Genomic DNA, 56,760 nt, shown 5'->3' with positions numbered 1-56,760 from the left:
GATGAAAACTTGAAAGAAGAAAAAGAAACGGTGAAAGCTAATGTCCTGAAAATCCTGGAGGAAGCTTATGGGATTAGCGAAGAAGATTTTGCTTCTGCAGAACTGGAAATTGTACCGTCGGGAAAGGCAAGAGATATAGGATTTGACCGCAGTATGATACTGGCATACGGGCAGGACGACCGTATCTGTGCATTTACTTCTATCATGGCTATGTTGAGTGTAGAAGACAGCAGTCGTACGGCGTGCTGTCTGTTAGTGGACAAAGAGGAAATCGGAAGCGTCGGCGCGACAGGAATGCATTCCCGCTTTTTTGAAAATGTGGTAGCTGAGTTGATCGCTTTGACAGAAGGAGAGTCGGACATTAAGGTAAGAAGAGCGCTCGCAAATTCTAAAATGCTTTCTTCCGATGTGAGCGCGGCGTATGATCCGCAATTTGAAGAAGTATTTGAAAAGCGCAGCGCGGCCTATCTTGCGAAGGGGCTTGCATTTAATAAATTTACAGGAAGCCATGGTAAAAGTGGGTCCAATGACGCGAACGCCGAATATCTGGGAGAAATACGCCGAATCATGGAAGAAGCCGGGGCGGCGTACCAATTTGCGGAATTGGGCAAAGTAGATATCGGGGGCGGCGGTACGATCGCATATATTATGGCTAATTACGGCATGGACGTCGTTGATTCAGGCGTGGCGGTGCTGAACATGCACGCGCCGTATGAAGTGAGCAGCAAATCAGATATTTATCAGGCGGTGAAAGGTTATAAAGCATTTTTGAAGTGGAGATGTGAGGATGAAAAGAGAGGATAATATTTATCAGATATATGTGCAGATTCTGAAAGAAGAACTGGTTACAGCCATGGGATGTACGGAACCGATCGCGATTTCTTATGCGGCTGCAAGAGCAAGGGCGGTATTAGGGGAATTGCCGGAAAAGATTATTGTAAAGGCAAGCGGAAGCATTATTAAAAATGTAAAAAGCGTTGTTGTTCCGAATACCGGCGGTTTAAGAGGAATAGAGGCCGCAGCCGCGGCCGGCGTTGTCTGTGGAAATGAGAACAAAAAACTGGAAGTCCTTTCGGAGATAGAGTCGGAGGACATAGAGCGTATTAAAGGTTATTTGGGACAGGCAGATATCAAAGTTGAATATCAGGAGACAGGGCATACATTTGATTTGTCCGTATGTGTTTATAAGGAACATTCCCAGGCAAGCGTCAGGATTACGGATTATCATACCAATATTGTTCAGATAGAAAAGAACTGGGAACTCATCCGTGACGATTTGAAAGATGAGAAAATAGAAAAAGCGAACAGGGACGTTCTTTCCATGGAGAATATATGGGAATTTGTCCGATGTGCAGATATTGAGGATGTGAAAGAAACCCTGGATAAACAGATAGAATGCAATATGAAGATTGCCAGGGAAGGTATACGCGGAAATTATGGGGCAAATATCGGAAGTATACTGCTTAAAATGGAAGGTGATTCTGTGCAGGTACGCGCAAAAGCGATGGCAGCAGCCGGTTCTGATGCAAGAATGAACGGCTGCGGACTGCCGGTCGTGATCAATTCAGGAAGCGGCAATCAAGGCATTACCTGTTCTGTTCCGGTATTGGTTTATGGAGAAAGTCTGAACTGTGATATCGAGAAGATTTATCGGGCATTATTGTTGTCTAATCTTACGGCTATTTATATAAAAGCAGGAATCGGGACATTATCTGCATATTGCGGGGCGGTCAGCGCAGGCGCCGCCGCAGGAGCGGGAATCGCTTATCTGCATGGAGGAGGATATGAGGAAATCAAGCATACAGTCGTGAATGCGCTTGCAATTGTATCCGGCATTGTCTGTGACGGTGCAAAAGCGTCTTGCGCAGCGAAAATCGCATCATCTGTAGAAGCAGGAATTGTCGGTTATTATATGTATCTGAATGAACAGGAATTCTGCGCGGGGGAAGGAATTGTGGCGGAAGGAATCGATCGGACGATTGAAAATATAGGAATACTCGGCAAGGAAGGAATGAAAGAAACGAATAAGAAGATTATAGAGATGATGATAAAATGAAAAAGAACACCAGCGAAAAATTAATAAATTTATTGAGCGTTGTAGCCGGGAATGCAATATTGGCGCTTGCCGTGGTTGCTTTTATTGCTCCGGCAGGAATTCCGATGGGAGGAGCCACCGGCCTGGGAATTGCAGGAAATCATTTTTGGGGAATTCGGACTTCAATTATCGTCTTTAGCTTGAACAGTACATTGCTTATCATAGCATGGTTTATTCTGGGAAAAGGATTCGTAAAAAAACTTTATTGAGTACATTTATCTATCCCTTATTTCTTGAATTGTTACAGAAAATTCCAGGAATCACAACTATGACAGACAATATACTGTTGTCTGCCATTTTTGGAGGACTTCTTGTAGGCGTCAGCATGGGGATTGTGGTAAGGGTCGGAGGATCGACGGGAGGAACGGATATTATTGCCATGATAGCAAACAAAAAAACTTCCCTTTCAGTCGGCGTCATGGTGTATATGGTAGATTTTGTAGTTTTAGGCATACAGGCGTCTTTCTCTGATATGGAGCAAATACTTTATGGGATTATACTGACTCTTCTGGCAACGGTTGTGATTGATAAAGTTGTTCCCGATGGAAAGGTCTCTATGCAGGTGATGATTATTTCAAGAGAGTATAAAAAGATTCAGGAAAAAATATTGCAGGACATAGAAGCCGGAGTGACGCTTTTTCACATACAGACGGGATATAGCGGTGAAGAACAGAAAGGAGTTATGTGTGTAATTCCAAGACACAAACTATTTGTTTTGAAAGAGATGGTCTGTGAAACAGATCCGTTTGCGTTCCTTACCATTAATCAGATTAACGAGGTGAATGGTCAGGGATTTACCAGAGAACGTATTGCATATGAAGAACTCAAAAAGGAAATAATATAAACTCCGGGAGGTTCAAATGGCAGCATTTATTGCACCTGTCAAGATTTCTATCCTAAATCCATTTTAGGCTTCTTGTATCAAGATTTAATATCGGACTTTCTTCCGGTCTTTGACACCTTTTTGAAGAAAAAAGTCTCGTAAGCCGCTTAAACAGCTGGCTGCGAGACTTTTGTTGGTTTTACGAATGCACATTACACTATCTATTTTTTTGTCTGAGAGCAGATGTTTCTCATTTTTGCTATAGGTACGATCTGCTTGGATGTGCAAAAGCCAAATGCATCATGTAGAGCATCTGTCAGTTCTGTCCTTGTATAGACCGGTTGGTATCCCTTTCCTTCGTATTTCATAAAATCCATCTCCTGCAAGGTTGGCAGTATTTGATCTATGGTGTATCTATCAGCAAGCTTCTTCTCAAGATAGCGGTAGACAATAAGTGAAATAAAACAGGTTATAAAGTGGGCGAGAATGCGCTCCTTGCGATTCAGATATACTGGGCGTGCTTCGAAATCGGTTTTCATTATCCTGAAGCATTCCTCTATTTCCCAGCGCCGCTTGTTTGCTTTCACAATGCTTGAGATGCTTTCATCAAGGTTCGTACATACAGCATAGAAGCCATCGTATTTTTCTTCGTTCTCGATAATGGATTGATCGATATAACTGGAAGTTATCTCTGCTACTTCACCATCTTTTGTGGCATGGTCGGTTTTTATGAATCGCTTGGGATCGTTCTGTTTTTTCTTGCCGAAAGATGTATATCCGTCTTCTACGAGTTTTTTTGCACGCTTTATCTGACCTTCCCGTATGCGACGTTGGAAGTTGCGGTATTTTATGGAGTATGAGACGATCAGCTTTTGCTCGATGATTTCTTTTCTGTCGCCTTTATCGGTATGGATCAGGCCTTCTTCTTTTATCCATCTGGTTTTGTAGAAAATTTTATCCTTATCCTTCTCATCATCTAATTCGGAAATTTTATACTTTTTCCTGGAGCCGTCACCGTCGAGAAACGAATACCCGATTGGTGGCGGAAGACAACCCGGCGTCCGTACAGACAATAAACTTTGACAGCATTTTTTCTTCCAATGGTATCATAGTCATCTGTTCGTTTCTGTTACCGGGATAGATTGAAAATGAAATAGGGATGCCGTCCATATCCATGAAAAGTCCCATGCCTACGATTGGCAACGGCCTATTTTCCTTACTTTTGCCAAACTGCTTGTCGTCCTCGGCAGCATCGATTTCAAAATAGAAGTTCGTGCAATCATAGTAGATTACTTGTGTATTGCGTTTCTGGATGGCGGTACTGTTCTTAAAGAGACGGCTCTGGATATAATCTGACTCTTCAGCAATGACAGACAGTGCGCGATAAATGTCATGAAGCTCAAACGAGGGCTGTTCTATGAATCTTTTGGATTCATGGAAACTGCTCTTTTTTGAGGAAGGATAGAGAATCCTCGTATAGATAAGACGAGAGAGAATATCATTGAGGTCATACTCAAAAAGATGCCTGCTGGAGATTGCGCGGCATATTTTGTGTAAGCCGAGTTCATAATAAATGTCCTGAAGAAAAAGATAACCTCCATTGAAGCGTCTCTGTTCGTCCATGACAAGGTCCGTTCCGGCACAGAGTTCAATGTTGAATTTTGCAGAATCTTCTTTTTCTGCCTCATTCATCAGTCGGACTTGTTCTTTTGCCCATGCCTTGGCATCAGATACACCATATGTTTCACGTATGTATTTTTCGGAACCAAATGACTTAACAATTTGTGTCTTGTTTTTTCCATTAATTCTCACAGTCTTTACAGCGCTGTAGGTAGTTGAATATTTTCCGGTTGTCCATCCTAATCTCATAAGCCACCTCCTGTATATATTATAGTGGAATGGAATGGAACGTGTAAGTAAAAATAGAAAATTGACAAAAAAATAAAGCCATTACTGGATTTAAGGGAATCAGAATGAGATTGGACTGTCAAACTACCGAGACAATGAAGTAATGAAAAATAGTGAAAAAATAGTGTAATTTTAGTGAAAAAATGGGTTTCGTTAAAAGGAATGTTAAAAATATATCTCCATCATGCTAATTGATATCACCGTCATTTGATGGTAAAATGATGGAGATAATATTAAAATGAAGGAGATTTCGATGAGAAGTTTTGATTATATAAAAACTCCGGAGCAATTGCTAAAACCTGAAATTGTTCAGATGGTCGGAAGCATTCATGAGCATAAAGGTAAGCAGGAATTGTTCCTTGAAGCCAATATAGACGAATTGAAAACTCTGCTGGAAGTTGCTTTGATTCAAAGTACAGGGGCTTCTAACAGGATTGAAGGTATTTATACTACCGACAAACGTTTGGAAGAATTAGTAAGACAGAAAGCCGAACCACGTAACCGGTCTGAACAGGAAATATCCGGATACCGGGAAGTTCTTGCCACTATCCATGAAAGTTATGAGTATATTAATCCGAGACCCAATATTATTTTACAATTGCATCGGGATTTATACTCATATTCCGGAGGAAATGCTGGTGGAAATTATAAAAATTCGGATAATGTAATTGCAGAAACAGATGCAGAAGGTCATCAGAAAGCGCGTTTTATCCCGGTGCCGGCATTTCAGACTCCAGAAGCTATGAATGAACTTTGTATAAATTTTCTGGAAGCATGGGAAGCAGATCGAATAGATAAGTTGATTCTTATCCCTATGTTTATTCTTGACTTTCTGTGTATCCATCCATTTAATGATGGAAATGGGCGAATGAGCCGCCTGTTAACACTTCTTTTGTTTTATAAAGCCGGCTATATTGTCGGAAAGTATGTCAGTGTTGAAATGCTGATTGAAAAGACAAAAGAAACTTATTATGAGGCATTACAGGAAAGTTCCAATGGATGGCACGAAAATGAAAACAGTTATGAGCCATTTGTAAAATATTATCTGGGAATTATACTGAAAGCATACAGTGAGTTTGAGGGGCGTGTAGAGCACCTGAAAAACAGAAGCCTTTCAAAGCCGGATCGTATAAAGGCAGTGATTGATAATAAGGTAGGAAAAATTACCAAAAAAGAAATCATGGAGTTATGTCCGGATATAAGCAAGGTAACTGTAGAAAGGACCCTGACGGAACTGGTTAAAAGTGGATATATCGCAAAAGTAGGTGCCGGGCCGGCAACTGGATATGTTCGTATTTAAATCGGCTGTCGTGGTCGAAACACCATAGACAAATCAACAACAACGTTGTATAGTAATAATAGAAATCTGGTCAATTGAATATTGTTTATCATTCCCGCTTGTAAGGGGATGGTAGCCGGAAGATGATATCTGTCAGTAACAACAGAGCTTTCCCCGGATGTTAGCAGCTGCAAAGAATCTGCTAATTTTCAGGTCTTATCTGGTCTTGACAGAAAGGGTATTCAGATTACCAGAATTTGATTCGAAAATAAAAAAAGTCCTTGATAATAAAGGGCTAAACATATCAGTTCTTGACAGGGATTGACAGAACCACAGAGCTCTCCTAAGGATCAAGTGCAGGTTCGATTCCTGCAGGGGACGGCGATAAAAAACGGTAATGATGAGCGCAAAATGCGATTCATTGCCGTTTTTTCTTTTAAAACAGTCCCGGAATGAATGCGTGACATTCCGGGACTGGTATATGTCGGAAAATTTTCCAAGGTAATGATCTCCTCAGAGCTGATGTGGAAATCTATGTCAAATGAGAAGCGCCTTTTTTGGCTTTTTCCAGATCCTCTTTTGTGCACGATTCTGTGTCGTATCGTGCTTTCTCGTAAGCTTCGTGAAGCTGTGACAAAGACGGACTCTGGGTAAGATTGACAAAATCTTCGATTTGAGAAGGAGTAAAAGCTTTTGACAGTTTCTGCTTTGGAGCCATACGTCGTCTGACTGCACGAAAATATAATTTTCGGATACGGCCTTCCACACTCCGGTCAAAAAAACGAGGTTTTTCCCGGGAAACAGACCGAGAAATTTTGTCACGTTTCATTTTAGGAGAAACAAATTCCCGTACTTCCACCCCTGCAGCCTTCTCATGTGAGGTAATTTTCCGGTAAAGCATAAAGAGCAAAAGAATGAGAAAAGCTACCAATGCAAGGACACCGATGACAGTGAAAATGCGTTCCAGTATCTGTGCGAACAAAGAGACATCGCGGGGTTCAGATGGCCGGAAGGAAAAAGGATCCACATCCTCAGGAACGATCTCTTCTGCCGGCGAAGGATCCTTGCGGAAGATAAACTGCAGGATCCAGCGGGCTATCGCAGCGAAAAAACCTTTGATCGCATTCCAAATACCATGATAAGGCATATGGACGAACAGGAATATAAATCCTCCGGTCAGTATCAGGAAACCGGTAAGGAACAGAGTGTTGATCAGATAGATCTGCCGCTTAGGCACATGGGAAACATCCTTGTTCATTCTCATGTAGTGATAGATTCCCTTCTGATTTTGATGGATCAGCACAGAGAATATATCCAGGACAAATACAGCGTAGGCGTAGTCTGTAAACGCCGGATTTTTTGTAAAGTGCCTGGCAAGACAGAGGATGCCTGCCACGGCGAGAATCCCCAGATGGAGATAAAAAAGAGAATGACGGCAGTAAAATTGATACAATTTATTCAACATCTTATTCAATGCGTGACACCTCCCATCGGACAGCTGCAGCGTGTGGGCAGCGGTCAGGCAGAAATTCCATATCTTTATGCAGAGGGGCAATCCACTGAGACCCCTCAGACTGACGGCAGAGCTGGTCAAACGCCTGAAGAAGATTTTTCTTTTGCGAATAGGAGATCAGCAGATACAGATCAGAGCTGTGGGTGCCGTACAATTCTTCCGTGATCGAAAGCTCCATGTTACTAAGATTCTGTGAACAGTCACTGAGTCTTGCCAGCCCTTCCTTGATTGTGCGAATGTGGTGCACTCCGGCTCCGGCTGGAAAATTCAGTTCTTTTTTTGTTATGGCGTCAATCCCGTTGGAAATGAGCCTCACAGGGATCCCTTCTGCAAGAAGGAACTCCGCATAAGAAGCAGCAAGACGAATTGCCTCTTCGAACAGACGTTCGTAGCGCCAGCTTGTATCATCGTCAAGATTCAGGAAAATGGTAACCTGCTGACTGGCTGTATAATCGTGGACATTTACCATTAACTCCCCGGCTTTGGCGGAGGCTTTCCAGTTCACGTTCTTTAATGGGTCGTACTGCTGATAAGGGCGGATTCCTCGAAATTCAAACGGATCTTCAAAAGAAGCTCTCCGGGTAAGTATTGTCCCCATCATCTTGCGGAAAGGAGTTTTAAGCTTCGCGAAGGGAACCGGTTTCGGGTATACATACATGGCGGTATCGGAATCTCGGGAGACGATGGATTTGTCTGAATGGAACAAGTCATAGGAGATCAGATCCAGATCCCAAATCTTGTAGTAGCCACGTCTTGTTGCTGTGAATGGCAGGCTTCGAGATATCTTCTCGTAGGACATGACAGAGTAGATATCGTTTCGATAGTTGTTGTCTGTTGTGGCAGTATTTTCCGCCTCCTCAAATTTCAGCTTCCGGCTGACCGAAAATTTTACCTGAAGTGTGGTAAGAGGGAGAGCCTTGCGGTTGATGATGATTTCCTGGAGACAGGATGTATCTCCTTCATTGATAGCGTGATCCTGAAAAAGGATTTGGCATTCCAGACCCTTCATCCACAATTTTTTATAGTAGAGTGCCTGCAGCAGATACAGGAGAAATACTGCAAGCAAAGTAAGCACAATGACCATGTTATCTGCTCCATTCTTCCGTAGGTACTTCGGTTTTGTCCAGGATGTCCTCCAGAAAATGCTCGGAGGCACGTTCCATGATATGGCCGGCAGGGAAGACGATCCGGTGGGCAAGAACCGGGATGGCCAGTGTCTTGATGTCTTCCGGGACTACATATGTACGTCCCTGCACCATGGCATATGCGCGGACGGCCCGCAAAAGAGCCAGAGTACCTCGAGGACTTACCCCTCCCAGACAATCTCCGGAAGTTCGGGTAGCCTGGATGATTCTGGCGATATAGTCCATAAGGAAAGGATGAACGTTGATGTCCAGATAGTCCTTCTGAAGCTCGATGAGTTCTTCGGCTGTGCAGACAGAGTCAAGTTCTGTGAGAGGACTGGCTTTCAGGAAACGTTCCATAATGGTACATTCTTCCTGTATACTTGGAAGCCCCATGGAAAGCTGCATCAGAAAACGGTCCAGCTGTGCCTCGGGCAGAGGAAATGTGCCGGAAGTCTCGATGGGATTCTGAGTGGCGATGACAAAGAATGGGCGGTCCAGCGGATAAGTCACACCGTCCACGGTAACCTGCCGCTCTTCCATACATTCCAGAAGGGCAGACTGGGTTCTCGGCGTGGCGCGGTTGATCTCGTCAGCCAGAAGAATATTGCAGAATACAGGTCCTTTTCGGAATGTAAATTCTCCTTCTTTTTGATTATAATAGTTCAGACCGGTCACATCAGAAGGAAGCAGATCCGGTGTGAACTGGATGCGGCTGAAAGCGGCGTCGATAGAGCGGGACAAAGATTTTGCCATCACAGTTTTCCCAGAACCTGGGACGTCTTCCAGAAGGACGTGTCCCTCAGCGATAATAGCGGTAAGAATCAGATCTGTCAGTTTTTCTTTTCCCACCAGAACTTTTCCGATATTGTTCCGGATGGCATTGATTTTGTTATTGCGGGTTTCCGTGTTCATGTAAGTAACTCCTCGTTTTATTGATGTATATTCTCGATTGTCTATTATACAATATTTGTACCTATTTTTGAGCAAAATGGCATAATTTTTTTAAGAAAATAATCAACAATAGTGAATTTGTACAAGAACACTATTGAAAATATAGATACAGAGAGCTGCCATATCAGAATTATTGATTGGGTTTCCGAAAGGTTTTCATGTAATATGTAATTAAGTAAAAATTTTCGGAAAGGGAGATGAAAATGAGAAAGAAAATTTGGTCATGTGTCACAGCGTTAGTATTGTGTACCGCACTCTTTGTGTCAGGATGTGGAGGCTCCAATACAGAAAAAAAAGACACGGAAAAAGGAGCTGACGCGAAAAAAGAAGAATTGCATATCGCTATTTCTGCGAATCCGCCGTCTCTGGATCCGCAGTCTGTCAATTCGAATATTGTCGGTGGAATCGGAATTCATATATATGAACCGCTTTTTGCGATGAACGCAAATTATGAACCGACTCCGGTTTTGGCAGAATCGTATGAAGTGAGTAAAGACGGAAAAGAGTACACGATCAAGCTGCGACAGGGTGTAAAATTCCATAATGGAAAAGAGATGACAGCAGATGACGTCGTTGCTTCTATGAATCGGTGGGTAGAAGTTTCAGCCAAAGCCAATACTCTGATTGGTGGATCCGTGTTTGAAAAAGTCGATGATTACACGGTAAAATTGACGGTAAACGAACCGGCATCGGATATCATCATGATTCTGGCAGGGCCGATTCAGTTTGCGGCTATCTACCCGAAGGAAGTGGTGGAATCTGCGACAGCAGAGGGAATCAGCGAGTATATAGGAACAGGTCCGTACAAAGTTTCTGAATGGAAACAGGATCAGTACGTAGAGCTGGAACGTTATGATGAATATCAGCCGGCAGAAGGAGAAGCGAGTGGACTCGCCGGAAAGAAAGAGGCAGCTACGAAGACGATCGTATATGATGTAGTCACAGATGCATCCACACGTATTGCCGGGGTGCAGAGCGGACAGTACGATATTGCGGAGGAAATCCCTCTGGACAACTATGAGGAATTGGCAAAAGATACCTCTCTGAAACTGAATGTTGATAAGGGCGGAACACTGAATCTATTTCTTGATACAACAGAAGGAATCATGGCAAACCAGAAGGTACGTGAGGCGGCTCTTGCGGCGCTGAACTGTGAAGATATCATGCTTGCTGCATATGGAAATCCGGAGTTATATGAGTTAAATAATAGCTGGATGGATCCGACAGATACACAGTGGGGAACGGATGCAGGAAAAGAATTTTACAGCCAGAATGATACGGAAAAAGCTAAGGAGTTGTTGGCGGAATCTGGATATAATAACGAGAAAATCGTTCTCGTGACCACACCGGACTATGCAGAGATGTACAATGCGACACTTGTAGTACAGGAGCAGCTGAAAAAGGCAGGATTTAATGCCGAGGTCGAAAGCTACGATTTCAGTACTTTCATGGAGCACAGAGCAGACCCGAACCAGTTCGATATGTTTATCACAAGTAATTCCTACAACATGCTTCCTATTCAGCTGTCTGTACTGGACAGTGGATGGGCAGGACTGGACAGACCAGAAGTGTCCGAAGGCATTTCCAAGATCCGTGGTGCGGCATCGGATGAAGAAGCGGCGGCAGCATGGGGAGATATCCAGACATTCCTTTATGAGTACGGAGCTGCTACGGTGCTTGGACATTACACTGGCGTGAGTGCAATGGATGGCGGTGTAGAAGGTGTTGACTATCTGAGATTTAATATTTACTGGGGAGCAAGTGCTGCCGAATAAAGATTACAAAATGGCGGGGTGCAGATGCAGTCCGCCATTTCTGCTTGTAAAAAGGGAGGAGTACAGCACATATGTTGTCTTATATTTTAAAACGGATTTTATCGCTGATCCCTGTTTTGTTTGTCGTATCGTGTGTGGTTTTTCTGGTCGTATATATCATCCCAGGAGGGCCTGCTACGGCACTGCTTGGTCTGGAAGCAACACCGGATCAGATCGAGGCGCTCAATACAGAACTTGGATTTAACAGGCCATTCTTTGTACAGTATGCAGACTGGTTTGTAAATGTATTGAAGGGAGATTGGGGAACATCTTATTTCCTTCATCAGTCGGTGTTGGAGGCAATCGGAGAATATTTCCTTCCGACATTGAGTCTTGCCGTTTTGGCACAAATTTTTGCATTGATATTGTCGGTACCACTTGGAATACTTGCAGCCTATCGGAGAGGAACAGCACTTGATGTGACAGCCGTATCGGTATCTCTTGTGGGAGCAGCTTTGCCTGGTTTTTTGTTGAGTATGTTTTTAATGCTTCTTTTTGGCGTACATCTTCAGATTTTTCCAGTTGCAGGGTATGCTGGACTGGAGGAAGGGCTGGCGGAGCATTTGCGTTATCTCTTTTTGCCAGCGTTGTCACTTGGGATCGTCCAGGCAGCCTATCTCACAAGAATGACCAGATCTTCTCTACTGGAAGTGTTGTATAAGAATTTTATACAGACAGCCCGGGCAAAGGGCATTAAAGAGAGCAAAGTGGTGCTGAAATATGCACTCAAGAATGGAGCCCCTGTCATTCTTACAGCAGTGGGACAATCTTTTGGAAGCCTCATTGCGGGTACGATTGTGACGGAAACATTGTTCAATATTCCGGGGCTTGGCATGCTTACACTGACATCTATCAACAGAAGAGATGTGTTTGTGATCCAGGGGGTTGTTCTTTTTATAACATTACTGTATGTACTTGTAAATCTGGCGGTTGACATTCTGTATGGATTTGTAGATCCTAGACTTCGGCCGGGAAGGAAATAGGAGGGGCGAGATGAATTTGAGGAAAAGAAAAACTTCGGCGCTCAACCAGGCAATTTTCCGTGAGCAGCGGGAGATTAGAAAAGAGCGGCTTTTGGCCAGTCCAGCATTGATTATTGGGGCAGTGGGATTTTTGATTATTTTACTTTTGGCTGTTTTTGTACCATTATTAAATCTAACAGATCCAAACGCAATGGAAGTGGCGAACCGCCTGCAGCCGCCTAGCGGCAAATATCTGCTTGGAACGGATGAATTTGGACGAGATCTTTTTGTAAGAGTCATGTATGGGGCGAGAGTTTCCCTCTGGGTGGGAGGCTGTGTGGCTGTATTCTCATGTATTCTGGGAACGATCGTCGGTGTTTATGCCAGTTACTTTAAGGTGCTGGATCAGATTCTGATGAGGATATGTGACGGTTTGATCGCCATACCCGGCATTCTGTTGGCCATCGCGTTGATTGCGGCTCTTGGAACATCAAGCTGGAATGTGATTCTGGCGCTGACAATCGTATATACACCGAGTGTGGCAAGAACTGTCAGGGCAAGTGCTATGGTCATCCGGGAGCAGGCGTATGTGGAAGCGGCAAAAGTACAGGGATTTGGCAATTTGCGGATTTTGTGGAGAATGATTCTTCCGGGCGTCATTTCGCCATTGACAGTTCAAGCTTCGTTTATCTTTGCTCAGGCTATCATTTCAGAAGCCTCGTTGAGCTTTCTGGGGGCGGGGATTCCGGCGCCTGCCGCAAGCTGGGGAAACATGCTGGAAGCCAGCAAACTGGTATTCTCCAAAGCACCGTGGACGATGATTTGTCCTGGAGCAGCTGTCATTCTATGTGTGATGAGTCTGAACCTTTTGGGAGATGGACTCAGGGATTTCCTTGATCCAAGGGTAAAAGGGGGACAGAAAAAATGATGCAGGAAAACAAAAAAGAAATAGAATCTATGCAGGATCCGATTTTGGAAATACGGAATCTGAGAGTATTGTTTCCGGTTCATAAAAAATGGCTTCCGGCTGTGGATGGAGTCGATCTTACAATTCAGCCGGGGGAGATCACGGGAATAGTAGGAGAGTCCGGATCTGGAAAGAGTGTGATGTCTCAGTCGGTTCTTCGCCTGAGAGACCACGATACAGCTGTCCGCTACGAAGGAGAGATCCTCTTTGAAAAGGAAAATCTGTTAAAATGGTCTTTAAAACAGATGAGGAATATTCGGGGAAATCGAATCTCCGTTATTTTCCAGGATCCGTTGAATTCCCTGAGTCCGGTGCATACTGTAGAAAGCCAGCTTATGGAGGTTCTTATTCTTCATAAAAAAATTTCAAAAGAAGAGGCAAAGAAAAAAAGTGTGCAGATGCTGAAGATGATCGGTATTCCAAATCCGGAAAACTGTATGAAAAAATATCCCTTTGAATTGTCGGGAGGGATGCAGCAAAGAGTGATGATCGCTATTGCGCTTGCATGTGAGCCAAAGTTGCTGATTGCGGATGAGCCGACTACTGCGCTGGATGTGACGATTCAGGAACAGATCTTGTATCTGATTCAGGATCTCAACAAAAAGCTGGGAATGTCGATTTTGTTCATTACGCATGACCTGGGCGCGGTATCCAATCTTTGTCATAGCGTGAAAGTTATGTATTTGGGGCAGATTGTAGAAGATGCAAAAACGGAGGAATTGTTCACACATCCGCTGCATCCGTATACGAAGGGACTTCTGGCATGTATTCCTCATCTGGCAGTAGAAAGAAGAAAAGAGCTTCCGACCATACCCGGATCGGTACCGTCACTGTCTCATATACCAGAAGGATGCCATTTCTGCACAAGATGTCATGAAGCAGATGAAAGATGCAGGAAGATGCCGCCGCCAGTTGTGGAAGCAACACCGGGACACACTGTAAAATGCTGGAAATATGCAGAAGGCGGAAAGAAAAATGAGGTGGGAGTATGAGTCATTTGATTGAGATCAATGGGTTAAAGAAGACTTTTCCTGTGTACGGAAAGACGGGAAAGATATTTAGCCAGAAAGAATATATGTGTGCGGTGGATAATCTGTCTTTTTACATCGAAGAAGGGGAAACATACGGGTTAGTCGGAGAGTCTGGATGCGGTAAATCCACCACCGGACGTGCGATTGTCGGGCTAACGAAAGCGGATGGAGGATCTATTTTATATAAGGGAAAAGACTTGTGTAAACTAAATGACAAACAGTTTCGCCCATTGAGAAAAGAAATACAGATGGTATTCCAAAACGCACTTTCCGCGTTGAATCCAAGGAGAAGAATCGGTGATATTTTGGGAGAGATATTGGAGATCCATGGAATGAAAGATGCCGATGAAAGAAGAGAACAAGTGATAGAGACGCTGAAAAAGGTAGGTTTGTCGGAGGAGCATTATTTTCGGTTTCCGCATGAATTGTCGGGAGGACAGGTACAAAGGCTTGGAATTGCCAGTGCACTGATCATTGGGCCGAGGCTCATAGTATGTGATGAACCAGTGTCGGCTTTGGACGTGTCTATCCAGGCACAAATTTTAAATATGCTGATAGAGCTGCAAAAAGAACTTCGTATCAGTATGCTCTTTATTTCACATGACATTGGCGTCATCCGATTTATATCAGATAGAATCGGGGTAATGTATCTGGGGACCCTGACAGAAGAGGCGAGCACAGAAACTCTGTTTGCGAATCCGCTGCACCCATATACAAAGATGCTTTTCGATGCGGTACCCGATCCTTATATAACAAACAGAGAGTTTCATGCCTTGACTGGGGAGCAGCCGGTAAGGACCCAAGCTTTTCAGGGATGTGCATTTTATAACAGATGTCCATATGCGTCGGATCGATGCAAGATAGAAACACCAGAATTTAAAGAAGTGGAATCGGGGCATAAAGTAGCCTGCCATATGGTCAGTTAGAACAAGATTATCCCCGGATTCCGGATGCTTTTACAAGATCATAGATGGAAACAAAGCGGCACTCGGCATTGTAGGCAGCGCCGGTGCGGTACTGAATAGGAAGGAAGCCCGCCGTCCCATTGTGGATGCTGACTTCCTTTTCCAAATTTTGGAGGAGGGCAACACTTCGTTCATAGGAATTTCCATCTATGACAGCAAGAAATTTCCGGCCGCTTTTCCGCGCCAGAAAACATCCGTCAGGGGCAGCGTCTGAAAGAATGTCGGCAAACTCTCGAAAGAGGATGTCGCCTACATGTCGGCCGTAAGTGTGGTTTAGCGTATGGATATTCTCAAAAGAGATTGTGATGCAGGAGATGTCGTCTTTCAGAACAGTGCCGGAATATGTGGAAAGTCTATCCTGCAGGGATGATGGATCCGGAAGATTCGTAAGCCTGTCCAGACCAGCACAGTGTTCGGCCTCAGATAAAGAGGAAAGAAGACGGACAAGTGTGAATGCGTCACAGAGCAGAAAGCAGGCTGCCCCGATCAGCCATGCCCAAAAAAGAAAAAGGACAGGAATTGGTATAGAGAAAGTCGAGGTATGTACAGAAAGAGCAAACACGACGCAGAATGGAATTGTTATCGCACATTGTAAAATCTTATAAACAGGAAATTTTTTCATCTTCTTTTTTCCTCCTTCTTTGAAAACATGATTTGACGGTTTACGGATATTTATTAGGATTATAGGAAAAAAAGAAGAAAAATATGCGTTTATTAAAAAAGTTGCCCAGCATGTTGCTGGGCAGCTTTTGATCATTATGTTGCTATCTGTCCGGTAATGCTGCTATTTGGATCGGCGCTTTTTCTCAAAGAAAAGGACTCCTCCAATCACAACGATCAGGGCGATACCGATTGCGAAGATCCATATGATCGGCGAAGAGAGCAGCGTTTCTTTTTCCTGCAATTCTTGGCCGGACAGGTATGGAGCAACTTGAGAATCCTGAAGGACATTCATAACCTGCTCATAATTATAAAGCGTTGTATTTTCCAAACGTGCCTGCGGCATTTCTTCCAGCGCAGAGTAAGAGGATCCTAAGTCTTTCCAGTATTTTGCTTCTCCGTCAGCAAAACATAGAGCGATAGGATAATGAAGTCCTGGGATTCCGCCGATGAACACATGATCGTCTATCGGTGTTGTTTCTGTTTTCATCTGTTCTTTGTACGAATCTGTCGTATATGTCGCAACCTCAGTAATGCTCCATTTTCCTTCACTGGTATTGCTTTGTCCCACTTCCCCACCTGGCTGGATCTGAATATCCTGATTTGTCTCTCTTGCCACAGTCACAGAAAAGCTGGCGCCATCCAAAGATGCATCCACCGGGATGACCCATACGTAATTCTGGCTTTTTAAATAGGACATGATCTCATCCTGGGAAGTGAAAGACTGTTCTTCCAAATTGGTATCGACATAAATTTTAGAAGCGTTGTCATATTCGATCTCCGTATGAAAATCTTCTGGTATGTCCTGATCGATATAAATCATCTGTCCGATCCAGGTTACCATCTCTTCTTCCAGACTGCGGATCTGCGTATATTCCGGGCTGTCAGAAAGATTTTTCGTATCACTGGCGGAGGAATCTTCGGCGTGTGCGACACTTGCTGCAGACGTCAGGATAAATAGGCATGCAAGGAAAAAACTGAATTTTTTCTTCATCATGGACACCTCCTTTGTGACAATGCCTGTGCTTAGCGATCACTGGCATCAGGGTATACCGACGTGTTCTTCTACTTAAAATATAGCATGCAAAAAGAAAAAATACAAAAAAATCTTGACATCATTTTCTAGTATTGGAATGGAAAAGAGGACACAGGATGTTGATAACTATGTGGAAAGAGTGGATAACTCTGTGGACATGCGTAAAAATAGTAAGGTGAAACTTTGGATAAGATATGGAAAACATAAAACAGGTTTTCGACATAATAACGGGGAAAACGTGGAAGAAACAGAATGGAAACCAAAGGTGTGCAAAGATAGTTATCCACAGGCTGTAGAAAAATTGTCAAAAAGATGACAGAGTCAAGGAAAACTCTGAAAAACCAGATAAACAGGGGAGTTTGGGGATATTCGGCAAGAAAAATGTTTGGGGAGAAAAGGAGTTTCTGAAAAGTTATCCACAAATTATCCACAATATGTGCATAGATTTCCACGGGTTTTCCAAAGTGGAAGAAAAAGATGTGAAAAACGTGGAAAGGGCATGTTTTTTTCCACGCTCGTATGATACACTGTTAGGGATACGGGGAAAAGAGAAAAGGGAGGAAAATCAAAGAATGGAAGAGGAAAAACTGGAAGAGATCTTTGATTATTATAAAAAGCAGGATACAGTATCCAGCCAGGAGACGCTGGTGGCAATGCTCAGAGAGATACAGGAAGAAGAAGGATGCATTCCGGAAGATATTCAGATACGGATAGAGGAGGAGATCGGCGTCAAAAAATCTGTCTTGTCCTATATCATTAAGATGTATCCTAGTTTGAAAGCGGCTCCGTACCGGCACAGGATCGTGATCTGCAGTGGCGAACGCTGCAAAAATGCAGGGCAAAAAGAGATAATGGATTTTATTAAACAGGAAATTCAGATCGGAAAAGACGGTATCTCAAAAGATGGAAGGATCTGTATCTCTGTGCAGAATTGTCTGAAACACTGCCGGACATCTCCGAATATGATGATCGATGGAAAAGTTGTGGAGCACGTGACAGTGGACAAGATAAAGCAGATCATGAAAACACTTCGGTAAGAGCTGAAAACAATTACAAATGCAGAGAAGGAAGAATGAACATGATAAGGAAAAAGTGGAAAAAGGCTCTGGCTGTCCTTTTGGCAGCAGCGGCTGTACTGGGGTGCAGCCAGGGAACTGTAAAGGCGGAGGATCCGGAAGAAGAGGCAAAAAAGGCCTACGAACTTCCGGTACAGAGCGATGAGACGAAAGAGTGGCCGCAAGGCCCAAAAGTATATGGACAGTCGGCCATTTTGATAGATGCGGATACGGGTGCGATTCTCTATGAGAAGAATATGGACGATCGACATTATCCTGCCAGCATCACGAAGATCCTTACCGCGCTCCTGGCAGTGGAAAATGCAGATCTGAATGTGGATAAAGTGCTGTTTACAAAAGAGAGTGTGGATTTTCTGGAGCCTGGAGATGCGTATATAGCCATGCGGCCAGGAGAGGAGATCACGCTGAAGGATGCGATGTATGGGATGCTTCTCGCCTCGGCCAACGAAGTGTCTTATGCGATTGCAGAAAATGTCGGGAATAAGCTGCCTGGCGAGGGAACCGGATATGAGAAATTTATGGTTCGGATGGACGAAAGAGCAAAAGAGCTTGGGGCAAAGAATACCCATTTTGTCAATCCTCATGGACTGTTTGCGGAAGACCATTATACGACCGCATATGATATGGCGATGATTTCAAAAGAGCTGTTTCGTTATCCGGACGTGCTTCAGATCATGCAGACCGGGCAGTACGCCATCCCGCCGACCAATCTGGAAAAGGAACAGAGGATTTTTCAGCAGAAGCACCAGATGCTGGTAAAGATCAGCGATAAGTATTATGAATACTGTGTGGGCGGAAAAACAGGGTACACAGATGAGGCTGGAAATACCCTCGTTACGCTGGCGGACAACGGGAAAATGAGACTTGTCTGTGCGGAGATGGCGACGCGGGGAAATCATATTTACGATGATACAAAAAATATTCTGGAATATGGATTTCAGAACTTTTCGAAGCAGGAACTGCCTTCCTCTGTGACTGAGAAGATTGAAAAAGAGGGAAAGGTAAGCCTTTCCCAAAACAGTATGATGCAGGCGGCCCTTCCAAACGGGGCAAAGGCAGAAAATTTGGAATGGAAGGCGGAGAAAACGGACGACGGTACGCAGAATGTAAAAATCCAACTGACATACAACGGAAGAAAAGCAGGGGAGGTGTCCGGCGAAAAGCAGGAAGAGGACACAGGAAGCGGGAAAACAAAGAAGGAAACAAAGGGATGGACGTTCCGGCTTCCGGATCTTCCGAAGCTTCCGAAACTGGGCTTCCAAGTCGACTGGCGTATTGCGGCGGGGATCGGGGCAGGCGTCCTGGCACTGATCCTTCTCATCGTTTTTATCGTAAAAAGAAAGAGCAGGCGCAATTCCTTTATGCGGCACAGAAGAAAACGGATTGCCAAAGAGAGGAGAAAAGCCCGCCGGATAAACCGGAAAATCAAAAAGAATCGGTCAAGAACAAGGAAAAGGTGGTAAAATCACTTGACTGATCGGAAAAAAATAAAGTATAATAGCTAAGTATCATGTTAGAATAAATTGTAAAATACAGAAAAAGCTTTGACGAAGACAGTAAGGCAGAAGGAACGCAAAAGCGAGTCGGGGACGGTGAAAGCCCGGTGCAAGTAGATCTGTCTGAATATCACTTCCGAGCTGCAGCAGCTGAAAGGAATACTAAATAAGCGCTGCCGGGATTCTGCCGTTATAGAGAACGCATATGGAAGTATGCTGTAACAGGTGGTATAACGAAAGGTACTATGACTCTCGTCCTATTACGGACGGGAGTTTTTTGTCGTATAGGAAATTCCTATGGAATCCTATTCTTTTGTACGGTCAGAGTTTATAAAAAAGAGAAGGAGAGAAGAACATGTATCAGAAAGTTTCCACAGATCTGAAGTTTGTTGATCGTGAAAAAGCGATTGAAAAATTCTGGGAAGAAAATCACATTTTTGAAAAGAGCATGGAGAACCGGAAACAAGGTGAGACGTACACATTCTATGACGGACCTCCGACTGCAAATGGAAAACCGCATATCGGACACGTACTGACACGTGTCATCAAAGATATGATCCCTAGATACCAGACGATGAAAGGAAAAATGGTGCCGAGAAAGGCAGGATGGGATACCCATGGTCTTCCGGTAGAACTCGAGGTAGAGAAGCTTCTTGGTCTGGACGGAAAAGAACAGATCGAAGAGTACGGACTCGTCCCGTTCATCGACAAATGTAAAGAGAGTGTCTGGAAATATAAAGGAATGTGGGAAGATTTCTCCGCTACAGTTGGTTTCTGGGCAGATATGGAACATCCATATGTAACATATGACAATAATTTTATCGAATCCGAATGGTGGGCATTAAAACAGATCTGGGAGAAGAAGCTCCTGTACAAGGGCTTCAAGATCGTTCCTTACTGTCCGCGCTGCGGAACGCCGCTCTCTGCGCAGGAAGTTGCCCAGGGATACAAAGATGTGAAGGAACGCTCCGCTGTCGTGCGTTTTAAAGTGAAAGACGAAGATGCCTACATTCTGGCATGGACGACAACTCCGTGGACACTTCCGTCAAACGTTGCACTCTGTGTGCATCCGGATGAGACGTATGTGAAAGTAAAAACATGCGACGGATATACCTATTATCTTGCAGAGGCACTGGCTGAAAAGATCCTGGGAGAATTAAACAAAGAAAACCCGGAAGAGAAAGCGTACGAAATTCTGGAACGCTATACAGGAAAAGAACTGGAAGGAAAAGAGTATATCCCTCTTTATTCAGGCGCTCAGGAAACAGCGGATAAACAGAAAAAGAAAGCATTTTTTGTTGTGTGCGATACGTATGTAACACTGACAGACGGTACCGGAGTGGTACACATTGCTCCGGCATTCGGTGAAGACGACTCCAAGGTGGGACGCCGCTATGATCTCCCGTTCGTACAGTTTGTAAACGGGAAAGGGGAACTGACGGAAGAGACGCCGTTTGCAGGTGTATTCTGCAAGAAAGCAGACCCGATGGTTCTTGCCGATCTGGAAAAGAGAGGACTTCTCTTCTCTGCGCCGAAGTTTGAACACAGTTATCCGCACTGCTGGAGATGTGATACTCCGCTCATCTATTATGCAAGAGAATCCTGGTTTATCAAGATGACGGAAGTCAAGGAAGATCTGATCCGGAACAACAATACCATCAACTGGATTCCGGAAAGTATCGGAAAGGGCCGGTTTGGAGACTGGCTTGAGAATGTGCAGGACTGGGGCATCAGCCGTAACCGTTATTGGGGTACACCGCTCAATATCTGGGAATGCGAATGTGGATGTCAGCATTCTATAGGAAGTATCGAGGAGCTCAAATCCATGTCCGACAATTGTCCGGACGACATCGAGCTTCACCGTCCGTATATTGACGAAGTGACGATCAGATGTCCGAAATGCGGCAAAGAAATGCACCGCGTGCCGGAAGTGATCGACTGCTGGTTTGACAGCGGTTCCATGCCGTTTGCACAGCATCACTATCCGTTTGAGAACAAAGAGCTGTTTGAGCAGCAGTTCCCGGCAGACTTTATCTCCGAGGCTGTGGATCAGACAAGAGGATGGTTCTACTCCCTGCTTGCCATCTCTACGCTGATATTTAACAAAGCTCCGTATAAAAATGTCATCGTCCTTGGCCATGTGCAGGATGAGAATGGACAGAAGATGAGTAAATCCAAAGGAAATGCCGTCGATCCGTTTAAGGCGCTTGAGACATACGGGGCAGACGCGATCCGCTGGTATTTCTATATCAACAGTGCACCGTGGCTTCCGAACCGTTTCCACGGCAAGGCTGTACAGGAAGGCCAGAGAAAATTCATGGGAACACTGTGGAATACGTACGCATTTTTTGTACTGTACGCGAATATTGATGAATTTGACGCCACAAAATATAAACTGGAATATGATAAATTATCCGTTATGGATAAATGGCTCTTGTCAAAACTGAACACACTGATCATGACAGTGGATGAAAATCTGTCCAATTACCGCATTCCGGAGTCTGCAAGAGCACTTCAGGAGTTTGTGGATGATATGAGCAACTGGTACGTAAGACGCTGCCGTGAGAGATTCTGGGCAAAAGGAATGGAACAGGATAAGATAAATGCATATATGACGCTGTATACGGCACTTGTTACCGTTTCGAAAGTCGCAGCTCCGATGATCCCGTTCATGTCAGAAGAGATCTATCAGAACCTTGTGAGAAGCATCGATAAAGACGCAGAAGAAAGTATTCACCTTTGTGATTTCCCGACAGCGGATGAGAGCATGATCGATAAAGAACTGGAACGTTACATGAATGAAGTTCTGGATATCGTTGTCATGGGACGTGCATGCAGAAATGCAGCCAATATCAAGAACCGCCAGCCGATCGGCAAGATGTTTGTCAAAGGTGTGGAGGAGCTTCCGGACTTTTACAAGGATATCATCACAGAAGAATTAAATGTAAAAGAGATGGAACAGACAGAAGATGTCCGTGCATTTACAACGTATACTTTCAAACCGCAGCTTAAGACTGTGGGACCAAAATACGGAAAACTGCTTGGAGGAATCAAAAAGGAACTGGAAACACTGGATGGAAATGCAGCCATGGATATTCTCGAAGAAAAGGGAGCTCTTACCTTTGAGATCAACGGTTCAGAAGTTGTTCTCACAAAAGAAGATCTTCTGATCGATATGGTTCAGACAGAAGGTTATGTATCAGAGAGCGATTACGGCATTACGGTCGTGCTGGATACGAACCTCACTCCGGAATTACTGGAGGAAGGATTTGTCCGTGAAATCATCAGTAAGATCCAGACAATGAGGAAAGAAGCAGATTTCGAAGTGACAGATAAGATTCATGTAACTTACAGCGGAAGTGAAAAGGCAGAAACAGTATTTGCAGCAAATGCAGATGAAATCAGACAGGAAGTACTCGCAGTATCCGCCGAAAAGAAAGATCCGGAAGGATTTGTAAAAGAATGGAAGATCAATGGAGAAGCCGTGATGATCGGAGTGGCAAGAGACTAAATCGAATATCATTCTAGTTTAACAGGGGGAAGACCAAGATGTACAGCAAAAGATTTGAGAAGGAAACATTCAAAGAAGAAGTAAGAAATAATATTAAAAATTTATACCGGAAAACAATCGAAGAGGCAAGCGGACAGCAGATTTTTCAGGCTGTTTCCCTTGCGGTAAAGGATACCATCATCGATAACTGGCTGGCGACCCAGGAAGTGATGGAAAAAGAAGATCCAAAGACGGTGTATTATATGTCAATGGAATTTCTTATGGGAAGAGCACTTGGAAATAACCTTATCAACTTGACGGCGTACAATGAAGTAAAAGAAGCGCTGGACGAGATGGGGATCGACCTGAACGCCGTGGAAGACGAAGAACCGGATGCAGCACTTGGGAACGGAGGACTTGGAAGGCTTGCAGCATGCTTCCTGGATTCGCTTTCCACGCTGGGATATCCTGCATATGGATGCGGAATCCGCTACCGCTACGGAATGTTTAAACAGAAAATCGAGAACGGTTACCAGGTGGAAGTACCGGATAACTGGCTCAAAGACGGAAATCCGTTTGAAATCCGCAGAGATGAATATGCAAAAGAAGTGCGGTTCGGAGGAGATGTGCGGATCGAGTACGACCCGGTCACAAAAAGAAACAATTTCATCCAGGAAAACTACAGTTCAGTAAGAGCGATACCGTACGATATTCCGATCGTAGGATACGGCAATCATGTGGTAAATACCCTGCGGATCTGGGATGCGGAAGCGATTACCGACTTCCACCTGGATGCCTTCAACAGAGGCGATTATCGCCATGCGGTAGAACAGGAAAACCTTGCAAAGATGATCGTCGATGTTCTCTATCCTTGTGACGACCATTATGCAGGAAAAGAGCTGCGCCTGAAACAGCAGTATTTCTTTATCTCGGCGAGTCTCCAGACACTGCTGGCAAGATATAAGAAAAAACACGACGATGTGAGAAAACTTTACGAAAAAGTGACAATCCAGATGAACGATACTCATCCGACTCTGGCTGTCGCTGAGCTGATGCACCTTCTGATCGACCAGGAAGGTCTCGAGTGGGATGAAGCGTGGGATGTGACGACGAAAACGGTTGCGTACACAAACCATACGATCATGGCAGAGGCACTGGAAAAATGGCCGATTGATCTGTTCTCCAGACTGCTTCCGCGTATTTATCAGATCATTCAGGAAATCGACCGCCGTTTCGTATTGGAAATCCGGGCAAAATATCCGGGAGACGAAGGAAAAGTAAAACGGATGGCAATCCTCAGAGACGGACAGGTAAAGATGGCGCATCTTGCCATTGTTGCCGGATATTCCGTAAACGGGGTAGCCAGACTGCACACGGAAATCCTGAAACATCAGGAACTCAGAGATTTCTATGAAATGATGCCTCAGAAATTCAACAACAAGACGAACGGTATCACACAGAGAAGATTTCTTCTCCACGGAAATCCGCTTCTGGCAGAGTGGATAACAAAGCATATTGGTTCCGGCTGGATCACAGATCTGTCTGAAATGAGCAAGCTCAAACCGCTGGCCGAGGACACAAAAGCTCTGGCGGAATTCCAGGATATCAAGTACAGAAACAAACTGCGTCTGGCCGAATATATCAAGAAGCACAATGGAATCGAGGTAGATCCGCGTTCCATCTTTGACGTACAGGTAAAACGTCTCCATGAATACAAACGTCAGCTTCTGAACATCCTGCATGTGATGTATCTTTACAATAAGATCAAAGAGCATCCGGAAATGTACTTCTATCCGAGAACATTTATTTTTGGAGCAAAGGCGGCAGCAGGATATGTGCGGGCGAAAGAAACGATTAAACTGATCAATTCCGTGGCAGATGTAATCAACAATGACAGAAGCATCAACGGAAAGATCAAAGTCGTCTTCATAGAAGATTATCGTGTATCCAATGCAGAGCTTATCTTTGCAGCTGCAGATGTCAGCGAACAGATTTCTACCGCTTCCAAAGAAGCATCTGGAACAGGAAATATGAAATTCATGCTGAACGGCGCGCCGACACTGGGCACGATGGACGGTGCAAATGTGGAGATCGTGGAAGAAGTGGGTATCGAAAATGCGTTCATTTTCGGACTTTCTTCAGACGAAGTCATCAATTTTGAAAACCATGGAGGCTACAATCCGACAGATATCTACTTCAATGACTGGGATGTCAAACGTGTGGTAGATCAGCTGGTTGACGGAACATACTCCAACGGAAATCATGAGATGTATCGTGATCTTTACGATTCTCTTGTAAATACACACGGTAGAGAACCGGCTGACAGGTATTTTATCCTGAAAGATTTCCGGGCATATGCAGAGGCACAGCAGAGAGTAGAGCAAGCATACCGCGATCAGGAAGGATGGGCAAAAAAAGCGCTCTTAAACGTGGCTTGCTGCGGTAAATTCACAGCGGACAGAACAATCCAGGAATATGTTGATGATATTTGGCATCTGGATCACATCGAAGTGGACGCCTAGCCTAATTTCAAATGATTTATAAATAATTCAGAAGACCCTCTCATATACTTACCGTATGGGAGGGTCTTTTATGCTGCGCAAATGGAAAAAAGGCATATGCTATATATTTGTTTTGACGGCACTTCCGTATCTGATTACCATTTTTATAAATGGACCGATGCGATTATCCGCACCGACACAAAAACAACAGGAAGTTGCGGTCATGTCGGAAGGAGACAGCAAGGCAAAATTCCTGTCTTTGGATGAGTACGGAATGGGAATGCTGGCGAGAGAGATTCCGATGTCTATGGATATCGAGGCGGTAAAAGCTCAGGCAATACTTGTACGGACAGGTATCTATAAAAAAATGGCAGAAAAGACTGGCAATGATCAAGTCGTATTTTCCGGGCCTTATTTTTCTGTGCAGGAAATGGAAAAAGAATGGGGCGACCATATGGAAGAATATTATTCCAAACTAAAAAAAGCCTGGAATGAGACAAAAGAAAGAATTTTAACCTATGGTGGAAAACCAGCATACACGCCATTTTGCAGGCTCACAAACGGAAAAACCAGAAATGCAGCCGAGGCATTAAATACGGATCAGTATCCGTATCTCAAAAGCGTGGACTGTTCGAAAGATATCGAGGCCAAAGGGGCGTTTCAGACAAAAGAGATAAAAGGGGATACATACGAGATTGCAAAGACCGACAGCACAGGTTATGTGCTCCAGGTAAAAAACGGGGAACAGATACTCGACGGAGATGCTTTTCGGGATCAGTTCGGCCTCGTGTCATCCAGCTTTACTCTCAAAAAAGGAAAAGGAAAGACGGACGTGACGACAAAGGGCAATGGACACGGCCTTGGGATGAGCCAGAATACAGCAGACCAGATGGCAAAGGAAGGAAAAGACTATAAAGAAATACTGGCATATTTTTTTGAAGGAACTACACTGCAGGAAGTTGCAGAAATTTTGAGCGAGACAGAATAAGCTCTATCATTTCTGGCAAAGATAATGCCAGAGGTGATGAAGATGAATAACAAGAAGCGGGCTCCTAAAAAAAGGCGGGGAGCAAAAATCGGATTGGCAGTATGCATGGCAGCAGCAGTCGTTCTGACAGGAGTTTATACATTCAATCAATACAAAAGTAACGTCAGAAAAGAGATGGAAAAGATAGAGGAAGAAAGCCAGGCAAAGATCGATGAGTTTAAAAGTGCGGATGCAGGAAATCTGACGGAAGAGTACGCACCATACAATGAATGGGAAAATGAGTCTGACACCCAAGAAGACGCTGCAAATAGTCCGGATACAGGTATGGATATGGGAACCCAAAATGCGGCAGATACAGATAGTATGAACGGAACGGAGACACAAAATACGGAGGACGGAACATCCGGAGAAACAGCAGACACCCAGGAGACGGCCGGAACAGGAAATCAGATCAACTTCAGCGAAAATGATACATTGATCTGGCCGGTAAGCGGGGCTGTACTCATGAACTACAGCATGGATAAGACTGTATATTTCTCCACACTGGACCAGTATAAATATAACCCGGCGCTGATCATTGGCGGGGCAGTCAATGATCAGGTTATCTCGGCAGGAAAAGGGCTCGTCAAATCCATTGATAGGACACCACAGCTTGGGACAACAGTTACTGTAGATATGGGAAACGGCTACGAAGCAATCTATGGACAGCTCCAGAATGTACAAGTAAAGACCGGCGATCAGGTACAAGCCAAAACAGTACTCGGCTACCTTGCAGAACCGACAAGATACTACAGCGTCGAAGGCTGCAATCTGTACTTTGAACTGCGCAAAGACGGACAGCCGATCGATCCGACACAGTTTTTAGAATAAGACAGGGGGACGGGTTCCGAAGCGTCGGTACACGTCCCCGGTTTTTAGTGCGATTTTTGTCAAGTACTATTTGACTTTTTTTTTATTCCGTGATAACATAAGCAGGTATTGAACAAGTGTTATGTCAGATCATATGGTTTTCCTGTTTCAGAATTAAACAGGCATATGGTCTTTTTATTTTGTGCGTTTGACTGTGTGGCAAGTGAAATGAGGAGGAAGGAGTAGAGTTGAGAGATGGATAAGGATTTTATGAAGACGGGGCGTGTGTTTCCGCTTTTGATGTCGATGTCAGTGCCCATGATGCTTTCTATGTTGATCCAGTCGCTTTATAATATTGTGGACAGCATCTATGTGTCCAGGCTAGGGACGGATGCGTTGACCGCGGTATCTCTTGCTTTCCCGCTTCAGAATATCGTGACTTCCGTCGCTGTTGGAGTGGGAGTAGGGATCAGTTCAGCTATTGCGATCTATCTTGGAGCAGGAAAGAGGGAGGAGGCTAATAAGGCGGCTACGATCGGGATTGGACTTACAGTTCTGCACTGTATCCTGTTTGTAGTGCTGGGGCTTTTAGTAACACGGCCGTTTATCGGTCTGTTTACATCCAATAATGCGATTGTTGAGGAGGCGTGCGACTATACATATATTGTGCTGTGTGTCTCTTTTGGCTGTCTGCTTCAGATTGCCCTGGAGAAGATTTTCCAGGGGATCGGGGAGATGAAGATCACGATGATCTTGCTGGCGACCGGCGCTATCATAAACATCATTTTGGATCCGATCCTGATTTTTGGCTGGTTTGGTCTGCCTGCCATGGGAGTAAGGGGTGCAGCTGTGGCGACCGTAATTGGACAAATCGCGGCTTTTCTTTTGTATATTGTAGTGTATAAAAGAAAAAGATTTGCGGTTTCTATTCATCCGAAATACCTTTGTCTTGATAAAAGGATCATCCTTCAGATTTACAGTGTGGGTATTCCATCCAGTATCATGCTGACCCTTCCTTCAGTTCTGGTCAGTGTTCTGAACAGCATTCTTTCTGCATTCTCAGAGGTGTATGTGGCTGTTCTGGGAGTGTATTTTAAGCTTCAGACATTTATCTATATGCCGGCAAACGGGATCGTGCAGGGGATGCGTCCGCTCATCGGGTATAACTACGGAGCAGGGGAGAAAGACAGGGTAAAGTCATTTATCCGTTACAGTATGATTTCTGCAGCCGTCATCATGATGATAGGAACCTTGCTTTCTTTGTTCATTCCTGAGCAGATATTTGCTCTGTTTGACGCGGATGAGATGCTTTTAAAGGCTGGTGTTCAGGCGCTTCGGATCATCTGCCTTGGTTTTCTTGTATCGACGGCAGGGGTTATCTATGCGGGCATTTTTGAGGCTATGGGGGAAGGAAAGCAGTCTCTTGTGATATCCCTTCTGCGCCAGTTTGCAGTGACGATCCCAGTAGGATTTCTCTTGTCCAGAATCTGGGGAGCGGCCGGTGTGTGGGCTGCTTTCCCGATCGGAGAGCTTTGTGCGGCTATCGTGGCGCTGTTCCTTTTGAAAAAATATAAAGGCGGAGAATATTCTCCATTTTGAGGAAATATGAATTACACGTATATTGTAGAATGCCATGATGGAAGCTTTTACACCGGATGGACAAACAACCTGGATAAGCGGATAAAGGCTCACAACGATGGGAAGGGAGCCAAGTATACTAAAACAAGAAGGCCGGTAATCCTTCGGTACTATGAGACATTTGAGACAAAAGAAGAAGCCATGTGCAGAGAAAGTAAAATCAAAAAGATGACAAGAAAACAAAAAGAAGAGCTGATAGAAAAAGCAGAAAAAGAGCCGGGAATCTGAGAAGATTTCCGGCTCAAACTGTTTCTGAAATATTTAGAGAATGAAAGCATACATTACGATAAAGTGGCACATACTTCCACCCATGACGAAAAGATGAAAGATTTCGTGGGAACCAAAATTTTTGTGTTTTTTATTGAAAAGCGGCAGTTTCAGAGCATAAATCACACCGCCCACAGTGTAAATGATACCGCCTGCCAGAAGCCATCCAAATGCTGCCGGAGACAGGGAATTGAGTATCTTTGTGAAAGCCAGCACACAAGTCCATCCCATGCCGATGTACAGGACAGAAGACACCCATTTTGGACAGAATACCCAGAATGCTTTCAGGATGATGCCCACAATAGCGATTCCCCATACAAGAGAGAGAAGGATGATTCCGGTGGTACCCTTCAGAGTAATCAGACAGATCGGGGTATAACTTCCTGCGATGAGGACAAAGATCATCATATGGTCAATTTTTCTCAGAATCGTATTTGCCTTTTCAGACAGATCAAACGTATGATATGTCGTACTAGCCGCATATAGAAGAATCAGGCTGGCTGCATAGATGGCCAGAGAAATCAGGTAAATGGAATCCGGTTCATGTGCGGCTTTTATCAAAAGCGGAACTGCGGCAAAGATTGCCATGAGCATTCCGATAAAGTGTGTAATAGCGCTGCCAGGGTCTTTGATGTGTTTTGTCATAAGTTTACCTCCTAACACTGATAAAATGATATGTAGTTTTTAATACTACATATAACATATGTTAATATTATACCCAGGATGACAAAAAAGCAATACTATTTTCCGAAAAACTTAACTGGACTGGTCTAAAATACAATAACTGGATATTTTGAAGGATCCACTTTAGTGATAAGATAGGAAAGCAAAGAGAAAAGAAAGAAGGATCAAAGTTATGGAACGAAGAAACACAAATATTATGAAACTTGCAGAGACGGCTATTTTTGCGGCTCTCTGTTATGTAACCTTCACATTTTTGCAGATCAAGATCCCGATGCCGGGAGGAGATGCGACATCTCTGCACATAGGAAATGCTTTTTGTGTGCTGGCAGCATTGATTCTGGGAGGAGAATACGGCGGAATTGCCGGAGCTATCGGTATGACAATCGCAGATATCATGGATCCTGTCTATATTGTAAGCGCGCCGAAGACATTTGTTCTGAAACTATGTATTGGTCTGATTACAGGGTTAGTGGCACACCGTATTGCCCATATTAATGAAAGTTCAGACAGAAAGTATGTTCTTAAGTGGAGCATTTTGGCATCCGTTGCAGGACTTGGCTTTAATGTCATAGCAGACCCTTTGGTTGGATATTTCTACAAGCAGATCATTTTGGGGCAGCCGCAGCAGATGGCAGAAGTCTTGGCAAAATGGAGTACAGCTACCACTTTTGTAAATGCGGTTATCTCGGTTGTTCTTGTTGGTTTTCTCTACAATGCAGTAAGGCCGTTCCTTTTAAAGAGCGGAATCGTGACGGTGGATCAAAAGAGAAGGGCAGTATAGGATATGCGAGACAGAAAAGTCAAAAACGTTGTAAGTATGGCATTTTTTGCGGCAGTTACCTTTCTAGGGATACAGGTTTTTCGGATTCCGGTACCAGCGGCTGTCGGTACGCCGTTCATTCATTTCGGACATGTGTTTGTTGTATTAGGCATGCTTCTTCAGGGCGGAAAGCGCGGTGCAGCATCAGGTACGGCAGGACTTGTAATATTTGATCTGCTGAATGGTTTTGTTCAGTCCATCCCTCAGGTTTTCTGTGAAACCATCATCAAATGCCTTCTTGTAGGGGCGTTGTTCTCAATTCTGAAGGAAAGGGCAAAGAATGACCGCAAGAAAGAATGGAAAGCAGCAGTGCTTTGTGCGGTTGTCTACGCGGTGCTGAATATTGTGATTGAATGGATAATGCAGACCATTTTGCTTTTGGTAAGCGGAAGCGGCTTTGCAGCTGCGGCTGCCGCTTCCACAGCTTCTATCCCGGCAACGGTGGTAAATGCAGTGTTCATGGCTATGATTGTAAGCATTCTTTATATGCCTGCAGCAAGAGCGTACAGAAAATTCATATAAAAACGGAAGGTAAAGGGTACCTTCCGTTTTTTTGGTGTATAGGAGTTTTAGTAATTTTCTGCTTTTCTTTCGAAGTAAGCCTTCGGATGTGCGCACACAGGGCATACTTCCGGAGCTTCTTCTCCTTCGTAGATGTATCCGCAGTTGTTGCATTTCCATCCAAGAGGAGCATCGCCTTTGAACGTATTTCCTGCTTCAAATGTAGCAAGCAGTTTATTGTAGCGTTTTTCATGGGCAGCTTCTACTTCGCCTACGAGCTCAAACTTTGCAGCAAGTTCATCAAAGCCTTCTGCACGAGCTTCTTCAGCCATTGTTTTGTACATATCTGTCCATTCGTAATTTTCGCCTGCAGCAGCATCTTTTAAGTTTTCAGCAACATCGCCAATTCCGTGGAATTCTTTGAACCACATTTTAGCATGTTCTTTTTCCTGATTGGCAGTCTCTTCAAAGATATTTGCAATCTGCACATATCCGGCTTTTCTTGCCTGGGAAGCGTAGAAAGTATATTTATTTCTCGCCTGGGATTCCCCTGAGAATGCTGTCATCAAGTTCTGTTCTGTTTTTGTTCCAGCATATTTAGACATACGATTTTCCTCCTTGTAGTGTAAATGCCGACAACCAATTCAAGCCTGTTAATGATTCAAGTATTAAGCGAAGTATCTCTTAAGAAGTCCTTCGAATGCTTTTCCGTGACGAGCTTCATCTCTTGCCATTTCGTGAACTGTGTCATGGATTGCATCCAGGTTAGCAGCTTTCGCACGTTTTGCAAGGTCGAATTTACCAGCTGTTGCACCGTTCTCAGCTTCTACTCTCATTTCGAGGTTTTTCTTTGTGCTGTCTGTTACAACTTCGCCTAATAATTCAGCGAATTTTGCAGCGTGTTCTGCTTCTTCCCATGCAGCTTTTTCCCAGTATAATCCGATTTCCGGATATCCTTCTCTGTGAGCAACTCTTGCCATAGCAAGGTACATACCTACTTCAGAACATTCTCCTTCGAAGTTTGCTCTTAAATCTGCGATGATATCTTCGCTGACACCCTGAGCAACACCTACAACATGTTCAGCAGCCCATGTTCTTTCACCAGCCATTTCCTGGAATTTATCTGCCGGAACATGGCACTGAGGACATTCTGCCGGAGGATTTTCTCCTTCATAAACATAACCACAAACTGTACATACCCATTTTTTCATAGTAATTGTCTCCTTTTCTTTTTTATTTTCCCTAGTTAATAATATTAGTAATTGTTACTGATATCAATATAGCATCTTTTTCCGTAACTGTCAATCCATATTTAAAAAATTTTTAAACAGCTGTTGCTTTTGTATCGTGATGTAAGCAGGAAGCACATTTTCCATAAAATGTGACTGTGTGTGAGTCAATCTCTCCTTCGAAATTTTGCCCAGCCACTTCATTAATCTGAGAGAGGGGCGCCATATCCAGATCCATCATGCATCCGCATTCGCTGCAAAAGAAATGATAGTGAGGGGTGGTGCGCCCATCGAAACGATCCGCTCCATCCGGGGCTGTGATCTTGATGATTTCCCCCATATCTGCCAGCAGATTTAAGTTTCGGTAGACGGTTCCGAGACTGATATTCGGAAATGTCTCTTTTACATGGAGATAGACCATGTCCGCGGTAGGATGGGAAGAAGTATGCATAAGAAAATTTTTGATGGATTCCCTTTGGCGGCTGTATTTCAAAGCTGTCATAAAAGTCCTCCTTTCAATAATAATAATAATTACTATATTTAGAATATAGCTTATAAAGAAAAAAATGTCAAGATGTTGCGAAAAAAAGAGTTCATTTAGGGGTTGACAAAGAATTGAAATATGTTAGAATACAAAACGTAATATTTGTAACAAATATGTAACAAATACAGAAGAGAATACATAACACAAAAATTAAGGAGGAAAAACGTTTATGCATTCTTTTATGAAAAAAGGACTGTTTATTGTGGCGGCGGCAGGAATGATAGGATCTTTTCAGATGGAAACATCTGCGGCTGATACAGCAAATGCAGGAACCTTGTCCATCAGTATGGAGGCTGTATTAAAAGAGACAAAAGATGAGTATATTAATAAAGAAGATACGCAGACGGTTATAATGCAGGAAGATACAGAAGAAAGTGTTGTGGTGCCGGAGCAGAAGGGGAAGTATTTGAATATGGCATTTGCCAATATATCTTCAGGTTATATTGAAGTTAAAAGCTCACCTTCACAGGACAGTGACTGGGTGGGAAAATTATACTCCGGTTCCGCAATGACTGTTCTTGGTCCTGTGGGAGAGTGGACGGCGATACAGTCAGGCAATGTGAAAGGCTTCGTGGAGACAAGTTCTATTATGGTAGGAGAAGAAGCGCAGCAGGAAGCCAGAGAGCGGGAAGCGCAGGCATTTGCAGAGAATAAAGAAGTCACTTTTTCTTATGGGGAGACAAAGGAAGAAGAACAGGCGCGTCTTCAAAGAGAAGCGGAAGAAAAGAGAAGAAAGGAAGAAGAGCAGAGAAGAAAGAGCGGACAGGCTGTTGTGGATTTTGCAAAACAATTCATCGGTAACCCATATGTATGGGGCGGCACGAGCCTGACAAACGGGGCAGACTGTTCCGGATTTGTCCAGTCAGTATACGCACATTTTGGTTTCTCACTTCCGAGAACATCCACTGCGCAGAGAGGCGTCGGAAGAGCTGTATCTTACGCAGAGGCGCAGCCGGGAGATATCATCTGTTATAACGGGCATGTGGGAATCTACGCAGGAAACGGGCAGATTGTCAATGCACAGGACCCGGCACATGGAATCGGACTTTCCCCGGCTACGTACACAAGTATCGTGACAGTACGAAGAATGTTCTAAACAGACATTTTTGATGCAAAAGAAAAAAATAGCAAAATGCACAATTTTGTAAAATAATGTAGAAAAAAGAAAAATGGGATAAAAATGGTTTTCCACACGAAAAAGCGAGAAAGATATGAAAACTACAGTGTTTTTCAAAAGTTATCCCCATTATCCACATAAAATCTTGTGGATTGTGGGGATAACTTTTTGTATTTAAACGAACGCACGTTTTGTTAACATATCATAAAAATCAAGATTTGTCGAAAAAACAGGAAAAAAGCATTGACTTTTTCGTAATCAAAATACAGAAAAAAACTTATAAAAAATTTAGAAAATTCTGATAATTATAAACTGTTTTAGGGTTGCGATTTAGAAAAAATGGTATTATAATTATGAGTACGTAATTCATAGCAAAGGAGGACAAGTATCATGTATCAGGTGGAAAAAACTACAACGATCGGCGAAGTCGTAAATACACATCCGGAAGTAGCTCCGATCCTTATGGAAATCGGTATGCACTGCCTTGGATGCCCTGCATCTCAGATGGAATCTCTGGAAGAGGCGGCGATGGTGCATGGAATCGATGCAGATTTGTTAGTAGAAAAGATTAATGCATTTTTAAAAGCGAATGCAAATGCATAAGAGATAGAAAAGAAAGAATACCGCGGACATCAGGATATGCTCCTGTGTCAGCGGTATTTTTTTACGCTGTCTGTCGGCTGGTAAAAGATGTACAGCCGATCCTACAAAGATGAAAGCTGCTGGATGGCAGTTCCGGACAGGATCGTTTCACAGTGTTCCTCGAGAAATGCGAGGGACGCTGGCGTACTTTTTTCCAGAGCGCCGTATTCCGTAAGCATGTTGCAGATTTTGTTGAAATCACTTTTGGTAAGTTCGGACTGAGCAATGGCAAGGATATAAAAATCCTCTGCCGGGTCTTTGTATAAAGTATTGATACCATTGTACATTGGTGCAAGAAGGCGGGATGCCTCGATGACCCGTTCAAAGGTACCGAATGAGAAGAGACGGACGGCCTGTCTTGCGGATGATGTTCCCGCAGGCTTTTGCTTGGCCGGCATGTCGGCAACTGCCTCTTTTACTTTATTGAGGAGCTGAAGAAACTCGTCGGCTCCCTCCAGTTTATCCGGAACCGCTTTGCGAGGCTCTTCCGTCTCAGCAAGCGGAGAAGGTGCAAATTTGGAAAACCTGGTATCCAGTTCTTCCGGATCTTCGACTTTTGTAATGACAAGCACGATAGAATCCGAAGAAGAAGGGATCGCCTCAATCATAAGAGGGATATCGTCTGCCTCAAAACCGAATTCAAAGGCTGCCTGCTGCATCATGTCGTGGAAAAGTGATTTCGCTTTTTCCGTGCCGTAGGCAAGTTCGCTGATTTTCAGCTGGCGGTCTTCCAGGTCAGCACGGGTAAGTGTACAGCGTATTTGATTGTCATTGATTTTTTCAATTTTCATGTCATCACTTCCTCTTCGTAAATATTCTTATACTTACTCAATAGTAGTATAATCAAAAAAAGAAATTATGTAAATAAATTTTCAAAAAATACTTGCTTTTGGAAAAAACAGGTGTATAATGGCACACAAGAGGTAGCATTCCCCACGGTCATGTACACTGTAAAGGAGGGGATAGAAAAATACGAAAGAGGTATCAGATACCTTATTCTAACATTCATTTTTCCGGTATGGTGTTCCATTCGGAAAATCTTCGGATTGCCGTACACCAGGCAATATCTCATCGATCGATAGAATCAAAAGACACAATTCACATTCATTCTTGATTCAAAAATTCATCAACAAAGCTTACAAAAGAGAAAACTGGGATAAGATTTTGAAAAAACAGGGATATAGTGTTACCTTTTTCAGCAAATGGATATCCTTATAATATATCACGAACAGAAGCAAGTATGTACCTTCCTCTTCCGGATATCCTGCGCCGTGGCCGTACGTTTGCAAAGTCCCCCCAGGACATGGGAAAAAATATGAAAGAACAGATAAGACAGGAGATTATGGAAAGCGCGCAATGTCGGGATCTGTATACAGAACTGACAGAGTATGAGCGCAGAGGAATCCGTATCAAAATGAACGGAGATCCGGCAAGCCCGCTCCAGATTGCATCGGCATATGCGGTGCGGGAAGAACCATCGTACATGAGAGATTATATTGCGGATGACGAAGGGATGGTAAAGGAAGTTTGTTTCGTAGAACTCGAGGACGATGATGTCAGACGATAATCCCCCTCAATGGCGATCAAAGAAAAGAGAGGAGATCCCGAACGCTAAAAAGTTAATGACGTGCAGAAAAATTATTGATATAATGGGCGTATACAGGAGGTATGACATGGACGAAAGACGAGACAGAAGAAGACGTCCAAATCCGGAAGGAAGAAGGACGGACAGAGCAAGAAGACGGAAACTTCAAAGGCAGAGGAAGCGCAGAAGAAGGATTTTCATTTCTATTGTTGTGCTCCTTATTGCCGTGATCGCAGCAGCCATCGTTATATGGAAAAAATATGGCCCGTCGCATGCGGATGCAGATTTGAATAATTATTTTGGTATAAAAGAAAAAAATCAGGCGGCGCTTACGATCAACAATGAGATACCGGACGTTCAGGCAAAGAAAGAAGGAAGCCAGATCTATGTTGAGTATACTGCGGTACGGGATTATATCAATTCGAGATTTTACTGGGACTCCAACGAGAACAAACTGCTTTACACGCTGCCGGACCGCACTCTTTCCATCAGCGCGGGCGCGACAGAGTATGATACTGCAGACGGAACTCAGACGACCGATTACGAAATCGTGAAATCCGAAGGTGGGAATGCGTACATTGCCCTGGATTTTGTAAAGGAATTTACGGATATGGAAGTCAGTGTTCAGGAAAATCCGGATCGGGCTGTGATCGTGACAAATAAGAAAGAAAACCATGCTTCTGTTCAGAAAGATACGGAAGTGCGCGTGCTTGGCGGAGTGAAAAGTCCAGTCCTCACAAAGGTATCAAAGTCTGATGAAGTGGTGGTTATCGAGGAAGCCGGCGATTGGAAAAAGATAAGGACAAAAGATGGATTTATCGGATATGTCAAGGCAGGAAGTCTTGGAAAAGAAGAGGAAAAGACGAGGGAATCCACCTATCAGGAGCCGGAATACACGAATATCCAAAAAGATTATAAGATCAATCTCGGATGGCACCAGGTAACGAGCCAGGCAGCCAACGACAATGTTTCTTCTGTGGTGGCCAACACGAAAGGGCTTACGACTTTATCCCCGACATGGTTTTCTATCGCGGATACGAATGGGACAATCACTTCCCTTGCAAGCAAATCGTATGTAGATTACGCCCATCAGCAGGGAATGGAAGTATGGGGACTGATCGACAACTTTAGCAACCAGGTAGATACCCTTGCTGTTCTCAGCAATACGCAGAGCAGGGCAAATATTATCAGCCAGCTCATCGCGGAGACCGATTCGGTAGGGATGGATGGAATCAACGTGGATTTTGAACAGATTACGACAGAGATGGGAGAACACTATATCCAGTTTATCAGGGAGCTTTCCGTAGCCTGCCGTGCCAAAGGGCTCGTACTGTCTGTGGACAACTATGTGCCGAAAGGATATACGTCTCACTATAACCGGAAAGAACAGGGAATTGTGGCCGATTACGTCATCATTATGGGATATGATGAACATTATTCCGGCTCAGAAGAGGCCGGTTCCGTCGCATCGATCGGTTTTGTACAGGAAGGAATTGAGGAGACCTTGAAGGAAGTTCCGAAAGAAAAGGTAATCAATGGTATTCCTTTCTTCACAAGACTTTGGAGCGAATCTGAAGCAGACGGTGTGCAGAGCACGGCTATGGGAATGGAAGAAGCGGCAAAAGCAGTTGCCGATGCCGGTGCGTCTGTAAGCTGGGATGCTGAAACAGAGCAGAACTACGCCAAATGGACTGCAGACGGTAAGACATACCAGATTTGGCTTGAGGATGGAAAGTCTATCGAGAGCAAACTGAAAGTAATGAAGGAATATGACCTTGCCGGAGCTGCAGCATGGAAACTTGGATTTGAAACATCGGATATCTGGGATATTATGGCGCAGTATCTGAACTAACTGAATAAGGACAATGGATGCCTCGGCCTTTGGCCGGGGCATTTTGCGGTTTGCGGCGTCATATACTTTTTTGAAGGCAAGTGTTTTGTAAAGGGCCGATTTTATGAAAGAAAAGATGAAATGGATTGTGCTGCTTTTCATGATGGCAATGGTTCTGTGGGGGATCCAGAAAGCGGAAAGTGTTGTGACGGAGGGCAAGTCAAGGATGCAAAAGGCGGATGTCGTTATTGATGCGGGACATGGCGGCTCTATAGTGCGCGGACGATACAGAAAAGGAAACAAAATGTATAAGAAAGTCATCGAAAAAAGAACAAGCATAAAACCAGAGGAGGCGGACATAAGCTGAAAACAAAGAAATCTCTTTTAAGGAGGGAAAATTGGAAGAGAGACAGGACGCTTCATATACGATCCAAAGAGAATTTCTAGGGGAATATTCCGAAGAAGAACTTCTGATCCGCATCATCAGAGAACATGTAAGACAGGAACAATGGAAAGAAGAGGAGAAAATCAGAAAGGAATGAAGACAAAAGAAAAAGATAAGGAAAAGCTGCCGACGGCCATCTATATACGCCTTTCCCAGGAGGATGGCGATAAAGAAGAGAGCGACAGTGTGGGAAATCAGCGGAAAATTCTTACAGAATATATTTCCAGGATGGATGACATGCTTCTTTGCGGGGAGTATATAGACGATGGATATACAGGGACAAACTTTCAAAGGCCTGGTTTTCAGGAGATGATTTCCGATATGGAGAAAGGCAGGATACGGTGTGTGGTCGTGAAGGATCTGTCCAGATTTGGGCGGGATTACCTGGATGCAGGGCGGTATCTGGAGAGGATCTTTCCTGAGATGGGTATACGGTTCGTCTCGGTAGCTGATGGGATAGACAGTGCACGCCAGTCCTATGATATTCTCCTGCCCATAAAAAATCTCTTTAATGAACAATATGCGAGGGATATATCAAATAAAATCCAGGCAACTGTGAAGACGAAGCAAAGAGCAGGCGAATTTATTGGATCTTTTGCAAGCTATGGGTATCAAAAAGCGCCGTACAACAAAAATAAACTGATCATTGATCCCTATGCGGCATCGGTGGTCCAAAAGATCTTTTCCCTGTATACAGGAGGAATGGGAAAACAAAGTATCGCGAAGCAGCTGAATGCAGAGGGTATTCTTTGTCCATCGGAGTATAAAAAAGTAAACGGAGAGAATTATAAAAACGGGAATCGTCTTGCGGGTACATCTTACTGGACATACTCTACGGTCAACAGTGTGCTGAGAAATGAATTGTATATCGGAAATATGGTTCAGGGAAAGAAACATCAGCGGATGCGGGGAAAACAGCAAGTGATGGATCCTGAACAGTGGATCCGCGTTTCCGGGACACATGAGCCGATCATAGAAGAGGAGGTGTGGAAGAAAACACAGAGACTTCTTTCCAGGAGACAAAGGGAGATCAATCTGAAAGAAGGAAGAAATATCTTCGCAGGTATGATAAAATGCGGCGACTGCGGAAGAGCGATGACGAAAACATGCTGGACAAAAGCGGATAAAATGAGAGTATATTCCTTTTGCTGCGGAACATACAAACGAAACGGGAAAGCATACTGCAGTCCGCATATTCTGCGAATGAGCATACTGGAAAAAGTAATCTTAGACGATCTGCAGACGATCATCAGGAATGTATCAGACCTCAAAGAGCTGGTCAAAAGACAAAGGATTTTCCCTGTGAAGCCTAAGAAAATAGCGCCTGTGCAGGCAGAAAGGCTCCGCAAAGAAAAGGAGCATATTTCCTGTTTAAAAAAAGGACTGTATGAGGATTACAAAGAGGGACTCCTTACGAGGGATGAATTTCTTTCATACAAGGAAACATATCGAAAGAAAGAGGAAAATTGCCAAAAGCAGATAGAATGTCTGAAAGAGGCAAAGAGACAAGGAGCACAGACAGACAAACAGATCTTGGACACTCCATGGTTACGCCAATTTTTGGAAAGCAAAGAAAATATCTGTCTGGACAGGGATATCATCATAGAGATGGTAGATGAGATACTTGTGTATGAAGGAAATAGGATCAAGATCCGTTATCGATTTTCAGGGGGATCCCTTACTCGTGAATCATCATACGGCACAAGTAAGCTCCAGCACATGGAGGAAAAGACCCGGGAAAGATCGGGACAGGAGGGCAGCAGGAAAAAGATATCAACCTGAAGATTGCAAAAAAGCTGAAAAAAGAGTTGGAAGCCCGCGGACTGAAAGTGAAAATGACGAGAAAAGACGATGCAGGACTTTACGATGAGTCGGCGGAAAACAAAAAGGTACAGGATCTGAAACGAAGAGTAGAACTGATCAATGAGACACAGCCGGATATCGCGGTCAGCATCCATCAGAACAGTTACCCAAGTGCCGATGTGAAGGGGGCGCAGGTATTCTATTATGCAGATTCCCCAGAAGGAGAGAAGATGGCGGGAAAGCTGCAGAAAAGGCTGGCTGCTCTGGATGAGAAGAATGACCGTGCGATAAAGGCAAACGATACATATTTTCTTCTGAAACGGACGGAAGTACCGACGCTGATCGTAGAGTGCGGATTTCTGAGTAATCCGGAAGAGGAAAAACTTCTTACCGATGACGAATATCAGGAAGAAATGTCGAAAGCCATCGCAGAAGGGATCATGGATTGCCTGAAGTGAGACTTTCACAATAGAAGAGATTATGTTATAATAAAGGTCATGAAAACAAGAATAGAAAAAATCGATAGAACAGCGATCGACAGGACAGTGATAGAAGAAGCGGGAAAAATATTAAAAGAAGGCGGCCTTGTCGCGTTTCCGACAGAAACGGTATATGGGCTTGGTGCAAATGCGCTTGATGAGGAGGCGGCGAAAAAGACATACGCGGCAAAGGGAAGGCCTTCAGACAATCCATTGATTGTTCATATCGCAGAGAAGGAAGCATTGTACGACATTATAGAAGAGATTCCGGAGGACACAGCCAAGATTGCGGATAGGTTTTGGCCGGGTCCTCTTACAATGATTTTCCGAAAGAGTGAGAAAGTACCGTACGGAACGACGGGAGGACTTGACACGGTAGCTGTCCGCATGCCGGATGATGAGATTGCAAGAGAACTTATACGTGCAGGAGGCGGATATGTGTCTGCACCGAGTGCCAATACCTCCGGGCGGCCAAGTCCTACGATGGCTCAGCATGTAGCGGAAGATCTGGATGGAAAAATTGATATGATCCTGGACGGAGGCAGCGTCAATATCGGGGTGGAATCTACCATCCTGGATATGACATCCGTCCCACCTGTGATCTTGCGGCCAGGTGCAGTCACAAAAGAGATGCTGGAGGAAGTTGTCGGGGAAGTAGATATAGACAAGACGATTCTCTCCGATGACAGTACACAGATTCCGAAAGCGCCGGGAATGAAATATCGCCATTATGCACCGAAAGCACAGATGGTTCTGATCGAGGGGGATCCTTTTGACGCTGTGCGTGCCATCAAACAACTTACTTACGATAAGGTTAAATTTGGAAAAAAAGAAAACGGAGAGCCATACAGGATTGGTATCATTGCCACTGCTGAGACAATGAAGGACTATACATACGGCATTGTGAAAAGTATCGGCAGCAGGGAAAACAGAAAGACCATCACAAAAAATCTGTATGGAGTTCTGAGGGAATTCGATGAAGAAAATGTGGACATCATTTACAGTGAAGCTTTTTCGGGAGAAGAAATTGATGCGGCGATTATGAACCGGCTTGCAAAGGCGGCGGGACATAAGATCATACCGGCATCCGAGATTGTAAAACTTCAGCCATACCGGAGAATCATCTTTGTAAGTAAGGATGATAACTGCCGAGGGCCGATGGCGGAGCGGATATTACAGACGGAGGTCCTTTTCCAGGAGTACGATATCGAATCAAGAGGAATCGCAGTGCTCTTTCCGGAACCGCTGAATCCGGCAGCAGAAGAAACGATGCGCAGACACGGGGTCAATACGGAAAACCATGAGGCATTGGCTTTTGATGAGACGGCTATCTCGCCGGAGACACTGATCCTGACAATGGAAAAAGCGCAAAAATGGAAGATCGTCAACGAATATGGGTTCGACAGCAACATATATGCACTGAACGAATATATCAATATGCCGGACGAAGTGGAATCCATGTATGGAAAGTCGCTGGAAGAGTATGAGACGGCATACAACAATCTGGAACAGTACATGAAAATCTTAGCGGACAAGCTGAACAGGGAGGCTAGAGAAATATGGGCGGAATACATGTAATGGATCATCCTCTGCTTCGACATAAGATTGATTACATCAGGAGAAAAGAAGTAGGGACAAAAGAATTTCGGGAAATTATCGAGGAAATTTCCATGCTCATGTGCTACGAAGCGACACGTGAGCTGAAACTAGAAGACGTGGAGATAGAGACACCAATCTGTACAATGCAGGGAAAGGAGCTGGCAGGAAGAAAACTGGCAGTGGTTCCGATCCTGAGAGCAGGACTTGGAATGGTAGAAGGGATCCTCCACATGATCCCGGCAGCCAAAATCGGACACATCGGTCTTTACCGGGATCCTGAGACACTGGAGCCGGTAGAATACTACTGCAAGCTTCCGGCAGACTGCGATAAAAGGGAAGTTTTTGTTGTAGATCCGATGCTTGCAACAGGAGGATCCAGTGCGGCGGCTATCACAATGCTCAAAGAAAAAGGAGTAAAGAATATTCGCTTCCTCTGTGTCATCGCGGCACCGGAAGGTGTGGAAAAGATGAAAAAAGAGCACCCGGATGTGGATATCTATATCGGTGTTTTGGATGAAAAACTGAATGAACATGGGTACATTGTACCGGGCCTGGGAGATGCCGGAGACAGGATATTCGGCACGAAGTAGGGCAGCATAAGAGGAATCCAGGATTGTGAAAGGAAGCGGAAATATGAGCAGCAAAAGAGCGGACTATCTGACATGGGACGAGTATTTTATGGGCATCGCGATGCTCTCAGGGATGCGTTCGAAAGATCCAAGTACCCAGGTAGGGTGCTGTATTGTAAGCCAGGACAACAAGATTCTCTCCATGGGATATAATGGACTTCCAAACGGATGCTCGGATGATGAATATCCATGGGAAAGAGACGGAGAAGACCCTCTGGAGACGAAGTATGTCTATACAGTCCACAGTGAACTGAACGCGATCCTCAACTATGGAGGCGGAAGTCTGAAAGGATCAAAGATTTATGTATCCTTGTTCCCGTGCAACGAGTGTGCAAAAGCGATCATCCAGGCAGGGATCAAGGAAGTGATCTATGAAAGCGATAAATACGAAGATACCGCATCGGTCATTGCATCCAAGAGAATGATGGATTCAGCAGGAGTACGGTATCATAAGTACCGCAGAACAGACAGAGAAATCAAGATCAAATTGTAGACAGGATAAACAGAGAGGACCCACCCACAGAATGTGGAGGAGGGTCCTTTTGCAGTGTAAAAATAAGAGTTTCGGATACCTGGATGAAGAGGCAATCAGATGTCCGGCATACTGTCAGGAGGAAGCGACGAAAAGGTTTTTAGCTTGTTTTAGCAGAAAGCTGTAGCGCTTGCGCGCAGCGTTTCCCTGAAAGATATAGCTGTCGATGAGATCCGGATCGGAAGCGTTTTGGAACAAGTTGTCAGCAGTTTCGATTTCTTCCTTTGTGCGGTCGATTTCCTTTCTCAGTTCAGAGAAGGAGGTTTTTCGGTAGATATCTGATTCCATATGGCGCAACGTTTTTTTCTGCATAAGAACTACCTTCTTTCATCTATTTATGTATAGTATGTACAAAAACAGGAATAAAATACCAGTTTTCCGCAATATATATAAGTGATACCAGATGCCGGCGTCTTAGCAGGGAAGAAAGGAAGGCTATGAAAGAGAGAGGAAGCGGATTTGTGGTTAATTTCATCGTGCGGGTAATCGTGGGGATGGCGGTCATTTTTTTCATCAATCAGTTTTTGGAATCCCAGGGAATGGACAGGACAGTCGGGATCAATCTGGTCTCTTTTTTGACAAGCGGTTTCCTTGGATTACCTGGGGTTGCGCTCCTTTATGGAATTTTGTTGTGGGAAATTTTGTGAGTGTTTCACAAAAAGCGAGGATTTTTAGAAAACAGGTAGACAAACAAAAAAGGCAGGTTTATAATACACATCACAAATAAGAATTCATTTATACATCCGAGAGATCGGATATTCAAAAGAGTGTTGGGAAGCACTCGTCTATTTCTTGCCGAATCGGCGTTTTTATTTCATGAACAGACAAATGATTATATGCGGGGAAGAAGAGCTTTATGTGCTGCGCCTTGCTGATATGATTGCGGAGAGAGGGGAGTTGGATCTGCAGATACAAGTCTGTACTTCTTTTGAACAGGCGGAAGCTCTGGAAGAGATCCATTGTGCCGAAATCATGATCATCGGAGAAGAAATCCCTTATGAAAAAAGAAAAGAAAGCAGAGCTGCAAAGAGATTTGTTCTTGTGGGACAAGAAGGAAGAGAAGTCGGGGAAGAGGAGACTTCTGTTTATAAATATCAGTCTGTAAGCAGGATCTTTTCCAGGATCATGGAAGTATGCCTGGATATGGATAAGGCAGGGATGTTTCAGGTTCCCCACAGAACCGGACAAAGTCTGATCGCAGTATATTCCCCCATCCACCGGATCGGAAAAACAGCTTTTGCAAGAAAACTCGGAAGGGAACTTGGGAAAAAGGGTCCTGTTTTGTATCTCAATATGCAGGAATACCCGGGGACAGCGGAGGAGGACAGGGATCGGCCGACACTTGCAGATCTGATCTATTACTCCAGACAGGAGAGGAATCATCTCGGCCTTCGGATTTCCTCTATGGTGTATCAGCGGGAAGGGATGGATATATTGGCTCCGATCCCGGTAAGCCAGGATCTCAAAGAGGTGGAAGAAGGAGAGTGGGGAATCCTGCTGTCCCAGATCCTCCAGAAAGGTCCGTATCAGTACATTATCCTGGATCTAAGTGAGAGCGTGCACGGACTTTGGGAGATTCTGAAAATGAGCGATACTTGGTATTTGCCGTTTATTCAGGAAGAGGCGGAGGAGAGGAAGATGGATCAGTTTTTTGAAACGCTTGACAAGCTTGGGTATTCCGCACTGGCAGGGAGAGCCAGGATGGTAGAAATGAGGGGAGGTGCAGAAGGATGTGCAAAGAGGGCATTGCAGTATGACAAGGTCAGCACACATGGAAAGGCTTCAGGAGCAGATCATGGAGAGGATGGATCTGTCGAGAGAAATCGAGGATGGAGAACTGGTCGAATTGATCTATCAGGTGCTGGAAGAGTACACAAAAGACCGCTATCTTCCTTTGAAGACAAAGATGGAGTTTGGTAAAGATCTTTTTAATTCCTTTCGAAAGCTGGATATCCTGCAGGAACTTCTTGAGGACGACGGGATTACGGAGATCATGATCAATGGCTTGGAAAACATATTTGTGGAGAAGGAGGGACGGATCAGACAGCATGAAAAGAGATTTGCATCAAAGAAAAAGCTGGAAGATATTGCGCAGCAGATTGCCTCCGGCTGCAACAGGACAGTCAATGAAGCGGATCCCATCGTAGATGCAAGGCTGCCGGATGGATCCCGTGTCAATCTTGTACTTCCGCCTGTGGCGTTGAACGGCCCGATCATCACGATCCGAAAGTTTCCCCAGGAAGGGATCACGATGCAGCGGCTTGTGTCCTGGGGAAGTATTACCCAGGAGGCGGCGGAATTTTTAAAGAAGCTTGTGAAGGCAAAGTACAACATGTTTATAAGCGGAGGGACAGGTTCCGGGAAGACGACCTTTCTGAATGCGCTGTCCCAGTTTATACCGGAAGATGAGAGGATCATTACCATAGAAGACAATGCAGAACTGCGGCTGCAGTCGCTCCCCAATCTGGTCAGTCTGGAGGCAAGAAATGCCAATATGGAGGGAGAGGGAGAGATTACTATAAGGGAGCTGATCCGGACCGCGCTCCGGATGCGACCGGACCGTGTCGTGGTAGGCGAAGTCAGAGGAGCGGAGACGATCGATATGCTGCAGGCCATGAATACAGGGCATGATGGATCCCTTAGCACCGGGCACAGCAACAGTCCGAAAGATATGATCAGCAGACTGGAGACGATGGTGCTGATGGGGATGGAAATCCCTATAGAGGCAGTGCAGCGGCAGATTGCTTCGGGTATTGATATCATCATCCACCTGGGAAGACTGCGGGATAAAAGCAGAAAAGTACTCGAGATCCTTGAGATTACCGGGTATGAAAATGGAGAGATACAGATGCATACGCTCTATGGGTTTGAGGAAACAGGAAAAAAGCACGGAAAGGTAAGGGGATGTCTTGTTAAAAAGGATGAACTTCAGAAAAAGGAAAAATTGCTGGCGGCAGGATTTTAAAAAAAGGGAATATGTAGAAGGTATATTAGAGGCGGCAGGAGTCACAGCGCTGATAGCAGGGCTTTTTTATCAGTCCATCCTGGCAGGAGCAGTGCTTTTTTTTCCGGTCTGCATTCTATATATGCGGATCTGGGAGAAGGAAAAGACACAGAAAAAGAGGCGGGAGTTTGGAAGACAGTTTCTCGATGCGCTGCAGTCTTTGTCGGCAGCTTTGAATGTGGGGTATTCTTTTGAGAATGCAATGGCAGAGGCAAATAAAGAGCTGAAGGTCATTTATCAAAAGGAGGATCGAATCCGAAAAGAGTGGGAATACATGACCCGTCAGATGAAGATCAATGTCAGCCTGGAGCAGATCTTAGAGGAATTTTCAGACCGTGTGGACCAGGAAGATGTAAAGAACTTTGTGACAGTGTTGGCCGCAGTTAGAAAAAGCGGAGGCAGTACGGCAAAAGTGGTGCGACAGACAATGCAGCAGATACAGGAGAAAGAAGAGGTAAGCCGTGAAATCGACACGATGATCGCAGCAAAAAAGATGGAATTTTTGATCATGGCAGCGATTCCTTTTGGGATGATCGCCTATATGTCCTTGAGCTTTCCAGATTTTGTAGAGCGTTTGTATACAGAGTTCGCCGGAAAATGTGTCATGAGCGCATGCCTGCTTTTCTATCTTGCCGCATTCTGGATGGGAATGAGGATCATAAGGATTGAGGTGTAAGGAGAATGGGATATGCGGAACTTTTTGTAACGGTTATGATTTATGGCGTGCTTGGATTTGGATATCTGAAATACCATAGCGAGCAAAAGAAAACAACGCGATCGAAGATCATTCGAAAAAGCCTATGCTTTTTCTTTCTTCTGAATACACTAAGCCTTGTAGTTTTTGTCTTGGCAGAAAAGACAAGCAAAGTAGAAAATGGAGCAATCGAAAGAAATGTTCAGGGAAAAGGGGAAAAGAAAGAGGAGGTGCTTGTCTCGGTCGAGGGAATGTGCGAAGAGATTCCGATGGTAATCAACGTAAGTGAAAAGGGATATACCCAGGAGGAGATGGAAAAAATCTTGGTAAGGGAAGCAGACAAGCTTGGCAGCCGTATTCTTGGGGAAAACAAGTCAAGAAGCCATGTGTCAAAGGATTTGCATCTTCCGTCAGATGCGGAAGGGTTGCCGGTTGCGATCCAGTGGGAACAGGACAGCTATAAGTACATGGAAACAACAGGAGAACTAAAGGAAGACATTCCGGAGAAGGGGCAGAAGGTCCACCTTACAGCAGTTTTGACCTTTCATCAGGGCGGGGAGAGGACGGCACAGAGAACATGGGAAACCGACGTCATGCTCTACCCGCCGGATCTGGAGAATAAAGAGGAGGTACTGGAAGAGCTGAGGAGGAGGATAGAAAAAGAAGATGAAACAGGATTGATGGACGATGCTCTCGTCCTCCCAGAAGAAGTGGATGGGAGAAAGGTAGAGTGGACGAAAAAAAAGCAGATCAGCGGTTATCACATCCTCGGCATCGGATCGTTCGCTTTCCTGCTGTTTTTCTGGGCGAGAAGGCAGAAGGAAGAGGAAAAAAGAAAGCAGAGAAAAGATCAGCTGATCAGTGATTACCCGGAGATACTGGAACAATTCTGCCTGCTGATTGGTGCAGGTATGACAGTGAAAGGTGCATGGCTCAAGATTGTCGGAAATTATCAGGAAAGAAAGAAGGAGATGGGGATAAGACCTGCATACGAAGAGATGGAACGGACTTGCTATGAAATGCAGGGAGGGATTTCAGAAAGAGAAGGATATGAGAACTTCGGAAAAAGGTGTCAGATACAGGAATATATGAGACTTGGACTTTTGCTGTCCCAGAATCTGAAAAAAGGAACTCGTGGCCTTACAGAACTTTTGAGTCTGGAGGCGATCCATGCTTTTGAAGAAAGGAAAGCGAGAGCCAGGCGAAAAGGAGAAGAAGCCGGGACGAAACTTTTGGCCCCTATGGTCATGATGCTTGGGATCGTGCTGATCATCGTTGTCGTACCGGCGTTCTGGTCTATGGGAATATAAAAAGGAGGAGAGGATACTATGTTATGGATAAGAATGAAGATGCAGGAAATGTGGCAAAGAGTGGTTCAGTGCCTGAAAGACGAGAGTGGGATCGGTGTGGTGGAAATTATCCTGATACTGGTCGTTCTGATCGGCCTTGTGATCATCTTCAAGTCACAACTTACGAGTCTGGTGCAGACAATTTTTGAAAAGATCACAAGTGAAAGCAGTACGATTTGAGAAAAGGATGAAAGGGTTGGAAAAATGGATTTCAAAGAATGTGGTACGAAGAAAAGAAAAGGGGGAGATTACCGTACTGTTAAGTCTCTTTCTGCTGCTCCTTCTCATATTCGTCATGGCAATCTTGGAGAGCGCCTCTATACAGATTGCCAAAAATATAAGGAGAGCAGACGTGGAGAGAGCGGTAGAATCGGTCTTTGCCGAATATCAAAAAGAACTGCTCCGGGAATACGACATTTTTGCTCTGGACGGGACGTACGAAACGGGCAGCTATGGAGAAGACAAAATCAGAAAACGGCTAGGCATATACGGAGCAGTGGAAGACGAGGCTGAGATCGAGGGAATCCGGTTCTTGAGTGATGAGAATGGAAGAGAATTTCTGATACAGATCAAACACTATATGGAAAACCGCTTCGGGATTGATGCCATAGAAGATATGACACAGAAAGAGGAAGAGATCAAAAGACAGGAAGAAGAAATCAAAAAATATGAGGAAGAGCAGGAAAAGAATGATCAGATGTTGGACGAGCTTTTGGAACAGATGCCGGAAGAAGGCGGAGCAGACGCAGCAGATGGGGAAGAGACGGACAATCCGCTGGAAATTCTCCAGAATCTGAAGCGGAAGGCCATTGCGGAGATGGTACTGCCAAGAGATAAGAAAGTATCCGGGAAAACAGTCCGGGGAATGGATGGAGTGTCTGTGAGAGAAAAAAGGGAAGGAAAAGGCAGCCTCCCGGCTGTCGGGGAAGACAGCACAGGCGAGAGACTGTATCTGTTAACCTATATTTCCGAACACTTTGAGACTTATCTGAAGACAGATGAGGAACGGCCTCTGGAATATGAGACAGAGTATCTGATCGGAGGACAGCCCGAAGATATGGAGAATCTTGAGATCGTGCTGGATAAGATCAAAAATATCCGGTTTGTACCGAATTATCTCTATCTGCAAAGCGATGAGGAAAAGAAGGCGGAGGCAAAAGCTCTGGCAGCAGTGATCAGCACTCTGCTTGCCAATCCGGAGCTTATCCCAGTCATACAGCAAGGCCTTCTGGCGGCATGGGCATACGGGGAAAGCATCATGGATCTGAGAGCTTTGGCGGCAGGGAAAAAGGTACCGGCCATAAAGACAAAAGAGACATGGAAGCTCAGTCTTTCCAATCTTCTGAAACTTGGCACTTCCGAAGATGCCGGGACAGATTCGGGGGAAGACGATGGAACTGATTATGAGGATTATCTGAAGATTCTGCTTCTTATGGAAAAGCAGGACACGATCACAATGAGGATGCTGGATCTGATCGAATGGAATATGCAGATGCGGATGGACTGCCCGTTTTTCCAGGCTGACGCATGCGTCACAAGGATGAAGATACAAAGTAGATGCAGACTGAGATCCGGGGTGTCTTATCACTTTTCAACATACTACGAGTATCGTTGAGAAATGCCCTTCTATCTGCCTGTTCAGACAAAAATACTATGAGGAAACAAGTAGGAAGGAGGTAAAATATGGTGCCTTTTTATGGCTGTTTCAGTAATATGACATTTCTTATGCAGATGTTTATAAATGAATTTCCAAACCAAAAAAGAAAAAAGAGAAAGGAGAGAAACTCTGATTCGCATGATAAGATGATATATTCTTCCCAACCACCGGCAGCCTGCAAAGAGGCACCATCTTTTACCTCCTTCCAAAAAGGAAGTATGACGGTGGAGGCAGCATTTGTTCTCCCGCTGTTTCTCTTTGCAGTCCTGGCTATGATCTATCTTCTGGAAATCATGGCCATACAGACAAATATACGGGCTGGAATGCAGTATGCCGGGAAACGTTATGCCGAGAATGCTTATCTGACAGCTTTTGCAGATAAGGAAACTTTGGAAAAAGATATCGTGGAGAGTGTAGGGGAGAATCGCATCAACACAAGCGTGATCCGGGGAGGGAGTGCAGGGATTGACTGCAGTGCATCCTATCTGGATCCTATTCGGCAGATCCTCTTTCTGAAAACAGAATACACCATGAAAATTCCGATTCCTGTATTTGGAATTTTTGATATAAAAAGAGAAGAGACGATGCGCATCAAAGGTTGGAATGGATATACCTCATCTATTCCGACGTCGCCGGAACAGAGAATTGTCTACGTGACAGAACACGGTACCGTCTACCATTTGGATCAGCATTGTACATATCTGGATCTTTCTGTCCGTATGGTTTCCCAGTCAGAGCTGGAAACACTTCGGAATCAATCAGGAGGCAAATACTATCCTTGTGACAAATGCGGTGGTCAGGCTGGCTGGGGTGTCTATGTGACAGATTACGGCGACAGGTATCATACATCTCTGTCGTGCAGCGGGTTAAAAAGAAAGGTTTATGCAGTTCCGATATCGGAGACAGCAGGGAAAGGGGTGTGCTCAAAGTGTGGAAATTCATAGGAACTGAGATTTTGTATCTTTTTTTGATGACGGCCGGGACATGGTTTGATATCAGGACAAAGCAGGTCCCAAGATGGCTTCTTCTTACGGGGAGCGGCATTGCGGCGGTCTCCAGACTTTGGATACAGTCTGAAGGCCTGTGGATATATGTGTGGGGAAGCCTGCTTGGCGGTGCGTTTCTTCTTCTCAGCAAATGCACGAAAGAATCGCTTGGGTATGCGGACAGCTGGCTGATCTTCAATCTGGGACTATACCTTGGGATCTGGAAACTTTCAGTAATTCTCTGCACTGCATTTTTGGGAGCTGGAATGTGGGCGGCGGTGCTTCTTGTCCGAAAGAAAGAGAGGAAGGAATCGATTCCTTTCATACCGTTTCTCACAGCAGGTTATCTGGGAGTGATCGGATGGTAAGAAAGAAATATCAAAGAGGAAGTTTCACGGTGGAAGCTGCAATTTTGACATCTATAATCCTTTTTATTTTGTATGGGATCATTTTGATCCTGTTTTACTATCATGACAAAAATATTTTGACCGGGGCAGCATATGAGACAGCCGCTGTGGCTGCAAGAAAAAACAGTATGGAACCACCGTTTCAGGAAGAAGATATAGAAAAACTATTGAAAGAAAGAATTTCCGGAAAAATGATCTTTTTCCGGGGAGCAGAGGTACAATCAGAATGTCAGAACAATTATGTGTGGATTTCAGTACAAGCATCGAGAAATATAATGAGGATCAAGGCAGAAGTAACGTCCGCAGTTACAGAGCCGCAGAAAAAAATCAGGGATATAAGAAAACTAGAGAAGATCCCGCAGGAGAGCGATGGAAAATAGGGTATAAAAGAGATCTGAACACAGCATATTTCGTGGTAGAATCCGGGGCTTTTTATCAGACGGACTATCAGATGAAGATGATCGCAGCCAATGAAATACCGGGAATCCTGAAAATAAAAGGAAAGGGAGTCAACGGAAGAAGCAGATACGAGTATGATATACAGGGAAAACATTCTTTGGAATTTATGACAAAGAAAGAGCCGGTCACATACGATATGATCATTGGAATCATCACAGATCTCCTGGATACCATCGAAGAAATGAGGGACTATCTGCTTAGTCCTAATCAGCTTTTGATGGACCCAAGAAGCATCTTTTTCGCCAATGGAAGATACAGCTTCTGCTATTACCCGCCGAATGATAAGGGAATTGCGGAAGGTTTCCATGAGCTTACAGAATTTTTTGTGCGGGAGGCGGATTATCAGGATCGGTCAGGAATCTATATTGCCTATGCGCTTCATAAAATGACGCTTGGGGAAAATTATCAGATACGTCAGGTTATCGAGGAAATCCTTCGAAATCAGGAAGAAGAATGGCAAGATCAAGAGGAGGAGCCGGAGAAAGATGCGGATCCAGAAGAGACTGACGAAGACTGGAATGTGGAAGAATACGTATACGGAGAGAAGGAAGACTCTATACAGGAAGACAGTATGTACGATGACTGGGGACTGGAAGATAAGCCATTTGCGGAAACGGTAAAAGAAAAATTGCAAGGCTGGAAACGGGTAAAAGAATTGCTGTTCGGTAAGAAAAAACTATTGAAAGACCTAAGGTAATGCGATAAACTAAAATAATAGAAACAAATGAAAGACAGCAGTGGGAGTATCTATGGATTACCAGAAAAAGGCAGTATGCACGATGGGCATTGTCCTTATCAATGTGATTGTTTTTTTATATCTATCATTTCAGGGGATGACAGAAAGCGGGAGCTTTATTTTGAAGCATGGCGGTCTGTACATTCCCTATATGCAACAATACGGGGAATACTACCGCTTGGTTACCAGTATGTTTCTTCATTTTGGTTTTGCACATCTGTGCAACAACATGGTAATTCTGTTTTTCACAGGGTGGAATCTGGAATTGGAGATAGGAAAAATCAAATTTCTTTTGATCTACTTTCTTGGAGGAATCGGTGGGAACCTGCTGTCTGCAGTGGAAGAAGTATGGACCGGGGAATATGCAGTGTCAGCAGGTGCCTCCGGGGCGATTTTTGCAGTTATCGGCGCACTTTTGTATATAGCGATCCGGAATCACGGACATATTGGAAATGTATCCGGAAAAGGGATCATCTTTATGGTATTTTGCAGTCTTTATGCAGGATTTACGAGTACGGGAGTCGGAAACTTTGCTCATATCGGCGGGTTTGTTTCGGGATTTCTGCTGGCTGTGCTCTTATATAGGAAGAAAGATAAAAAACACAGTGCCGGATCCTACGGTGGATTCTACAGATAGACGTCCGTGGTGGGCAGTGATAATATTCTGCACAACCGGGAGACCAAGTCCGGTGCCGCCGGATTTATAGGTAACGAATGGTGTGAAGGCTGTTTCCAGTACTTCAGAGTTCATACCGCAGCCTGTATCCCGGATTTCCACGACGATACCGCCATCTTTTGCGTCTGCGGATAAAAAGATGGATCCCGACCCTTCAATAGATTGCTCTGCATTTCGGAGGAGATTTAAAAATGCCTGCCGAAGTTTGGTCTGGTCTCCGGTTATTTCCGGAAGATTTCCAAGGCGGGATGTAAATTCGATCGCGCTGTTCTCCGTAGACGCGGCAAAGGACAGGACAAGCCGCTCCATAAAACTTCGAAAAGAAAACCGTTCCATCGTCATAGCTGAACTGTTGTTATATTGAGAAAGTTCGGCCAGCAGACTTTCGATATAGGAAAGATCCTCACAAAGTGTATTCCAGTGGGCAAAAGATTTTGTCTCCGGATGCTGTGTCTCGATGAGCTGTAACGTGCTGGAGACAAGCGTGAGAGGATTCCGGATTTCATGGCATATTTTATGGAGTTCAAATTTGTGGGCTTCCAGAAGTTTTCGGAAAAGGGCGGAAGCTTCGTCATTTTGATTGAGAAAATCTTGGAGTTTTTTCATATCATCGGGTGTAAAAGACATAGTACAAAACCACCTTTCTGAATTAGGGATACCCTCAGTTTAGCATTGGTGGAGAAAATATTCAATTCATAACAAAAGGAGTGTAAGAGAATGAAAGATGAAAATTGTATTTTTTGTAAATTAGCTAACGGTGAGATTCCGACGGCAACACTTTATGAGGACGATGATTTCCGCGTAATTCTCGATGCAAGTCCGGCTTCCAAGGGACATGCTTTGATCCTGCCAAAAGAGCATTATCAGGATCTTTATGATCTGGATGATGAGATTGCGGCAAAAGCGCTTGTCCTGGCAAAGAAGATGGTAACTAAAATGACAGAATTACTCGGATGCGATGGCTATAATATCGTGCAGAACAATAAGCCGGCAGCAGGGCAGACTGTTTTTCACTTTCATATTCATCTGATTCCACGATACAACGGCGATAAAGTGGGTCTTGGCTGGAAGATGGGAAAACTTGAGGATGATGAGAAGGAAGAAATCCTGGCAAAAATTCGCGGATAGAAACCTCAGAGCAAAAAGACAGGGTATTAGTAAACTCATATGAACGAAATAAGATTTAACGATATCTATAAAAATTATGTGGATTTAGCTCTGAAGACAGCGGTATATTACTGCAAAGATAAAACGGCGGCAGAAGATATTGTACAGCTGGCATTTGCAAAATTATATGTAAACTACGATGAGATCCGAAATAAAGAGGCGATCGGAGCCTGGCTGATCACAACCATCCGCTATCTTGCGTTCAGCCAGGGGCGCAAAATGAACCGGGAGATTCCAACAGAGGACTGCCAATTGAGAATGCATATGAATGAAAACACGGTAGATGCAGAAGAGGTTATTTTCATGGAAGAGCGTCGGAAACAGACAGAAATATTTACAGAAGACCTTCTCAAAGCAGTTTATGAACATAATCCGAGATGGTACGATGCGGTACTGAAAGCTTATGTGCTGGACATGCCTCAGAAAACGATTGCTGATGAGATGGGTATTCGTCTTGAGGCATTCCAGTCCATTTTGTTCAGAGCCAGAAAATGGATTATAAGAAAATATGAGACCCAATATCGAAAAATAGAATAATCATAAAAAACAGGTGCCGTTTCGACACCTATTTTTTAAATGCAGATATAATCCATTTTTATCTGGAAGACGCCTTTTCGATCAGGTTGATGATGGTTTCGATGGAATTTTGCATATCCGAATTTTTCATGGCGGATATGAAGCGTTCGCGATCTTTGTAAAGACGGTTGATCTCAGAAAGGAGCAGATCGTCTGTAAGTTTTTCTTCTTCGATTACGATACTGAATCCCTGGCGCTCAAACGAGCGGGCATTCAGGATTTGGTCTCCTCGGCTTGCATTGGCTGAGAGAGGGATCAGAATATTTGGCTTATGTAATGCAAGAAGTTCGCAGATGGCGTTTGCACCCGCACGCGAAATCACAATGTCCGTCAAGGCAAACAGATCTTTCAGCTCTTTCTGAATATATTCAAACTGAACGTATCCATCGATTCCTGCGAGGGAAGCGTCCAGTTTACCTTTTCCGCAGAGATGGATGATCTGGAAGTTTTCAAGCAGCTTCGGAAGGATGCTGCGGACAGCCTTGTTTACCGCGGCAGCTCCCAGGCTTCCACCGATGATCAAAATGACAGGCTTATCGCTGGTAAAGCCGCAGAATTTTTTTGCAGCTTCGCGATCTCCGGATAAGAGCTCCTGCCGGATCGGCGAACCGGTCAGAACGGCCTTCTCTTTTGGAAGATGTTCCAATGTCTCCGGGAAATTGCAGCAAATCTTTGTCGCGGAAGACATGGCCAGCTTGTTTGCAAGCCCCGGCGTCATGTCGGATTCGTGGATGATGACAGGAACACGGTTGTGCTTGCCGGCCATCACAACGGGAACACTGACAAAGCCGCCTTTTGAGAAGATGACATCCGGCTTCAGAGTACGGATCAGCTTATTCGCTTCGTGAAAGCCCTTCAACACGCGAAACGGATCTGTAAAATTTTTTACGCTGAAATAACGGCGCAGTTTTCCGGATGAAATTCCGTGATACGGGATCTGAAAAGGTGCAATCAGCTCCTTTTCGATTCCATTATAAGAACCAATATAGTGAATATCATACTGAAGTTCTTTCAGGCGCGGCAGAAGGGCGATGTTTGGAGTGACATGTCCTGCGGTGCCGCCGCCGGTTAAAATGATACGTTTCATAATATGCCTCCAAGAATGTTTTATAATTATTTACTAAGACTTCCCACACCAATAAGGTGTGTTGAACCTTGAAAGTTCAATATTTC

Annotated in this window: 59 protein-coding genes and 1 pseudogene (1 of these 60 only partly in view); 45 read left to right on the top strand and 15 right to left on the bottom strand. The window is 44.4% G+C overall.

Features of this window, described 5'->3' with window-relative positions; translation table 11 throughout:
• The 4 genes and pseudogenes from ACLROL_RS06120 to ACLROL_RS06105 form a co-directional block, all read left to right on the top strand.
• Positions 1-804, top strand: partial view of an aminopeptidase gene (locus ACLROL_RS06120; protein WP_221919703.1) — the 3' portion only. The gene continues 618 nt to the left of window position 1, outside the view; 804 of the gene's 1,422 nt are visible here — the last part of the coding sequence; the start codon falls outside the window, past its left edge; the stop codon is at positions 802-804.
• Positions 788-2,056 carry a serine dehydratase subunit alpha family protein gene (locus tag ACLROL_RS06115; protein WP_413067485.1) on the top strand — a complete coding sequence of 423 codons (1,269 nt, stop codon included), beginning with the start codon at positions 788-790 and terminating at the stop codon, positions 2,054-2,056. Before ACLROL_RS06120 ends, ACLROL_RS06115 begins: the two co-directional genes overlap by 17 nt.
• Positions 2,053-2,642 (top strand): annotated as a pseudogene (locus ACLROL_RS06110) (YitT family protein); the annotation flags it as partial. The gene ACLROL_RS06115 and the pseudogene ACLROL_RS06110, both read left to right, overlap by 4 nt.
• Positions 2,643-2,651: 9 nt before the next feature.
• Positions 2,652-2,939 carry a YitT family protein gene (locus ACLROL_RS06105; RefSeq protein ID WP_413067505.1) on the top strand — a complete coding sequence of 96 codons (288 nt, stop codon included), beginning with the start codon at positions 2,652-2,654 and terminating at the stop codon, positions 2,937-2,939.
• A gap of 200 nt (positions 2,940-3,139) precedes the next feature.
• On the opposite strand, the gene ACLROL_RS06100 is transcribed toward ACLROL_RS06105, so the two are convergent.
• Positions 3,140-3,991 carry a transposase gene (locus tag ACLROL_RS06100; protein ID WP_413067484.1) on the bottom strand — a complete coding sequence of 284 codons (852 nt, stop codon included), beginning with the start codon at positions 3,989-3,991 and terminating at the stop codon, positions 3,140-3,142.
• The gene (locus ACLROL_RS06095; RefSeq protein WP_413067483.1) at positions 3,930-4,787 is read right to left on the bottom strand and encodes a transposase; all 858 of its coding nucleotides are present in this window, start codon (positions 4,785-4,787) and stop codon (positions 3,930-3,932) included. Before ACLROL_RS06095 ends, ACLROL_RS06100 begins: the two co-directional genes overlap by 62 nt.
• Before the next feature lie 277 nt (positions 4,788-5,064).
• On the opposite strand from ACLROL_RS06095, the gene ACLROL_RS06090 reads away from it, so the two are divergent.
• Positions 5,065-6,126, top strand: a complete 1,062-nt coding sequence (locus ACLROL_RS06090; RefSeq protein WP_204907366.1) for a Fic family protein — start codon at positions 5,065-5,067, stop codon at positions 6,124-6,126.
• A 511-nt stretch (positions 6,127-6,637) separates the two neighbouring features.
• Here the strand turns inward: ACLROL_RS06090 and ACLROL_RS06085 are convergent.
• Genes ACLROL_RS06085 through ACLROL_RS06075 form a run of 3 tightly spaced genes read right to left on the bottom strand, consistent with a single transcriptional unit; the run spans position 6,638 to position 9,657 of the window.
• The gene (locus ACLROL_RS06085) at positions 6,638-7,579 is read right to left on the bottom strand and encodes a hypothetical protein (protein ID WP_413067482.1); all 942 of its coding nucleotides are present in this window, start codon (positions 7,577-7,579) and stop codon (positions 6,638-6,640) included.
• Entirely contained in the window at positions 7,572-8,702 is a 1,131-nt protein-coding gene (locus ACLROL_RS06080; protein ID WP_413067481.1) for a DUF58 domain-containing protein, read from the bottom strand. The genes ACLROL_RS06085 and ACLROL_RS06080 overlap by 8 nt, the downstream gene beginning before the upstream one ends.
• Before the next feature lies 1 nt (position 8,703).
• A complete protein-coding gene (locus tag ACLROL_RS06075; protein WP_413067480.1) occupies positions 8,704-9,657 on the bottom strand; it encodes an AAA family ATPase in 954 nt (317 codons plus the stop codon).
• Between the two features lie 242 nt (positions 9,658-9,899).
• Here ACLROL_RS06075 and ACLROL_RS06070 point away from each other — a divergent pair, with 242 nt between their 5' ends.
• The 5 genes from ACLROL_RS06070 (at position 9,900) to ACLROL_RS06050 (ending at position 15,396) form a co-directional block, all read left to right on the top strand.
• Positions 9,900-11,471 carry an ABC transporter substrate-binding protein gene (locus tag ACLROL_RS06070; protein WP_330625520.1) on the top strand — a complete coding sequence of 524 codons (1,572 nt, stop codon included), beginning with the start codon at positions 9,900-9,902 and terminating at the stop codon, positions 11,469-11,471.
• A 71-nt stretch (positions 11,472-11,542) separates the two neighbouring features.
• Positions 11,543-12,493 (top strand): ABC transporter permease, encoded by a 951-nt coding sequence (locus tag ACLROL_RS06065; protein ID WP_087202161.1) that lies wholly within the window; start codon positions 11,543-11,545, stop codon positions 12,491-12,493.
• Positions 12,494-12,503: 10 nt separating this feature from the next.
• Positions 12,504-13,400 carry an ABC transporter permease gene (locus tag ACLROL_RS06060; protein ID WP_413067479.1) on the top strand — a complete coding sequence of 299 codons (897 nt, stop codon included), beginning with the start codon at positions 12,504-12,506 and terminating at the stop codon, positions 13,398-13,400.
• Positions 13,400-14,431, top strand: a complete 1,032-nt coding sequence (locus tag ACLROL_RS06055; RefSeq protein WP_246599148.1) for an ABC transporter ATP-binding protein — start codon at positions 13,400-13,402, stop codon at positions 14,429-14,431. Before ACLROL_RS06060 ends, ACLROL_RS06055 begins: the two co-directional genes overlap by 1 nt.
• A complete protein-coding gene (locus ACLROL_RS06050) occupies positions 14,428-15,396 on the top strand; it encodes an ABC transporter ATP-binding protein (protein WP_087202165.1) in 969 nt (322 codons plus the stop codon). Before ACLROL_RS06055 ends, ACLROL_RS06050 begins: the two co-directional genes overlap by 4 nt.
• A 7-nt stretch (positions 15,397-15,403) precedes the next feature.
• Here ACLROL_RS06050 and ACLROL_RS06045 read toward each other — a convergent pair whose 3' ends face one another.
• Both ACLROL_RS06045 and ACLROL_RS06040 read right to left on the bottom strand, forming a co-directional pair.
• On the bottom strand, positions 15,404-16,057 hold the full coding sequence (locus ACLROL_RS06045) for a diguanylate cyclase domain-containing protein (RefSeq protein WP_158095406.1): 654 nt from the start codon (positions 16,055-16,057) through the stop codon (positions 15,404-15,406).
• Between the two features lie 162 nt (positions 16,058-16,219).
• The gene (locus ACLROL_RS06040) at positions 16,220-17,092 is read right to left on the bottom strand and encodes a hypothetical protein (protein ID WP_413067478.1); all 873 of its coding nucleotides are present in this window, start codon (positions 17,090-17,092) and stop codon (positions 16,220-16,222) included.
• Positions 17,093-17,703: 611 nt separating this feature from the next.
• On the opposite strand from ACLROL_RS06040, the gene ACLROL_RS06035 reads away from it, so the two are divergent.
• The 8 genes from ACLROL_RS06035 to ACLROL_RS06000 all read left to right on the top strand — a co-directional run bounded on the left by ACLROL_RS06035 (position 17,704) and on the right by ACLROL_RS06000 (position 29,397).
• On the top strand, positions 17,704-18,168 hold the full coding sequence (locus tag ACLROL_RS06035; protein WP_087202174.1) for an NAD(P)H-dependent oxidoreductase subunit E: 465 nt from the start codon (positions 17,704-17,706) through the stop codon (positions 18,166-18,168).
• 41 nt (positions 18,169-18,209) lie between these two features.
• On the top strand, positions 18,210-19,670 hold the full coding sequence (locus tag ACLROL_RS06030) for a D-alanyl-D-alanine carboxypeptidase family protein (protein ID WP_413067477.1): 1,461 nt from the start codon (positions 18,210-18,212) through the stop codon (positions 19,668-19,670).
• A 388-nt stretch (positions 19,671-20,058) separates the two neighbouring features.
• Complete coding sequence (gene ileS, locus ACLROL_RS06025; protein WP_087202178.1) at positions 20,059-23,214, top strand: isoleucine--tRNA ligase; 3,156 nt, start codon at positions 20,059-20,061, stop codon at positions 23,212-23,214.
• 38 nt (positions 23,215-23,252) lie between these two features.
• Complete coding sequence (locus ACLROL_RS06020) at positions 23,253-25,715, top strand: glycogen/starch/alpha-glucan phosphorylase (RefSeq protein ID WP_087202180.1); 2,463 nt, start codon at positions 23,253-23,255, stop codon at positions 25,713-25,715.
• A 70-nt stretch (positions 25,716-25,785) separates the two neighbouring features.
• Positions 25,786-26,682: a SpoIID/LytB domain-containing protein gene (locus ACLROL_RS06015; protein WP_413067476.1), complete on the top strand. Its 897-nt coding sequence runs from the start codon at positions 25,786-25,788 to the stop codon at positions 26,680-26,682.
• Positions 26,683-26,724: 42 nt separating this feature from the next.
• The gene (locus ACLROL_RS06010) at positions 26,725-27,552 is read left to right on the top strand and encodes a M23 family metallopeptidase (protein ID WP_288722693.1); all 828 of its coding nucleotides are present in this window, start codon (positions 26,725-26,727) and stop codon (positions 27,550-27,552) included.
• A 234-nt stretch (positions 27,553-27,786) separates the two neighbouring features.
• A complete protein-coding gene (locus ACLROL_RS06005; protein ID WP_288722695.1) occupies positions 27,787-29,130 on the top strand; it encodes an MATE family efflux transporter in 1,344 nt (447 codons plus the stop codon).
• Between the two features lie 6 nt (positions 29,131-29,136).
• Entirely contained in the window at positions 29,137-29,397 is a 261-nt protein-coding gene (locus ACLROL_RS06000; protein ID WP_087202189.1) for a GIY-YIG nuclease family protein, read from the top strand.
• A gap of 33 nt (positions 29,398-29,430) precedes the next feature.
• Here ACLROL_RS06000 and trhA read toward each other — a convergent pair whose 3' ends face one another.
• Positions 29,431-30,081, bottom strand: coding sequence for a PAQR family membrane homeostasis protein TrhA (trhA, locus tag ACLROL_RS05995; RefSeq protein ID WP_413067475.1), 651 nt, complete (start codon positions 30,079-30,081; stop codon positions 29,431-29,433).
• Positions 30,082-30,292: 211 nt separating this feature from the next.
• On the opposite strand from trhA, the gene ACLROL_RS05990 reads away from it, so the two are divergent.
• Positions 30,293-30,901, top strand: coding sequence for an ECF transporter S component (locus ACLROL_RS05990; protein ID WP_413067474.1), 609 nt, complete (start codon positions 30,293-30,295; stop codon positions 30,899-30,901).
• A gap of 3 nt (positions 30,902-30,904) precedes the next feature.
• Positions 30,905-31,462: an ECF transporter S component gene (locus ACLROL_RS05985; RefSeq protein ID WP_413067473.1), complete on the top strand. Its 558-nt coding sequence runs from the start codon at positions 30,905-30,907 to the stop codon at positions 31,460-31,462.
• Positions 31,463-31,509: 47 nt separating this feature from the next.
• On the opposite strand, the gene rbr is transcribed toward ACLROL_RS05985, so the two are convergent.
• The 3 genes from rbr to ACLROL_RS05970 form a co-directional block, all read right to left on the bottom strand.
• Complete coding sequence (gene rbr / locus ACLROL_RS05980; protein ID WP_087202197.1) at positions 31,510-32,046, bottom strand: rubrerythrin; 537 nt, start codon at positions 32,044-32,046, stop codon at positions 31,510-31,512.
• A 63-nt stretch (positions 32,047-32,109) separates the two neighbouring features.
• Positions 32,110-32,652, bottom strand: coding sequence for an NADH peroxidase (locus ACLROL_RS05975; protein WP_087202199.1), 543 nt, complete (start codon positions 32,650-32,652; stop codon positions 32,110-32,112).
• A gap of 112 nt (positions 32,653-32,764) precedes the next feature.
• Positions 32,765-33,172: a Fur family transcriptional regulator gene (locus tag ACLROL_RS05970; protein WP_413067472.1), complete on the bottom strand. Its 408-nt coding sequence runs from the start codon at positions 33,170-33,172 to the stop codon at positions 32,765-32,767.
• Between the two features lie 211 nt (positions 33,173-33,383).
• On the opposite strand from ACLROL_RS05970, the gene ACLROL_RS05965 reads away from it, so the two are divergent.
• Positions 33,384-34,310 carry a C40 family peptidase gene (locus tag ACLROL_RS05965; protein ID WP_087202203.1) on the top strand — a complete coding sequence of 309 codons (927 nt, stop codon included), beginning with the start codon at positions 33,384-33,386 and terminating at the stop codon, positions 34,308-34,310.
• A gap of 411 nt (positions 34,311-34,721) precedes the next feature.
• Complete coding sequence (locus ACLROL_RS05960; RefSeq protein ID WP_087202205.1) at positions 34,722-34,934, top strand: DUF1858 domain-containing protein; 213 nt, start codon at positions 34,722-34,724, stop codon at positions 34,932-34,934.
• Positions 34,935-35,035: 101 nt separating this feature from the next.
• Here the strand turns inward: ACLROL_RS05960 and ACLROL_RS05955 are convergent, their stop codons facing one another.
• Positions 35,036-35,764 carry an adaptor protein MecA gene (locus ACLROL_RS05955; protein WP_087202207.1) on the bottom strand — a complete coding sequence of 243 codons (729 nt, stop codon included), beginning with the start codon at positions 35,762-35,764 and terminating at the stop codon, positions 35,036-35,038.
• 524 nt (positions 35,765-36,288) lie between these two features.
• Here ACLROL_RS05955 and ACLROL_RS05950 point away from each other — a divergent pair.
• From ACLROL_RS05950 to ACLROL_RS05910, 9 genes are all read left to right on the top strand, one after another.
• Complete coding sequence (locus ACLROL_RS05950; protein WP_246599142.1) at positions 36,289-36,540, top strand: hypothetical protein; 252 nt, start codon at positions 36,289-36,291, stop codon at positions 36,538-36,540.
• A 106-nt stretch (positions 36,541-36,646) separates the two neighbouring features.
• Entirely contained in the window at positions 36,647-38,410 is a 1,764-nt protein-coding gene (locus ACLROL_RS05945; protein ID WP_288722701.1) for a glycosyl hydrolase family 18 protein, read from the top strand.
• A 103-nt stretch (positions 38,411-38,513) separates the two neighbouring features.
• A complete protein-coding gene (locus ACLROL_RS05940) occupies positions 38,514-38,756 on the top strand; it encodes a hypothetical protein (RefSeq protein ID WP_221919718.1) in 243 nt (80 codons plus the stop codon).
• A 31-nt stretch (positions 38,757-38,787) separates the two neighbouring features.
• Complete coding sequence (locus ACLROL_RS05935) at positions 38,788-38,931, top strand: hypothetical protein (RefSeq protein ID WP_204244057.1); 144 nt, start codon at positions 38,788-38,790, stop codon at positions 38,929-38,931.
• Positions 38,928-40,616 (top strand): recombinase family protein, encoded by a 1,689-nt coding sequence (locus ACLROL_RS05930; RefSeq protein ID WP_413067471.1) that lies wholly within the window; start codon positions 38,928-38,930, stop codon positions 40,614-40,616. The genes ACLROL_RS05935 and ACLROL_RS05930 overlap by 4 nt, the downstream gene beginning before the upstream one ends.
• Positions 40,577-41,095: an N-acetylmuramoyl-L-alanine amidase gene (locus ACLROL_RS05925; protein ID WP_087202214.1), complete on the top strand. Its 519-nt coding sequence runs from the start codon at positions 40,577-40,579 to the stop codon at positions 41,093-41,095. Before ACLROL_RS05930 ends, ACLROL_RS05925 begins: the two co-directional genes overlap by 40 nt.
• A 39-nt stretch (positions 41,096-41,134) precedes the next feature.
• Entirely contained in the window at positions 41,135-42,694 is a 1,560-nt protein-coding gene (locus ACLROL_RS05920; RefSeq protein WP_221919720.1) for an L-threonylcarbamoyladenylate synthase, read from the top strand.
• Entirely contained in the window at positions 42,676-43,305 is a 630-nt protein-coding gene (gene upp, locus ACLROL_RS05915; RefSeq protein ID WP_087213060.1) for a uracil phosphoribosyltransferase, read from the top strand. Before ACLROL_RS05920 ends, upp begins: the two co-directional genes overlap by 19 nt.
• A 43-nt stretch (positions 43,306-43,348) precedes the next feature.
• Complete coding sequence (locus tag ACLROL_RS05910; protein WP_087202255.1) at positions 43,349-43,837, top strand: deoxycytidylate deaminase; 489 nt, start codon at positions 43,349-43,351, stop codon at positions 43,835-43,837.
• A gap of 114 nt (positions 43,838-43,951) precedes the next feature.
• Here the strand turns inward: ACLROL_RS05910 and ACLROL_RS05905 are convergent, their stop codons facing one another.
• Positions 43,952-44,188 carry a YaaL family protein gene (locus ACLROL_RS05905; protein ID WP_246599143.1) on the bottom strand — a complete coding sequence of 79 codons (237 nt, stop codon included), beginning with the start codon at positions 44,186-44,188 and terminating at the stop codon, positions 43,952-43,954.
• 125 nt (positions 44,189-44,313) lie between these two features.
• Here ACLROL_RS05905 and ACLROL_RS05900 point away from each other — a divergent pair, with 125 nt between their 5' ends.
• The 12 genes from ACLROL_RS05900 (at position 44,314) to ACLROL_RS05845 (ending at position 53,805) form a co-directional block, all read left to right on the top strand.
• Positions 44,314-44,523 (top strand): pro-sigmaK processing inhibitor BofA family protein, encoded by a 210-nt coding sequence (locus tag ACLROL_RS05900; protein WP_087202221.1) that lies wholly within the window; start codon positions 44,314-44,316, stop codon positions 44,521-44,523.
• A gap of 169 nt (positions 44,524-44,692) precedes the next feature.
• On the top strand, positions 44,693-45,796 hold the full coding sequence (locus ACLROL_RS05895; RefSeq protein WP_246599144.1) for a hypothetical protein: 1,104 nt from the start codon (positions 44,693-44,695) through the stop codon (positions 45,794-45,796).
• Positions 45,681-46,841, top strand: coding sequence for a CpaF family protein (locus tag ACLROL_RS05890; RefSeq protein ID WP_246599149.1), 1,161 nt, complete (start codon positions 45,681-45,683; stop codon positions 46,839-46,841). Before ACLROL_RS05895 ends, ACLROL_RS05890 begins: the two co-directional genes overlap by 116 nt.
• The gene (locus ACLROL_RS05885; protein ID WP_087210183.1) at positions 46,798-47,556 is read left to right on the top strand and encodes a type II secretion system F family protein; all 759 of its coding nucleotides are present in this window, start codon (positions 46,798-46,800) and stop codon (positions 47,554-47,556) included. Before ACLROL_RS05890 ends, ACLROL_RS05885 begins: the two co-directional genes overlap by 44 nt.
• 5 nt (positions 47,557-47,561) lie before the next feature.
• Positions 47,562-48,884, top strand: a complete 1,323-nt coding sequence (locus ACLROL_RS05880) for a type II secretion system F family protein (RefSeq protein ID WP_087210179.1) — start codon at positions 47,562-47,564, stop codon at positions 48,882-48,884.
• Between the two features lie 18 nt (positions 48,885-48,902).
• On the top strand, positions 48,903-49,103 hold the full coding sequence (locus ACLROL_RS05875; RefSeq protein ID WP_330620377.1) for a Flp1 family type IVb pilin: 201 nt from the start codon (positions 48,903-48,905) through the stop codon (positions 49,101-49,103).
• Between the two features lie 16 nt (positions 49,104-49,119).
• Positions 49,120-50,538 carry a DUF5702 domain-containing protein gene (locus ACLROL_RS05870; protein WP_144018298.1) on the top strand — a complete coding sequence of 473 codons (1,419 nt, stop codon included), beginning with the start codon at positions 49,120-49,122 and terminating at the stop codon, positions 50,536-50,538.
• A 260-nt stretch (positions 50,539-50,798) separates the two neighbouring features.
• The gene (locus ACLROL_RS05865) at positions 50,799-51,524 is read left to right on the top strand and encodes a TadE/TadG family type IV pilus assembly protein (protein WP_287447815.1); all 726 of its coding nucleotides are present in this window, start codon (positions 50,799-50,801) and stop codon (positions 51,522-51,524) included.
• Entirely contained in the window at positions 51,500-51,934 is a 435-nt protein-coding gene (locus tag ACLROL_RS05860) for a prepilin peptidase (RefSeq protein ID WP_144018297.1), read from the top strand. The genes ACLROL_RS05865 and ACLROL_RS05860 overlap by 25 nt, the downstream gene beginning before the upstream one ends.
• Positions 51,928-52,353 (top strand): TadE family protein, encoded by a 426-nt coding sequence (locus ACLROL_RS05855; RefSeq protein ID WP_158095409.1) that lies wholly within the window; start codon positions 51,928-51,930, stop codon positions 52,351-52,353. The genes ACLROL_RS05860 and ACLROL_RS05855 overlap by 7 nt, the downstream gene beginning before the upstream one ends.
• The gene (locus ACLROL_RS05850) at positions 52,236-53,129 is read left to right on the top strand and encodes a DUF6382 domain-containing protein (protein WP_318255636.1); all 894 of its coding nucleotides are present in this window, start codon (positions 52,236-52,238) and stop codon (positions 53,127-53,129) included. The genes ACLROL_RS05855 and ACLROL_RS05850 overlap by 118 nt, the downstream gene beginning before the upstream one ends.
• A 52-nt stretch (positions 53,130-53,181) precedes the next feature.
• Positions 53,182-53,805, top strand: coding sequence for a rhomboid family intramembrane serine protease (locus ACLROL_RS05845; RefSeq protein ID WP_087202235.1), 624 nt, complete (start codon positions 53,182-53,184; stop codon positions 53,803-53,805).
• Here the strand turns inward: ACLROL_RS05845 and ACLROL_RS05840 are convergent.
• Positions 53,746-54,471 carry a two-component system sensor histidine kinase NtrB gene (locus ACLROL_RS05840; RefSeq protein ID WP_087210170.1) on the bottom strand — a complete coding sequence of 242 codons (726 nt, stop codon included), beginning with the start codon at positions 54,469-54,471 and terminating at the stop codon, positions 53,746-53,748. The genes ACLROL_RS05845 and ACLROL_RS05840 overlap by 60 nt on opposite strands.
• 90 nt (positions 54,472-54,561) lie before the next feature.
• Here ACLROL_RS05840 and ACLROL_RS05835 point away from each other — a divergent pair, with 90 nt between their 5' ends.
• Both ACLROL_RS05835 and ACLROL_RS05830 read left to right on the top strand, forming a co-directional pair.
• On the top strand, positions 54,562-54,972 hold the full coding sequence (locus tag ACLROL_RS05835; protein ID WP_087202240.1) for an HIT family protein: 411 nt from the start codon (positions 54,562-54,564) through the stop codon (positions 54,970-54,972).
• Between the two features lie 39 nt (positions 54,973-55,011).
• Complete coding sequence (locus ACLROL_RS05830; RefSeq protein WP_221919728.1) at positions 55,012-55,548, top strand: RNA polymerase sigma factor; 537 nt, start codon at positions 55,012-55,014, stop codon at positions 55,546-55,548.
• 58 nt (positions 55,549-55,606) lie between these two features.
• Here the strand turns inward: ACLROL_RS05830 and ACLROL_RS05825 are convergent, their stop codons facing one another.
• Positions 55,607-56,674 (bottom strand): undecaprenyldiphospho-muramoylpentapeptide beta-N-acetylglucosaminyltransferase, encoded by a 1,068-nt coding sequence (locus tag ACLROL_RS05825; protein ID WP_087202244.1) that lies wholly within the window; start codon positions 56,672-56,674, stop codon positions 55,607-55,609.
• Between the last annotated feature and the right edge of the window lie 86 nt (positions 56,675-56,760).

This window comes from Sellimonas sp., assembly GCF_047234585.1.
GTDB classification, from domain to species: domain Bacteria; phylum Bacillota; class Clostridia; order Lachnospirales; family Lachnospiraceae; genus Sellimonas; species Sellimonas caecigallum.
Note: the sequence above shows the minus strand (reverse complement) of the source record. Positions and strands in the feature narration are given on the sequence as shown.

What these genes read in the sequence shown, in the direction of transcription:
- ACLROL_RS06115 (WP_413067485.1), top strand. Translation starts at nt 788, where the DNA reads ATGAAAAGAGAGGATAATATTTATCAGATATATGTGCAGATTCTGAAA.
- ACLROL_RS06105 (WP_413067505.1), top strand. Translation starts at nt 2,652, where the DNA reads ATGCAGGTGATGATTATTTCAAGAGAGTATAAAAAGATTCAGGAAAAA.
- ACLROL_RS06095 (WP_413067483.1), bottom strand. Translation starts at nt 4,787, where the DNA reads ATGAGATTAGGATGGACAACCGGAAAATATTCAACTACCTACAGCGCT.
- ACLROL_RS06090 (WP_204907366.1), top strand. Translation starts at nt 5,065, where the DNA reads ATGAAGGAGATTTCGATGAGAAGTTTTGATTATATAAAAACTCCGGAG.
- ACLROL_RS06080 (WP_413067481.1), bottom strand. Translation starts at nt 8,702, where the DNA reads ATGGTCATTGTGCTTACTTTGCTTGCAGTATTTCTCCTGTATCTGCTG.
- ACLROL_RS06075 (WP_413067480.1), bottom strand. Translation starts at nt 9,657, where the DNA reads ATGAACACGGAAACCCGCAATAACAAAATCAATGCCATCCGGAACAAT.
- ACLROL_RS06070 (WP_330625520.1), top strand. Translation starts at nt 9,900, where the DNA reads ATGAGAAAGAAAATTTGGTCATGTGTCACAGCGTTAGTATTGTGTACC.
- ACLROL_RS06065 (WP_087202161.1), top strand. Translation starts at nt 11,543, where the DNA reads ATGTTGTCTTATATTTTAAAACGGATTTTATCGCTGATCCCTGTTTTG.
- ACLROL_RS06060 (WP_413067479.1), top strand. Translation starts at nt 12,504, where the DNA reads ATGAATTTGAGGAAAAGAAAAACTTCGGCGCTCAACCAGGCAATTTTC.
- ACLROL_RS06055 (WP_246599148.1), top strand. Translation starts at nt 13,400, where the DNA reads ATGCAGGAAAACAAAAAAGAAATAGAATCTATGCAGGATCCGATTTTG.
- ACLROL_RS06050 (WP_087202165.1), top strand. Translation starts at nt 14,428, where the DNA reads ATGAGTCATTTGATTGAGATCAATGGGTTAAAGAAGACTTTTCCTGTG.
- ACLROL_RS06045 (WP_158095406.1), bottom strand. Translation starts at nt 16,057, where the DNA reads ATGAAAAAATTTCCTGTTTATAAGATTTTACAATGTGCGATAACAATT.
- ACLROL_RS06040 (WP_413067478.1), bottom strand. Translation starts at nt 17,092, where the DNA reads ATGATGAAGAAAAAATTCAGTTTTTTCCTTGCATGCCTATTTATCCTG.
- ACLROL_RS06035 (WP_087202174.1), top strand. Translation starts at nt 17,704, where the DNA reads ATGGAAGAGGAAAAACTGGAAGAGATCTTTGATTATTATAAAAAGCAG.
- ACLROL_RS06030 (WP_413067477.1), top strand. Translation starts at nt 18,210, where the DNA reads ATGATAAGGAAAAAGTGGAAAAAGGCTCTGGCTGTCCTTTTGGCAGCA.
- ileS (WP_087202178.1), top strand. Translation starts at nt 20,059, where the DNA reads ATGTATCAGAAAGTTTCCACAGATCTGAAGTTTGTTGATCGTGAAAAA.
- ACLROL_RS06020 (WP_087202180.1), top strand. Translation starts at nt 23,253, where the DNA reads ATGTACAGCAAAAGATTTGAGAAGGAAACATTCAAAGAAGAAGTAAGA.
- ACLROL_RS06015 (WP_413067476.1), top strand. Translation starts at nt 25,786, where the DNA reads ATGCTGCGCAAATGGAAAAAAGGCATATGCTATATATTTGTTTTGACG.
- ACLROL_RS06010 (WP_288722693.1), top strand. Translation starts at nt 26,725, where the DNA reads ATGAATAACAAGAAGCGGGCTCCTAAAAAAAGGCGGGGAGCAAAAATC.
- ACLROL_RS06005 (WP_288722695.1), top strand. Translation starts at nt 27,787, where the DNA reads ATGGATAAGGATTTTATGAAGACGGGGCGTGTGTTTCCGCTTTTGATG.
- ACLROL_RS06000 (WP_087202189.1), top strand. Translation starts at nt 29,137, where the DNA reads ATGAATTACACGTATATTGTAGAATGCCATGATGGAAGCTTTTACACC.
- trhA (WP_413067475.1), bottom strand. Translation starts at nt 30,081, where the DNA reads ATGACAAAACACATCAAAGACCCTGGCAGCGCTATTACACACTTTATC.
- ACLROL_RS05990 (WP_413067474.1), top strand. Translation starts at nt 30,293, where the DNA reads ATGGAACGAAGAAACACAAATATTATGAAACTTGCAGAGACGGCTATT.
- ACLROL_RS05985 (WP_413067473.1), top strand. Translation starts at nt 30,905, where the DNA reads ATGCGAGACAGAAAAGTCAAAAACGTTGTAAGTATGGCATTTTTTGCG.
- rbr (WP_087202197.1), bottom strand. Translation starts at nt 32,046, where the DNA reads ATGTCTAAATATGCTGGAACAAAAACAGAACAGAACTTGATGACAGCA.
- ACLROL_RS05975 (WP_087202199.1), bottom strand. Translation starts at nt 32,652, where the DNA reads ATGAAAAAATGGGTATGTACAGTTTGTGGTTATGTTTATGAAGGAGAA.
- ACLROL_RS05970 (WP_413067472.1), bottom strand. Translation starts at nt 33,172, where the DNA reads ATGACAGCTTTGAAATACAGCCGCCAAAGGGAATCCATCAAAAATTTT.
- ACLROL_RS05965 (WP_087202203.1), top strand. Translation starts at nt 33,384, where the DNA reads ATGCATTCTTTTATGAAAAAAGGACTGTTTATTGTGGCGGCGGCAGGA.
- ACLROL_RS05960 (WP_087202205.1), top strand. Translation starts at nt 34,722, where the DNA reads ATGTATCAGGTGGAAAAAACTACAACGATCGGCGAAGTCGTAAATACA.
- ACLROL_RS05955 (WP_087202207.1), bottom strand. Translation starts at nt 35,764, where the DNA reads ATGAAAATTGAAAAAATCAATGACAATCAAATACGCTGTACACTTACC.
- ACLROL_RS05950 (WP_246599142.1), top strand. Translation starts at nt 36,289, where the DNA reads ATGAAAGAACAGATAAGACAGGAGATTATGGAAAGCGCGCAATGTCGG.
- ACLROL_RS05945 (WP_288722701.1), top strand. Translation starts at nt 36,647, where the DNA reads ATGGACGAAAGACGAGACAGAAGAAGACGTCCAAATCCGGAAGGAAGA.
- ACLROL_RS05940 (WP_221919718.1), top strand. Translation starts at nt 38,514, where the DNA reads ATGAAAGAAAAGATGAAATGGATTGTGCTGCTTTTCATGATGGCAATG.
- ACLROL_RS05930 (WP_413067471.1), top strand. Translation starts at nt 38,928, where the DNA reads ATGAAGACAAAAGAAAAAGATAAGGAAAAGCTGCCGACGGCCATCTAT.
- ACLROL_RS05920 (WP_221919720.1), top strand. Translation starts at nt 41,135, where the DNA reads ATGAAAACAAGAATAGAAAAAATCGATAGAACAGCGATCGACAGGACA.
- upp (WP_087213060.1), top strand. Translation starts at nt 42,676, where the DNA reads ATGGGCGGAATACATGTAATGGATCATCCTCTGCTTCGACATAAGATT.
- ACLROL_RS05910 (WP_087202255.1), top strand. Translation starts at nt 43,349, where the DNA reads ATGAGCAGCAAAAGAGCGGACTATCTGACATGGGACGAGTATTTTATG.
- ACLROL_RS05905 (WP_246599143.1), bottom strand. Translation starts at nt 44,188, where the DNA reads ATGCAGAAAAAAACGTTGCGCCATATGGAATCAGATATCTACCGAAAA.
- ACLROL_RS05900 (WP_087202221.1), top strand. Translation starts at nt 44,314, where the DNA reads ATGAAAGAGAGAGGAAGCGGATTTGTGGTTAATTTCATCGTGCGGGTA.
- ACLROL_RS05895 (WP_246599144.1), top strand. Translation starts at nt 44,693, where the DNA reads ATGAACAGACAAATGATTATATGCGGGGAAGAAGAGCTTTATGTGCTG.
- ACLROL_RS05890 (WP_246599149.1), top strand. Translation starts at nt 45,681, where the DNA reads ATGGATCTGTCGAGAGAAATCGAGGATGGAGAACTGGTCGAATTGATC.
- ACLROL_RS05885 (WP_087210183.1), top strand. Translation starts at nt 46,798, where the DNA reads ATGAACTTCAGAAAAAGGAAAAATTGCTGGCGGCAGGATTTTAAAAAA.
- ACLROL_RS05880 (WP_087210179.1), top strand. Translation starts at nt 47,562, where the DNA reads ATGGGATATGCGGAACTTTTTGTAACGGTTATGATTTATGGCGTGCTT.
- ACLROL_RS05875 (WP_330620377.1), top strand. Translation starts at nt 48,903, where the DNA reads ATGTTATGGATAAGAATGAAGATGCAGGAAATGTGGCAAAGAGTGGTT.
- ACLROL_RS05865 (WP_287447815.1), top strand. Translation starts at nt 50,799, where the DNA reads ATGACGGTGGAGGCAGCATTTGTTCTCCCGCTGTTTCTCTTTGCAGTC.
- ACLROL_RS05855 (WP_158095409.1), top strand. Translation starts at nt 51,928, where the DNA reads ATGGTAAGAAAGAAATATCAAAGAGGAAGTTTCACGGTGGAAGCTGCA.
- ACLROL_RS05845 (WP_087202235.1), top strand. Translation starts at nt 53,182, where the DNA reads ATGGATTACCAGAAAAAGGCAGTATGCACGATGGGCATTGTCCTTATC.
- ACLROL_RS05840 (WP_087210170.1), bottom strand. Translation starts at nt 54,471, where the DNA reads ATGTCTTTTACACCCGATGATATGAAAAAACTCCAAGATTTTCTCAAT.
- ACLROL_RS05835 (WP_087202240.1), top strand. Translation starts at nt 54,562, where the DNA reads ATGAAAGATGAAAATTGTATTTTTTGTAAATTAGCTAACGGTGAGATT.
- ACLROL_RS05830 (WP_221919728.1), top strand. Translation starts at nt 55,012, where the DNA reads ATGAACGAAATAAGATTTAACGATATCTATAAAAATTATGTGGATTTA.
- ACLROL_RS05825 (WP_087202244.1), bottom strand. Translation starts at nt 56,674, where the DNA reads ATGAAACGTATCATTTTAACCGGCGGCGGCACCGCAGGACATGTCACT.